General features: G+C 43.4%; 53 protein-coding genes, 2 tRNA genes and 1 riboswitch (2 of these 56 running past the window's edge). Of the genes, 31 read left to right on the forward strand and 24 right to left on the reverse strand.

What is annotated here, in order from left to right; genetic code table 11:
* The 3 genes in view from B9A91_RS17905 to B9A91_RS17915 are tightly spaced (at most 7 nt apart) and all read left to right on the forward strand, a layout consistent with a single transcriptional unit that may run on beyond the window.
* Positions 1-752: the 3' end of a glucosidase family protein gene (locus B9A91_RS17905; RefSeq protein ID WP_084240402.1), read on the forward strand. Its footprint begins 1309 nt before the window's first position; the window shows 752 of its 2061 coding nt (coding positions 1310-2061); the start codon falls outside the window, past its left edge; it ends in the stop codon at positions 750-752.
* A 7-nt stretch (positions 753-759) separates the two neighbouring features.
* Positions 760-2931 carry an alpha-galactosidase gene (locus tag B9A91_RS17910; protein ID WP_084240403.1) on the forward strand — a complete coding sequence of 724 codons (2172 nt, stop codon included), beginning with the start codon at positions 760-762 and terminating at the stop codon, positions 2929-2931.
* A 4-nt stretch (positions 2932-2935) separates the two neighbouring features.
* Positions 2936-4459 (forward strand): glycoside hydrolase family 28 protein, encoded by a 1524-nt coding sequence (locus B9A91_RS17915; protein WP_084240404.1) that lies wholly within the window; start codon positions 2936-2938, stop codon positions 4457-4459.
* Here B9A91_RS17915 and B9A91_RS17920 read toward each other — a convergent pair.
* Positions 4456-5154 carry a YdcF family protein gene (locus B9A91_RS17920; protein ID WP_084240405.1) on the reverse strand — a complete coding sequence of 233 codons (699 nt, stop codon included), beginning with the start codon at positions 5152-5154 and terminating at the stop codon, positions 4456-4458. The two genes, B9A91_RS17915 and B9A91_RS17920, sit on opposite strands and share 4 nt — an antisense overlap.
* Before the next feature lie 140 nt (positions 5155-5294).
* Here B9A91_RS17920 and ku point away from each other — a divergent pair, with 140 nt between their 5' ends.
* The gene (gene ku, locus B9A91_RS17925; RefSeq protein WP_084240406.1) at positions 5295-6059 is read left to right on the forward strand and encodes a non-homologous end joining protein Ku; all 765 of its coding nucleotides are present in this window, start codon (positions 5295-5297) and stop codon (positions 6057-6059) included.
* Between the two features lie 4 nt (positions 6060-6063).
* Here the strand turns inward: ku and B9A91_RS17930 are convergent, their stop codons facing one another.
* The 3 genes from B9A91_RS17930 to B9A91_RS17940 form a co-directional block, all read right to left on the reverse strand.
* The gene (locus B9A91_RS17930) at positions 6064-6648 is read right to left on the reverse strand and encodes a DUF4142 domain-containing protein (RefSeq protein WP_084240407.1); all 585 of its coding nucleotides are present in this window, start codon (positions 6646-6648) and stop codon (positions 6064-6066) included.
* 64 nt (positions 6649-6712) lie between these two features.
* Positions 6713-7084 carry a DoxX family protein gene (locus B9A91_RS17935; protein ID WP_084240408.1) on the reverse strand — a complete coding sequence of 124 codons (372 nt, stop codon included), beginning with the start codon at positions 7082-7084 and terminating at the stop codon, positions 6713-6715.
* Positions 7085-7175: 91 nt separating this feature from the next.
* Positions 7176-8603 (reverse strand): aminotransferase-like domain-containing protein, encoded by a 1428-nt coding sequence (locus B9A91_RS17940; RefSeq protein WP_084240409.1) that lies wholly within the window; start codon positions 8601-8603, stop codon positions 7176-7178.
* Positions 8604-8698: 95 nt separating this feature from the next.
* Between B9A91_RS17940 and B9A91_RS17945 the strand changes: the two genes are divergently transcribed.
* The 3 genes from B9A91_RS17945 (at position 8699) to B9A91_RS17955 (ending at position 12378) form a co-directional block, all read left to right on the forward strand.
* Positions 8699-9580: a DMT family transporter gene (locus tag B9A91_RS17945; protein ID WP_084240410.1), complete on the forward strand. Its 882-nt coding sequence runs from the start codon at positions 8699-8701 to the stop codon at positions 9578-9580.
* A gap of 131 nt (positions 9581-9711) precedes the next feature.
* Positions 9712-9796 (forward strand) — tRNA-Ser (locus B9A91_RS17950).
* 125 nt (positions 9797-9921) lie between these two features.
* A complete protein-coding gene (locus B9A91_RS17955; protein ID WP_084240411.1) occupies positions 9922-12378 on the forward strand; it encodes a glycoside hydrolase family 95 protein in 2457 nt (818 codons plus the stop codon).
* A 25-nt stretch (positions 12379-12403) separates the two neighbouring features.
* On the opposite strand, the gene B9A91_RS17960 is transcribed toward B9A91_RS17955, so the two are convergent.
* A complete protein-coding gene (locus tag B9A91_RS17960; RefSeq protein WP_084240412.1) occupies positions 12404-13897 on the reverse strand; it encodes a hypothetical protein in 1494 nt (497 codons plus the stop codon).
* Positions 13898-14029: 132 nt separating this feature from the next.
* Here B9A91_RS17960 and yiaA point away from each other — a divergent pair, with 132 nt between their 5' ends.
* Positions 14030-14497 (forward strand): inner membrane protein YiaA, encoded by a 468-nt coding sequence (gene yiaA, locus B9A91_RS17965; protein ID WP_084240413.1) that lies wholly within the window; start codon positions 14030-14032, stop codon positions 14495-14497.
* A 186-nt stretch (positions 14498-14683) separates the two neighbouring features.
* Complete coding sequence (locus B9A91_RS17970) at positions 14684-15547, forward strand: AadS family aminoglycoside 6-adenylyltransferase (protein ID WP_084240763.1); 864 nt, start codon at positions 14684-14686, stop codon at positions 15545-15547.
* 112 nt (positions 15548-15659) lie between these two features.
* Here the strand turns inward: B9A91_RS17970 and B9A91_RS17975 are convergent.
* The 4 genes from B9A91_RS17975 to B9A91_RS17990 all read right to left on the reverse strand — a co-directional run bounded on the left by B9A91_RS17975 (position 15660) and on the right by B9A91_RS17990 (position 18686).
* Positions 15660-15744 (reverse strand) — tRNA-Ser (locus B9A91_RS17975).
* A gap of 97 nt (positions 15745-15841) precedes the next feature.
* Positions 15842-16831, reverse strand: a complete 990-nt coding sequence (locus B9A91_RS17980; RefSeq protein WP_084240414.1) for a YihY/virulence factor BrkB family protein — start codon at positions 16829-16831, stop codon at positions 15842-15844.
* A 20-nt stretch (positions 16832-16851) separates the two neighbouring features.
* Complete coding sequence (mltG, locus tag B9A91_RS17985; protein WP_084240415.1) at positions 16852-17898, reverse strand: endolytic transglycosylase MltG; 1047 nt, start codon at positions 17896-17898, stop codon at positions 16852-16854.
* A 20-nt stretch (positions 17899-17918) separates the two neighbouring features.
* Positions 17919-18686: a PASTA domain-containing protein gene (locus B9A91_RS17990; RefSeq protein WP_084240416.1), complete on the reverse strand. Its 768-nt coding sequence runs from the start codon at positions 18684-18686 to the stop codon at positions 17919-17921.
* A 151-nt stretch (positions 18687-18837) separates the two neighbouring features.
* On the opposite strand from B9A91_RS17990, the gene B9A91_RS17995 reads away from it, so the two are divergent.
* On the forward strand, positions 18838-19824 hold the full coding sequence (locus tag B9A91_RS17995) for a D-alanine--D-alanine ligase (RefSeq protein ID WP_084240417.1): 987 nt from the start codon (positions 18838-18840) through the stop codon (positions 19822-19824).
* 66 nt (positions 19825-19890) lie between these two features.
* Here B9A91_RS17995 and B9A91_RS18000 read toward each other — a convergent pair whose 3' ends face one another.
* Positions 19891-20661 (reverse strand): DUF3575 domain-containing protein, encoded by a 771-nt coding sequence (locus B9A91_RS18000; protein ID WP_084240764.1) that lies wholly within the window; start codon positions 20659-20661, stop codon positions 19891-19893.
* A 130-nt stretch (positions 20662-20791) separates the two neighbouring features.
* Here B9A91_RS18000 and B9A91_RS18005 point away from each other — a divergent pair, with 130 nt between their 5' ends.
* Both B9A91_RS18005 and B9A91_RS18010 read left to right on the forward strand, forming a co-directional pair.
* The gene (locus B9A91_RS18005) at positions 20792-21373 is read left to right on the forward strand and encodes a Crp/Fnr family transcriptional regulator (protein ID WP_084240418.1); all 582 of its coding nucleotides are present in this window, start codon (positions 20792-20794) and stop codon (positions 21371-21373) included.
* A 67-nt stretch (positions 21374-21440) separates the two neighbouring features.
* Complete coding sequence (locus B9A91_RS18010) at positions 21441-21827, forward strand: DUF983 domain-containing protein (RefSeq protein WP_084240419.1); 387 nt, start codon at positions 21441-21443, stop codon at positions 21825-21827.
* On the opposite strand, the gene B9A91_RS18015 is transcribed toward B9A91_RS18010, so the two are convergent.
* Together B9A91_RS18015 and B9A91_RS18020 are read right to left on the reverse strand one after the other, a co-directional pair.
* Positions 21817-23244 carry an MATE family efflux transporter gene (locus B9A91_RS18015; RefSeq protein WP_084240420.1) on the reverse strand — a complete coding sequence of 476 codons (1428 nt, stop codon included), beginning with the start codon at positions 23242-23244 and terminating at the stop codon, positions 21817-21819. The genes B9A91_RS18010 and B9A91_RS18015 overlap by 11 nt on opposite strands.
* Before the next feature lie 293 nt (positions 23245-23537).
* The gene (locus B9A91_RS18020) at positions 23538-23957 is read right to left on the reverse strand and encodes an acyl-CoA thioesterase (protein ID WP_084240421.1); all 420 of its coding nucleotides are present in this window, start codon (positions 23955-23957) and stop codon (positions 23538-23540) included.
* A gap of 150 nt (positions 23958-24107) precedes the next feature.
* Here B9A91_RS18020 and rpsO point away from each other — a divergent pair, with 150 nt between their 5' ends.
* The 7 genes from rpsO to B9A91_RS18055 all read left to right on the forward strand — a co-directional run bounded on the left by rpsO (position 24108) and on the right by B9A91_RS18055 (position 33205).
* On the forward strand, positions 24108-24386 hold the full coding sequence (rpsO, locus tag B9A91_RS18025) for a 30S ribosomal protein S15 (RefSeq protein WP_084240422.1): 279 nt from the start codon (positions 24108-24110) through the stop codon (positions 24384-24386).
* Between the two features lie 115 nt (positions 24387-24501).
* Positions 24502-26652: a polyribonucleotide nucleotidyltransferase gene (pnp, locus tag B9A91_RS18030; RefSeq protein ID WP_084240423.1), complete on the forward strand. Its 2151-nt coding sequence runs from the start codon at positions 24502-24504 to the stop codon at positions 26650-26652.
* 112 nt (positions 26653-26764) lie between these two features.
* Positions 26765-27436: a ribulose-phosphate 3-epimerase gene (rpe, locus tag B9A91_RS18035; protein WP_200815690.1), complete on the forward strand. Its 672-nt coding sequence runs from the start codon at positions 26765-26767 to the stop codon at positions 27434-27436.
* Between the two features lie 17 nt (positions 27437-27453).
* Complete coding sequence (locus B9A91_RS18040; RefSeq protein WP_084240425.1) at positions 27454-29829, forward strand: TonB-dependent receptor; 2376 nt, start codon at positions 27454-27456, stop codon at positions 29827-29829.
* Positions 29830-29876: 47 nt separating this feature from the next.
* Positions 29877-30941 carry a 3-phosphoserine/phosphohydroxythreonine transaminase gene (gene serC / locus B9A91_RS18045; protein WP_084240426.1) on the forward strand — a complete coding sequence of 355 codons (1065 nt, stop codon included), beginning with the start codon at positions 29877-29879 and terminating at the stop codon, positions 30939-30941.
* An 8-nt stretch (positions 30942-30949) separates the two neighbouring features.
* Positions 30950-31900, forward strand: coding sequence for a D-2-hydroxyacid dehydrogenase (locus tag B9A91_RS18050; protein ID WP_200815691.1), 951 nt, complete (start codon positions 30950-30952; stop codon positions 31898-31900).
* 63 nt (positions 31901-31963) lie between these two features.
* Positions 31964-33205, forward strand: coding sequence for a DUF1015 domain-containing protein (locus B9A91_RS18055; protein ID WP_084240427.1), 1242 nt, complete (start codon positions 31964-31966; stop codon positions 33203-33205).
* Here B9A91_RS18055 and B9A91_RS24280 read toward each other — a convergent pair.
* From B9A91_RS24280 to B9A91_RS18070, 4 genes are read right to left on the reverse strand one after another with little or no spacing between them, the layout of a single operon-like run.
* Positions 33198-33344 carry a hypothetical protein gene (locus B9A91_RS24280; protein WP_200815692.1) on the reverse strand — a complete coding sequence of 49 codons (147 nt, stop codon included), beginning with the start codon at positions 33342-33344 and terminating at the stop codon, positions 33198-33200. The genes B9A91_RS18055 and B9A91_RS24280 overlap by 8 nt on opposite strands.
* Positions 33325-33855, reverse strand: a complete 531-nt coding sequence (locus tag B9A91_RS18060; RefSeq protein WP_235012597.1) for a hypothetical protein — start codon at positions 33853-33855, stop codon at positions 33325-33327. Before B9A91_RS18060 ends, B9A91_RS24280 begins: the two co-directional genes overlap by 20 nt.
* Before the next feature lie 6 nt (positions 33856-33861).
* Entirely contained in the window at positions 33862-34146 is a 285-nt protein-coding gene (locus B9A91_RS18065) for a putative quinol monooxygenase (RefSeq protein ID WP_084240428.1), read from the reverse strand.
* A 4-nt stretch (positions 34147-34150) separates the two neighbouring features.
* Positions 34151-34930: an SAM hydrolase/SAM-dependent halogenase family protein gene (locus B9A91_RS18070; protein WP_084240429.1), complete on the reverse strand. Its 780-nt coding sequence runs from the start codon at positions 34928-34930 to the stop codon at positions 34151-34153.
* A 91-nt stretch (positions 34931-35021) separates the two neighbouring features.
* Here B9A91_RS18070 and B9A91_RS18075 point away from each other — a divergent pair, with 91 nt between their 5' ends.
* The 4 genes from B9A91_RS18075 to B9A91_RS18090 all read left to right on the forward strand — a co-directional run bounded on the left by B9A91_RS18075 (position 35022) and on the right by B9A91_RS18090 (position 38343).
* The gene (locus tag B9A91_RS18075) at positions 35022-35993 is read left to right on the forward strand and encodes a PhoH family protein (RefSeq protein ID WP_084240430.1); all 972 of its coding nucleotides are present in this window, start codon (positions 35022-35024) and stop codon (positions 35991-35993) included.
* 36 nt (positions 35994-36029) lie between these two features.
* Positions 36030-36974, forward strand: coding sequence for a phosphoribosylaminoimidazolesuccinocarboxamide synthase (locus B9A91_RS18080; RefSeq protein ID WP_084240431.1), 945 nt, complete (start codon positions 36030-36032; stop codon positions 36972-36974).
* Positions 36975-37042: 68 nt separating this feature from the next.
* A complete protein-coding gene (locus B9A91_RS18085) occupies positions 37043-37429 on the forward strand; it encodes an STAS domain-containing protein (RefSeq protein ID WP_084240432.1) in 387 nt (128 codons plus the stop codon).
* Entirely contained in the window at positions 37429-38343 is a 915-nt protein-coding gene (locus tag B9A91_RS18090) for a ribonuclease Z (protein WP_084240433.1), read from the forward strand. Before B9A91_RS18085 ends, B9A91_RS18090 begins: the two co-directional genes overlap by 1 nt.
* Before the next feature lie 43 nt (positions 38344-38386).
* Here B9A91_RS18090 and B9A91_RS18095 read toward each other — a convergent pair whose 3' ends face one another.
* From B9A91_RS18095 to B9A91_RS18105, 3 genes are read right to left on the reverse strand one after another with little or no spacing between them, the layout of a single operon-like run.
* Positions 38387-39340 carry an MlaD family protein gene (locus B9A91_RS18095; RefSeq protein WP_084240434.1) on the reverse strand — a complete coding sequence of 318 codons (954 nt, stop codon included), beginning with the start codon at positions 39338-39340 and terminating at the stop codon, positions 38387-38389.
* Positions 39341-40186: an N-acetylmuramoyl-L-alanine amidase family protein gene (locus B9A91_RS18100; protein WP_084240435.1), complete on the reverse strand. Its 846-nt coding sequence runs from the start codon at positions 40184-40186 to the stop codon at positions 39341-39343. It abuts the gene before it with no gap.
* 41 nt (positions 40187-40227) lie between these two features.
* Positions 40228-41106, reverse strand: a complete 879-nt coding sequence (locus B9A91_RS18105; protein ID WP_394334678.1) for an N-acetylmuramoyl-L-alanine amidase family protein — start codon at positions 41104-41106, stop codon at positions 40228-40230.
* A 56-nt stretch (positions 41107-41162) separates the two neighbouring features.
* Here B9A91_RS18105 and B9A91_RS18110 point away from each other — a divergent pair, with 56 nt between their 5' ends.
* From B9A91_RS18110 to B9A91_RS18120, 3 genes are read left to right on the forward strand one after another with little or no spacing between them, the layout of a single operon-like run.
* Positions 41163-43859: a putative LPS assembly protein LptD gene (locus tag B9A91_RS18110; protein WP_084240437.1), complete on the forward strand. Its 2697-nt coding sequence runs from the start codon at positions 41163-41165 to the stop codon at positions 43857-43859.
* 12 nt (positions 43860-43871) lie between these two features.
* Positions 43872-45119 carry a competence/damage-inducible protein A gene (locus B9A91_RS18115; protein WP_084240438.1) on the forward strand — a complete coding sequence of 416 codons (1248 nt, stop codon included), beginning with the start codon at positions 43872-43874 and terminating at the stop codon, positions 45117-45119.
* A 50-nt stretch (positions 45120-45169) separates the two neighbouring features.
* Positions 45170-46513, forward strand: a complete 1344-nt coding sequence (locus tag B9A91_RS18120) for a dihydrolipoamide acetyltransferase family protein (protein ID WP_084240439.1) — start codon at positions 45170-45172, stop codon at positions 46511-46513.
* Positions 46514-46571: 58 nt separating this feature from the next.
* On the opposite strand, the gene B9A91_RS18125 is transcribed toward B9A91_RS18120, so the two are convergent.
* The 4 genes from B9A91_RS18125 to B9A91_RS18140 all read right to left on the reverse strand — a co-directional run bounded on the left by B9A91_RS18125 (position 46572) and on the right by B9A91_RS18140 (position 51826).
* Positions 46572-47816, reverse strand: coding sequence for a homoserine dehydrogenase (locus B9A91_RS18125; RefSeq protein ID WP_084240440.1), 1245 nt, complete (start codon positions 47814-47816; stop codon positions 46572-46574).
* A gap of 7 nt (positions 47817-47823) precedes the next feature.
* Positions 47824-48882 carry a homoserine O-acetyltransferase family protein gene (locus tag B9A91_RS18130; RefSeq protein WP_084240441.1) on the reverse strand — a complete coding sequence of 353 codons (1059 nt, stop codon included), beginning with the start codon at positions 48880-48882 and terminating at the stop codon, positions 47824-47826.
* Between the two features lie 25 nt (positions 48883-48907).
* Positions 48908-50212: an O-acetylhomoserine aminocarboxypropyltransferase/cysteine synthase family protein gene (locus B9A91_RS18135; RefSeq protein WP_200815693.1), complete on the reverse strand. Its 1305-nt coding sequence runs from the start codon at positions 50210-50212 to the stop codon at positions 48908-48910.
* 226 nt (positions 50213-50438) lie between these two features.
* Positions 50439-50552: riboswitch (SAM riboswitch) on the reverse strand.
* Between the two features lie 158 nt (positions 50553-50710).
* On the reverse strand, positions 50711-51826 hold the full coding sequence (locus B9A91_RS18140; protein WP_084240443.1) for a trans-sulfuration enzyme family protein: 1116 nt from the start codon (positions 51824-51826) through the stop codon (positions 50711-50713).
* A 116-nt stretch (positions 51827-51942) separates the two neighbouring features.
* On the opposite strand from B9A91_RS18140, the gene B9A91_RS18145 reads away from it, so the two are divergent.
* Positions 51943-52437 carry a lipocalin family protein gene (locus B9A91_RS18145; protein WP_084240444.1) on the forward strand — a complete coding sequence of 165 codons (495 nt, stop codon included), beginning with the start codon at positions 51943-51945 and terminating at the stop codon, positions 52435-52437.
* A 170-nt stretch (positions 52438-52607) separates the two neighbouring features.
* Here the strand turns inward: B9A91_RS18145 and B9A91_RS18150 are convergent, their stop codons facing one another.
* Positions 52608-53216, reverse strand: a complete 609-nt coding sequence (locus tag B9A91_RS18150) for a YdeI/OmpD-associated family protein (RefSeq protein ID WP_084240445.1) — start codon at positions 53214-53216, stop codon at positions 52608-52610.
* 125 nt (positions 53217-53341) lie between these two features.
* Here B9A91_RS18150 and mqnE point away from each other — a divergent pair, with 125 nt between their 5' ends.
* The 4 genes from mqnE to mutS form a co-directional block, all read left to right on the forward strand.
* Positions 53342-54535 (forward strand): aminofutalosine synthase MqnE, encoded by a 1194-nt coding sequence (gene mqnE / locus B9A91_RS18155; RefSeq protein ID WP_084240446.1) that lies wholly within the window; start codon positions 53342-53344, stop codon positions 54533-54535.
* The gene (locus B9A91_RS18160; protein WP_084240447.1) at positions 54536-55147 is read left to right on the forward strand and encodes a histidine phosphatase family protein; all 612 of its coding nucleotides are present in this window, start codon (positions 54536-54538) and stop codon (positions 55145-55147) included.
* 9 nt (positions 55148-55156) lie between these two features.
* Complete coding sequence (locus B9A91_RS18165; RefSeq protein WP_084240448.1) at positions 55157-55882, forward strand: menaquinone biosynthetic enzyme MqnA/MqnD family protein; 726 nt, start codon at positions 55157-55159, stop codon at positions 55880-55882.
* Positions 55883-55968: 86 nt separating this feature from the next.
* Positions 55969-57671 carry the 5' portion of a DNA mismatch repair protein MutS gene (mutS, locus tag B9A91_RS18170; RefSeq protein ID WP_084240449.1) on the forward strand. The gene runs 907 nt beyond the window's last position, so only the first 1703 of its 2610 coding nucleotides appear in the window; it begins with the start codon at positions 55969-55971; its stop codon lies off the right edge, out of view.

A 57671-nucleotide genomic window follows, 5' to 3' on the forward strand; every position in this document is an offset into this window, starting at 1 on the left:
ATTTATCTACCAACACCCTGTACTATGATGCCCTTCGCTCGGCAGTAATGCTGGGCCAGGCGCTTGGTAAACCTAAAAGCCAGACAGATGCCTATCATAAGCAGGCTGATGCATTAAAGGTAAATATGGAGAAATACTTTGGTGGCAATGTAGAAGGTTTTGAAACCTATAAATATTACGAAGGAAACGATGTACTCAGGGCCTGGATTTGCTTGCCGCTAACCATGGGGATCTTTGACAGAAAGCAGGGTACCATTGATGCGCTTTTCTCGCCAAGATTATGGACCGCGGACGGTTTGGCTACACAAGCCGGTAAAGAAACTTTTTGGGACAGGTCTACTTTATATGCCTTAAGGGGCGTATTGCAGGCTGGTGAAACCGGAAAGGCCATGGATTTTATTAAATATTATTCGCGCCGCAGGCTCCTGGGCGATCACGTGCCTTATCCGGTTGAGGCTTACCCTGAGGGCAACCAACGCCATCTATCTGCCGAAAGCGGCCTTTATTGCCGCATATTTACCGAAGGTTTGTTTGGCATGCGTCCGGTGGGTTTCCGGAGTTTTGAGTGTGCCCCAAGAATGCCCGAAGATTGGAACCATATGTCTTTGCGCAGCATTCATGCATTTGGAAATGTGTTTGATCTGGAAGTCTCCAGGGCCGGAAAGAATATGTTGCTCATCAATATTAAAAAAGATGGGAAAGATGATAAGTACAAGATAAAAGAAGGGGCTACTCAACTCATTAAACTATAGTGCTGAAATGAACAATTCAATAAAATACCTGTTTGGTCTGCTCTGTATCTTTGGGATTTTCTCCAATGTGTCTGCACAACAAGACAAGCAGATCGCCATTGCAACAAAAAATACCAGTCTGATTTTTACCATATCAAGGGCTCAAAAACTTTACCAGAGCTATCTTGGCCAGAAATTAATTAATCCATCCGATGAGGCATTACTGACCTCAACCCGGCGCGAAGCTTATATTGGTGCGGGGATGGGTGATTTATTTGAACCCGCAATCAGGATGGTGCATAGCGATGGCAATCCTTCTCTGGATCTGAAATATACCGCCCACAAAATCAATAAGCAGGACAACAATGTAAGCACCACTTCTATTAGCTTAAAGGATCCGCAATATCCGGTTGAAGTATTGCTGCATTTCACCGCTTATTATAACGAAGACATCATCAAAGCATGGACAGAGATCAGGCACAAGGAAAAGAAACCGGTTACCTTAACCAATTATGCTTCTTCCATGCTGCATTTTGATGCCTCAAAGTATTGGCTCAGCCAGTTCGATGGCGATTACATGACCGAGATGAGGATGAAAGAAAGCCAGCTTACCACTGGTATAAAGGTGCTGGACAGCAAATTGGGTACCCGCGCGCAAATGTACCGTTCGCCCTGCTTTTATCTCTCTTTAAATAAGCCATCCGATGAAAATAATGGCGAACTCATTGCCGGAACCCTGGCCTGGTCGGGCAATTTTCAGTGTTCATTTGAGATAGATCAGCAAAATGGCTTACGCATGGTTACCGGCATGAACCCCTACGCTTCTGAATATAAATTACAGCCAGGTAAAACTTTTGAGACCCCTGCATTTATATTCACCTATACCAGAAAAGGAAAAGGGGAGGCCAGCCGTAACCTGCATCGCTGGGCCCGTAATTATGGCGTGCTAGATGGCAATAAACCTCGTTTAACACTCCTGAACAATTGGGAAGCTACACATATGGACTTTAATCAGGATATATTGGTTGAACTGTTTGATGGGGCAAACAAACTGGGAGTAGACCTCTTCCTGCTGGACGATGGCTGGTTTGGCAATAAATACCCGAGGGACGCAGATAAAACAGCATTGGGCGACTGGCAGGTAGATAAAAAGAAACTCCCAAGCGGTATAGGTTATCTCGTGCGCGAAGCAAACAAGAAGAACCTGCAATTTGGTATCTGGCTGGAACCGGAAATGGTAAGTCCAAAAAGTGAATTATACGAAAAACATCCCGAATGGATACTAAAGCTTCCCAACAGGGAGGAATCCTATTCGCGTAATCAGCTTGTTTTGGACCTCATCAATCCTAAAGTGCAGGACTTTATCTATAATATGGTGAATGACCTGCTTACGGAAAACCCCGGAATTGCCTTCGTTAAATGGGATTGCAACCGGATGCTGACCAATACCTATTCACCCTTTTTAAAGGAAAACCAGGGTAACCTGTTTATCGACTATAACAGGGCCCTCTATCAGATACTGGAACGGCTGAGAAAAAAACATCCACACCTGCCAATTATGCTATGCGCAGGGGGAGGGGGCAGGGTGGACTATGGTGGTTTGAAGTACTTTACTGAATTCTGGCCGAGCGACAATACTGATGGTCTGGAACGGGTATTTATACAATGGGGTTACCTCAATTTTTTCCCGGCATTAACCGTCTCCAGCCACGTAACCTCAATGGGCAAGCAATCGCTGAAGTTCCGTACCGATGTGGCCATGATGGGTAAAATGGGTTACGATATCAGGGTGAAGAACCTTACTGAGCAGGAAGTTAAATTTAGCAACCAGGCTGTTAAAACCTATAAGCAGATCAGCGATGTGATCTGGTTTGGAGACCTGTACCGCCTGGTCTCGCCGTATGAGGAAAACAGGGCCGTTTTGATGTATGCCAGTGAAGACAAAAAAAGAGCTGTGCTTTTCAATTATCTTCTCAATTTCCGGAGAAAGGAATATATGGGCAAAGTACTCTTGCAGGGGCTCGATCCTTTAAAACGTTACAGCATAAAAGAAATTAACCTTTTGCCAGATGCCAAATCAACTTTTCCTGACGATGGAAAGGTTTTTAGCGGCGATTATCTGATGAATATAGGATTAAACCTTTCTTCAGGTAAAATTACTCCGCTTAGCAGCTCCGTTTTTGAAATTATAGCACAATGATACAATGAAGACACTTAAAATAATACTTGGTTTATGGATGATCACGGCATTTACAAATTTTGTAAATGCCGCTGATTTTAATATTCTTAAATATGGTGCCCTTGGCGACGGAATAAGCCTGAACACAAGCGCCATACAAAAGGCTATTGATGCCTGTAACCTGTCTGGTGGAGGTAGGGTTATTTTTCCGGAAGGGAAATTCCTGTCGGGAACTATAGTAATGAAAGATAATGTGACCATTCATTTCGAAAAGAATGCAGTATTACTTGGCAGTACAGACTTGAGGGACTACCGCAATCTCGATCCATTTACCGAAGGTCTGGGTATTGACGTGGGTTGGGCGCTCCTGGTAGCAGTCGACGTAAAAAATATCAGGCTGGAAGGAGCAGGTATGATCGACGGACAGGGATCGGCCATCAAAGCCAAACATATCCTTACCGACACCAGGCCCGAGGGGCAACGCTGGGGCCTGCGGCCATTTTTGCTGCGTGTTGTACGCTGCGATGGGGTAACTGTAAACGATGTGACCCTTAAATATGCCGGCGCCTGGACTTCACATTATTTTCAGAGCAGGAACCTGCACATAGAAAACGTGAAAATTCTAAGTGTTGGTGTGGCGCATAACGATGGGATTGGTATTGACGGATGCCAGGATGTGGTGATCAAAAACTGTGATGTAGAGAGTGGAGATGATGCACTGGTTTTTAAAACTACTTCCAGCAAAATGGCCTGCAAAAATATTGAAGTCAGCGGACTCCGTTTGAAAAGCCATCAGGCTGGTATCAAAATGGGGACCGAATCTATGGCAGCCTTCGAAAACATCAGGATATCCAAATGCCATATCTACGATACCCGTAACGGAGGTATTAAGCTCCTTACTGTTGACGGTGCGCATTTGCGTAATGTAGAGATCACTGATATTACCATGGAAGAGGTAAGGACCCCAATGCTTTTTCGCCTGGGCTCTCGCTTAAGTGTATTCCGTAAAAACAGCGATACCAAACAATCTACCGGTACTTTTGAAAATGTGGTTATCCGCAATGTAAAAGCAAATGCTGCTGCTAATGCGCAGCTCATGCCGCCTTCAGGCATCTTGATCACAGGAGTACCTGGGCATTACATCACCAACCTTACCCTTGAAAATATTGAGATCAGTCTGGCAGGTGGCGGATTGGCAGAACACGCCAGACAAGCTGTCCCCGAAGCTATAGATCAGTATCCGGAGGTCAAGACATTCGGGCCAAGGGTGCCGGCATATGGAGTGTGGGCTAGGCATGTAAAAGGGCTTAAGCTTAAAAATATTAAATTTAACCTTGAGCGCAAGGATCTGAGGCCTGCACTGGTATGCGAGGATGGAACAGACATTGAGATATTCGACTGGAAACTTCCTGAAACTACAGGAGCAGAAGCCATTATCCGGTTGGAAAACGTTCAGAATGCAGTTCTGAAAAATGCCGGTGGTAAATCAGGTGACAAAAAATTTGTACTGATTGAGGGAAACAGTAAAAATATAAAACAAGCCCCTTAAGCCACATGCAGCGATTTTTGCCCGCTTAGTGCTTTAATGTGTTCCAGGGATTCCCTGATCTCAGCGATTGGGAAATCACCCCTCTGACCGTAAGTCTGTAACCTGAGGTACTCGCCCCATACCAGTCCGCGGCCATATGCTGTCTTAGACCACATTTGTCTGCTGATTGGATACTTTAAATAGTCAGAAGGCAAGGGCAAAGGTATACAATGCAGCATTACTGATGGAAAAAACCTTTTCAGACATAACGATGCCCTGGTAGATGCGTAAGAATGGGATAAAAAGGTCATGCTCCGGATATTTTCAAAAGAGAATATCTTTTTCGCCTCTATGATATTTTCCAGCGTATTTTTTGATTTGCACTCGGTGAATATTTGTTTGTCGGTATATTTTTCCAGTGGTATATAAGATTTGATCAGGGTGGATTCCGCTTCTTTTTTATAAAAAGACCCATTGTAGTTGGCCACACCACCGGTAATTAGCACCCGGTTAACCAGACCCGCATTCAGCATGTAACTGATGACATCTGCAATTTCCCGGTGCTGAACGTTGGATCCGAAAACAAAAAGCAGATCTGTGGGCTCCAGACTCTCTTCCTGAAAACATAAACTGGTCAATGCTTCAATCAGTTCTGCGTCCATATCCGGGCTTTGGGCAACCTTTACAATCTCCCTGTATAATTCTTTTGACTCCATTTGGTTATCACTTTGTTTAGGTATAGACGAACAGTATACCTTATTTGCTACAGGCCCTTAAAAATATTTTTTGAACCTTTTATAAAAAAGCTTGTTTTAAACGTAATGTTATTTATTATCATTGATTTAATTGAATACAGATGAGGTCAATATGGAAAGGTTCAATCGGTTTCGGACTGGTCAATATCCCGGTAAAGTTATTCTCTGGTGTGCAAAGCAGCAGTCTGGATCTGGATATGCTGGATGAAAGGGATCATGCCAATATCAGGTTTAAAAGGGTAAACGAAAAGACCCACAAAGAAGTACCTTATGAAAATATTGTGAGAGGATACTTCTTAAAAGACCATTATATTGTGCTGGATGAACATGATTTTGAGGAAGTAAAACCAGAGAAAACCAAAATTATAGAGATCGAGAATTTTGTGGATATTGCTGATATCAATCCGGTTTATTATGAAACTTCCTACTACACCCAACCAGAAAATCAGGGTAAAAAAGCTTACGCGCTATTGCTCAGGGCACTGGAAAAGTCTAAAAAAGCCGGAGTGGCACGCTTTGTCTTGAGGAATAATGAAAACCTTTGTGTGCTCCACCCGCTCGATGGGGTTATTGTAATCACCAAGATACGTTTCCAGGAAGAAATACGAGATACAAAAGAAGTCAGGCTCAAAGAATCCCCTGCCATTAATGCAAAAGAACTACAGGTGGGCCTGGCTTTGATCAAACAATATACATCGGGCTTTAATATTGACGCATTTAAAAATGACTATTCCAAAGAACTGTTAAAAATCATCAAATCTAAGGCAAAGGGCAAAAGGGCAACTGTTAAGAAGATCAAGCCCAAAAAAGCAGTTAGCGACGATTTGTACGGTCAGCTGATGGAAAGTCTAACCAAAAGAGCCTGATTGCCTATTTTAATTTTTCGTTCAGTTCTGTGGCCGTTTTATAGTGAGCTTCCAAAGTTCGCAATGCCCGGATGGCAAAATTCTGCAGTGGTGTATCACCAGAGGTGGCTGCAGATTTAAACAGGTCAAGGGATTTGATATGATCCGTTACCATCATCCCGATATAGTGTTTGTCAAATGCTGCCGCCGACATATTTTTCATTTCTTCAATATGGGCCAGATCTGCCTGGGGAAGCGTACCTGGTAAGGTCATACGCTTGCTTTCTGCCAGTTTTTTCAGACGCTCTGCAATTCTACTATGGTCTCTGACAACTGTTGTGGCAAAGGACCTCACCAGCCGGTTGGTCGATTTTTTTTCTGCTATTTTTCCCAGCTCTATTTCTTTCATCCCACCAAGGGCAGCCTCATTCATAAAAACAGACATATCTGCCCCCCGGTTTAAAGCAGTTGTATCTGTAATGACATGGTCTTCCATTGACGAATCGATTGCAGCTTGTTGAGCGCCTGTTGCACTGTTGTTTGTATTTTGGCAAGCTTGGAAAACAGAAAAACCAAGCAGAATAATAGCCAATAAAGTTTTTGCTTTCATGATTAATGTCTTAATTGTTAGTTTATTTAACTACAATTGAGGCAGGAAAATGTTTTGAAAGCAGCTATTTAGCTGCTTTGCTGATTTTATGATAATAAAAATAAGAGATCATCAGAATGCCTAAAACAACCAGGGGGAAAATTGCTTGCCCACCAATACCATCAACTGCAGCGTGACTGATACTGGCAAATACAAAATCGAATGCAAAACCCGCATAGATCCATTCTTTAGCTCGACCTTTAATCTGAGGAAGCACTAAACCAATTGAACCAAGCACTTTAAACACAACCAGGGCATTGCCAAAGTACTGGGGATATCCCAAATGTCTGATGCCTTCCTTCGCCAATTCGGTTTGTGAAGTGAAGGCGGGCATGACTCCTTCGAATAGGAAAATCAGAATTGTTGCCGTCCAGAAAATAATTTTGTCTTTTTTCATGATGTTTATAATTTATACTACAAAAGTATCGTTTGGGTTTAAAAGCTGTGCTGGGAAGAAACGACAATGTGAAGGGGCGTTTGCGACAATCTTATGGTGTACTCGTAATAAAGGCCTTAGCAAGACTTCCCAACTGCTTTAAAGTAAAGCTGAGTTCGTCTGTCCAGGGCAAACCTATACAAAGGCGCATGCAGTTCTGAAACTGGTCCTGCAGGGTAAACATGCGGCCTGGTGCAATGCTTATCTGCTTTTTTAAGGCATAATTATAGAGCTTTGCGGTGTTTATTTCTTTTGGAAATTCAACCCATAGGGTAAGTCCGCCCTGCGGTCTGCTTATCTTAGTACCTGGGGGAAAATGCAAAGCTATGGCCAGGGCATAACGCTGATAGTTTTCCTGCAGCGTTTTACGCAGTTGCCGCAGGTGATGGTCGTACCTGCCGGTCATTAAAAAATTCCCTGTAGCTTCGTGAATTACAGCGGTTGAAGATAAGGCATGTACCAGTTTTAATCTCAATAGCCGGTCTTTATACTTACCTGGTGCAACCCAGCCCACACGATAACCTGGCGCAAGTGTTTTTGATACTGAGCTACACCACAAAACATTGCCCTCTGTATCGAAAGACTTGCAGCATTTCGGACGTTCGGGACCAAAATGCAGGTCTCCGTAAGTATCGTCCTCAATGAGTGGGATGTTGTGTTTGGCCAAAAGCTTTACAATTTCTTTTTTGTGGGCATCTGGCATACAATAGCCATAGGGGGTGTTGAAATTCGGTACTAGCAGGCACACATTTATTTCAGGGAGCAATTTTTCCAATGCATCAATGGCTATTCCCGTAACCGGGTGTGTGGCAATCTCGAGTACCTTCAGCCCCATGCTTACGGCCAACTGTAAAATGCCCGGATAACATGGACTTTCCAATGCCAGCGTATCGCCTGGTTCGGTTAATGCCATGAGGCATAAAGCCAAAGCATTCATGCAGCCATTAGTTGTTACCACATCACTTTCCTTTAAATGCCCTTCCCAGGCTAACGAACGGACGGCTATCATTCTTCGCAGCTTTAGGTTACCCTGCAAAGGTTCGTATGCCGTACCGCCCTCTTGCAATGCCCTTGTGGCCAGAACTATTTCTTTTTTCAATTTTGCCAAAGGCAAAAGGTTCCCTGAAGGTACCCCGATAGAAAGAAGCGTGAGGTCATTCCGTGCCATATTGGAATAAACACTGTCAATCAAATCGTTCGGTTCCATATTTTTGACAACAGGGAGGGGCTGACTCGTTTCAGGTAGCGGAAGCTTCAGGTAATTGAGCGGACTCACAAAATAGCCCGATTGAGGTTTTGATTGCACCAATGATTGGGCTTCCAGTTCAAGAAATATTCTTTTGGCCGTGTTTATGCTGATGCCGTGTTCCCTGCTTAAAGTTCTTACAGATGACAACCGCTCCCCTGCCCTTAAAACACCTGTTTTGATTTTGTCGGCAATATTGCCAGCAATTTCGTTGTATAAAAAGTCTTTCTTCACCTCGCAAATATAATTGTGTCCATTTAAATATAAAAAACTGTATCTGTGCTTGTTGCCGTCCTTAGCCGATTTTTGGGTTTAAAATTTTTAGCATTATGACAGGAGTACTTAAAGTAAAAGCAAACGCGGCACAGGGCTGGATAAACGGTTTTATAGGCGTGGTATTGTTTAGTGGGTCTTTACCGGCAACAAGAATAGCAGTTTTAGAATTTAACCCGGTATTTGTTACTGTGGCACGTGCAGCTGTTGCAGGCATACTGGCACTTATGGCCTTGCTGGTTTTTAAAGAAAAACGGCCGGCTACACAGCAGCTTTTACCCCTTGCTATTGTAGCATTAGGGGTGGTGCTGGGTTTTCCTTTATTGAGTGCGCTGGCTTTGCAACATGTTAGTTCGGCCCATTCCATTGTTTTTATAGGGATTTTGCCGGTAGCAACAGCTGTTTTTGGGATCATTCGCGGCGCCGAACGTCCGGGTCCCATATTCTGGATTTTCTCTGTTATCGGAAGTCTTTTGGTAACAGGATATGCAGTTGCACAAGGCCTCCAGGCTTCAGCCCCTGGTGATTTGCTGATGCTGCTGGCAGTTATACTTTGCGGGTTAGGCTATGCTGAGGGGGCTAAGCTTACCAGAACTTTAGGAGGCTGGCAGGTGATCTCCTGGGCCTTGGTACTTTCACTACCTGTAATGCTGCCCCTCGCGTTTCGTTATATGCCATCTTCTTTTGAAGGGATTACAACCGGGGCCTGGTTTAGTCTGGCCTATGTCTCGCTCTTCAGCATGTTTATCGGTTTTATTTTTTGGTACCGTGGGTTAGCGCAGGGGGGGACAGCAACCGTAGGACAATTACAGCTGCTGCAACCGTTTTTTGGCCTGGCCCTGGCTGCTTCATTGCTTCATGAAAAAGTGAGTATGGGTATGTTGGGTATTACCATAGGGGTGATTTTGTGTGTGGCAGGTACCAAGAAGTTTGCATGAGGTAGGCTATGGACATAATGATCTCTTTTTTGTCGTTTTTTAATTGAGCGAAGATCACAGGGTTATAAATCAAATTAGAAAATAACTAAATCTAAATTTGCAGAACCAAATCCGATTTGTACTTTTGCGCCGGAGAGTTGGCAGAGTGGTCGATTGCGGCAGTCTTGAAAACTGTTGAGTGTAATAGCTCCGGGGGTTCGAATCCCTCACTCTCCGCAGCAAATGAAAGAGCCCCTAAGGCTCTTTTTGTGTTTTAAGCCATACGATAATGATCGGGAACTTAATTTCCATTTCCAAATAATCAGTATCTTGGATACTTTAATCTTAATGTTTTAATCAGTATGAGCAGATTACCTGTAAAAAAGCATATCCTGCTAACAATTCTTCTGCTCAAAAGTTTAACCCTGCTTGGGCAGAGCGATCAGGAAATAAAATTTAGGGCGCCTGCCCTGCACTTTACCCAATCGGCACCCCTGGGTAATGGACGAATTGGGGCCATGGTATTCGGAAATCCCAATAAGGAACGGATTGTATTGAATGAAATATCTATGTGGTCTGGAGGAATAGAGAACCCCAACCGTAAAGATGCTGCCAGTCATCTCAAAACTTTGCAGCAATTGCTTCAGGAAGGAAAAAATAAAGAGGCACAGGCCTTGCTTCAGCAATATTTTACCAGTTCAGGCAAAGGGTCAGGCCGTGGCAATGGGGCCCTGGATAAATATGGCTGCTACCAGATCCTTTCCGATCTTTTTATCACCTGGAAAGATACTGCAGCAGCTGTAACTGCTTATAAAAGAACACTTCAGCTGAATGAGGCTCGGGCAGTGACGGAATGGAAAAGGGCAGGGGTAAGTTATAAACAGGAAGTATTTGTCAGCATGCCTCAGCAAGCGGTGGTTATCCGTTTGACAGCCGATAAACCAAAAGCATTAAATTTTGACCTGGAGCTTTACAGAAAGGAAAATGCCGTTTCAAAATCTGCAGGAAATACCATAACCATCGAGGGGCAGTTACCCGGAGGCGACGGCGATAAAGGTATCCGGTTTGCTGCTGCCGCTAAAGCAATAACCTCAACGGGTAAAGTTAGTGCAGAAAACAACAGCTTAACGGTTAACGGTGCTACAGAATGTCTCATCCTCATCAGTGCCGCCACGGATATGAACTGGCCAAACGTAGCGGTTCGGGGTGCTAATCCGTTAGCGGTAGCTATGAAATACCTGGATAACGCCGGTAAAATGGCTTTTTCAAAACTAAAGGCTAAACATATCGCCGATTTTCAATTGTACTACAACCGATGCAAGTTCCAGCTTACACAAAAAGAAGATTCTGCCATTGCCGCTTGTTCAACTGAGGAGCGGTTGACGAATTTTTACAAAGGCAAGCCTGACGTTACCCTGCCTGTATTGTATTTTAATTTTGGAAGGTACCTGCTGATCTCCAGCTCCAGGCCGGGCAATCTGCCCGCCAACCTTCAGGGCTTGTGGGCTGTGGAGTACCAGACGCCATGGAATGGGGATTACCATTTAAACATAAATCTACAAATGAATTATTGGCCTGCCGAGCAAACGAATCTGGCCGAACTCCACCAGCCACTTATTGCACTTACAGAACAATTGGTAAAGCCCGGTGAACAAACGGCTAAGGCATATTACAACAGTACAGGCTGGACAGCACATATGATGACCAATCCATGGAAATTTACGGCTCCCGGCGAACATGCATCCTGGGGATCGACATTATCGGGTGGGGCATGGCTTTGTGCACATTTATGGCAGCACTATCAGTACAACCCCAATAAAAAGACGCTGATGGAAATCTATCCGGTCTTAAAGGATGCTGCCAGATTTTATACTGATATTTTGATTGAAGATCCGCAAACAGGATGGCTGGTTACAGCGCCATCCAACTCACCCGAAAATAGTTATAAGACCGATGAGGGTTTTGTAGGGCAAACCACCATGGGGCCAACAATGGATATGCAAATTGGCAGGGAACTGCTGGGCAATACAATTGCAGCAGCACGCTTATTAAAGTTAGACCAGTCATTTGCCGATAGTCTGGAAAGGCTTGTGAGCCGCTTTGCACCCAACCAGATCAGTAAAAAAACAGGAGGTATACAGGAGTGGATCAGGGATTATGACGAAACAGAAATCACACACCGGCATGTTTCCCATTTATATGGCCTGTATCCTTTTGATGAAATTACAGTTACCGGAACACCTGAACTGGCTGCTGCGGCAAAGAAAACGCTATTGAGAAGGGGAGATGAAGGTACCGGTTGGTCAAGGGCCTGGAAAGTCAATTTCTGGGCACGCCTGGGCGATGGTGATCATGCCTGGAAGGTTTTCAGGGAATTACTAAAGCCTGCCGTTGCCGGAAGCAAGATTTCGATGACTGCCGGCGCGGGAACTTATGCCAATCTGTTTTGTGCACATCCACCTTTTCAGATAGATGGTAATTTTGGTGGTACCGCGGGGATTGCTGAAATGCTGCTACAAAGTCATGGTCAGTACGCTATAATCCGCTTTCTGCCTGCAATTCCTGCTCAAAAAGAATGGAGTTCCGGCGTTGTAAAAGGGATGCGGGCAAGGCTCGGTTTTGAAGTTGGTTTTGAATGGAAAGACAACAGGATTACAACAGCAGATATTTTATCTACCCGGAATGAAAAATGTTATGTTCAGCTTCCGGAGGGCAAAGCAGTTTACGACAGTGAAGGAAGGAAAGTCGAAGTAACTGACCAGGGTAAAGGAGTGGTCAGTTTTATGACTGGAAAAGGTAAAAGATTTTTGATTCGGTAATATTGAAGCCTGTGTAGGAATACAATCAGGAATCTGGAAGTACAAAAGTTAAAACAATTTTATAGGCTGTTTTTTTCTCCCAGCCTGAAATCAGCCAGGCAATAAAGCTCAAAGTGAAGATATCGTTGTTCTTCGGGCTATCCAGCTGCTTTAAAACCGAATTTTTATAGGTTGTTTCAAAAATCACATCTGGTTTCAGCAGGAATCTTTCAACCAGTCTCAGGTACAATAACACGCGTTCTTCTGAAGTTTTTAGTAGGTATTTTTTATATCGCCGCCTAAAGCTGCTTAGCCTTGACATCGCAAGCTCAATGTTGGAAAACTGCGCATGGACCAGAATTTCCATCAGATGTTTTCGGATGGTCCATAACATCCCCATTTTTTTTTCATACCAGGTATCACTGCGCGTCAGCGAAGCTAGCTGTTTCAAACTTGCCCGGTCATTACACAGGGCCAAAAACATAGTTAAGCATATCCGCAGATCTTCGATGTCTTCCGGTTTAGCTGTATGTTTTGTATTGGATAGAGATTTTTGCAACAGTGCAATCGCATCGTCGGCAAAGCCTGTAAAGAAGAGGTTGAGCGCAGAGAGCAACTGATGACGTAAATAAAACAAGGTATGATAACGATTATCCATTGCCATTAGATCCATCATTTCCTTAAGATACGATGCGCTTCTTGCGAAATCCTTTCGCCGCAGCTGAAAGTTCGCCAGGAAATACAGGATAGATATATGGTAAAAAAGATTGGACTGTTTTTTATAGGTCTGTGCCTGCATAAACAGATCCGTCCGTTTGATATAGCGCTCTATCAATCCATAATTCTGCTGTATCCCCGCATATTCATTTGCGATGAAAAGAATCTGGTAAATAGATTTATAGGTTATCAGGTCCTGTACAGAAATTTTGTATTTCCGGATGGTCTTTATAATCAGGGCCGTTAAATCGACAATCTTGCCTTTCAGGTGGATGTCCTGCAATTCCTGCCTTAAATAGGCATAGGCCATATTGAGCTTTGCCTCTTGTTGCATGTCCGACTGGTTCTGCAGGAAGCGGGCAGTCAGTGCTTCGAGCTTTTCTGCACCAGGCAGATGGGCATATTGCAGTTTCAGCAGCAGGAGTTCGTTCAGCAAATTAAACTGCTCCAGATGCTCAGCCAGGCGTTCCGCCTTATCCAGGCATTTAAAGGCCATTTTGGCCATATCATTTTCCAGTAAAAAACGTCCCACCACAAGTAGGCGCAGCGCGTTATAAGCTTCTGAATGATTGTTTTCGAAGGTCTTTTGTGATAAAAACAACAACAAATTATCTTGCAGCCTTTTACGCAAGGCATGGTATGCATCTTTTTTTTTCTCCGATTTGTAGAGCTTGCTTAATCCATCTATATCGTCATTTTCTATTAAATTCAGTAAATGCAGGTTCTTTACATCAGTTCTTTTGTTTTTTCGTCGTAGAAACTGCCTGAAGAGCTTTTTATCAGTGTTGTTGAGTAAGTTGGTCAACTCCAGGATTGAGTCCATATAGCTATTTTATTTTCTGTAAAGGTAGAGTGATTACAATAATATATCGTCAGTAATCTATGAATTGTTTGTTTTATAGTGCTGCTTCACATCCGACATTCGCTTTCATATTAATCAAAAAACAAAATAAATATGGAACCGCTACAACAAAGAACAGAAGAAAAATCACCGATCGTTAAACATGGCGAGAACATTAGAAATCCGTTTAAACCAACCGCTGCATTTATTGGGGCCTCCTGGTTTGCCTTATTGACAGGTGCAGTTGGGTATTGCATTGGCTTGTGGAATGCCGGTATGGAACTGAACGAAAAAGGTTATTACCTTACCATTTTATTATTTGGCTTATTCGCTGTAATCTCTGTACAAAAAAGCGTAAGGGACCGGGCTGAAGGACTCCCCGTAACGGATCTTTACTACAGCCTGAGCTGGTTTGCAACTATTGCGGCAATAGTTCTCCTGACCATCGGCTTGTGGAATGCCAATATAGCGCTTAGTGAAAAAGGCTTTTATGCCATGGCATTCTGTCTGAGCATGTTTTCAGCCATTGCCGTACAAAAGAATACCCGAGACGCAAAAATGTTCGAGGATAAAGAACTGTAACGTAGCGGTTGCCTCCCCGCAGCTCCTTGCCTGGCAAGCCTGCGGGGTTATTGGTCTGCTGATTTAGCTATGGCCGGTGCTTTCTTTTTGTTAATTTTAACCAAACCAGAATTAAGTTATTTAAAGTCAGACTTTAAATGACCATACCGGTAACACCTGTTATTTGATATGAGCAACAAAGAGCAAATAGAATTAAGAGAAGAAAAATTAAAAAACATTATCAATTGGTCGGAAAACAATAGGGATATAAGGGCCGTCTTGCTTACAAGTTCGCTTGTAAATCCGCTGGCACCTGTTGATGAATTTAGCGATTTGGATATTGAGTTTGTTTTTGACAACAATGCCGATTATATCTCCAGCAACAATTGGATACATAATTTTGGAAATTCAATTGCGATGATCGAAGAAGATGAAACTTGCTTTGATCACAAACACGCAATGAAAATGGTCTTGTATGATGATGGTGTGAAAGTTGATTTTAAGTTGTATAGTAAAGCTAATTTTTTAGCAGAAGCTGATCAAAATGAACTTCCCGAAGATTGGGATATTGGCTATAAAGTGCTGATTGATAAAGACAGTATAACGCAAAAGCTGAAACAACCGACTTATCAGGTTTCCATCATAAAAAAACCGACAGAAGAGAAATTCAAGCAGGTTTTAAATGATTTTTGGTGGGACACTACCTACGTGTCAAAATGCCTGATAAGAGATGAACTGTTCTATGCTAAATTTATGTCTGAAAACAACATCAGAACGGATTACTTAGTGCCTCTAATTGAATGGTATATTGCCAGCCAGCATCACTGGAACATTACAACCAATAAGTATGGAAGACTTTTTAAAAAATACCTGACTGCCGGAATGTGGGTAAAAGTAGAAAAAACTTTTTCAGGAAGCGATGTCGGGGATAACTGGGATGCTTTATTTGCGATGGCTGATTTGGTTTCAGAAATTGGAACCGAATTGTCTCAAAAACTAGGCTATGAATATCCCGAAAAGTTGGAAAGAGACATAAGGAATTATCTAAACACGGTTAAAGCGCGGCAATAGGCAATAATTCCAATCAAAGCCATGTTAGTCTGATGCAACAAGCAAAAGAAATATTATTGTTTGATTCCCTTTGAAACAATAAAAAAAGAGCCTTTAAGGCTCTTTTTTTAAGCGGAGAGTGAGGGATTCGAACCCCCGGAGCTATTACACTCAACAGTTTTCAAGACTGCCGCAATCGACCACTCTGCCAACTCTCCGGCGCAAAAGTACAAATACCGCTTGATTTTACAAATTAAGCCCATAATAATTTAACGATAAATTGTTAAGGGCTTAAAAATGAGTTAGTAATTTTTTCTATTTTTCAGAATTCTGAGGTTCAGAAGGCGTTTTTTTGAACAGATTGAAGTTGGGCCGTATGATTTTTACGCTGCGTTTAGACAGGTCTACGCTTGCGTTCAACTCAAAACCAATCAGCAGAATCAGAGAATTCAGGTATAGCCAGATCATCAGTACAATCAGTGTACCGATGGAGCCGTACACTTTATTGTAAGAATTGAAATTGTTGATGTAAAAAGAAAATCCCCAGATGGTCAGGAAAGCAAGTATAGTGGCGAGCCATGAACCAGCACTAAAGAAGCGCCATTTTTTTGCATGTGCCGGGCCGTACTTGTACAATACCGATATGGTCACAAAATAGAGTATGCCCAGCAGAGACCAGCGTGTAAGGCCAATCAGGTAGGCAATAAAATTTCCTTCGATGTTCAGTTCCGTATCAATATAATTAAGGGCATATTCGCCTATGGCCATAGCGATAATGCAGACAATAACGGAGAATGCGATAATGAGGGTCAGGACCACAGCTATCAGCCGCTGCTTTAACCAGGTACGTGTTTCAATGATCAGCGAGGATTTGTTAAAGGCCATCATCAGGTTGTGTACCCCATTGGTCGCAAAAAACAGCGACAATAAAAAACCGAAAGACAGCAACCCCCGGTTTTGCTTGTGAACAATTTCATCCAGTGTGGTGCTAAAAGCATTATAGGCATCGGCAGGGAGCACGAGCATAATGAGTTGCATCAGCTGGTCCTGGAAATGAAATCTTTTGGGTATAAAAGGGATCAGTGTAAATAAAAAGATGATGGCCGGGAAAATGGCCAGCATAAAGTTATAGGCCAGGGAAGAGGCTTTATTGACCAGCGAATCCTTGCCAATCTCTTTAAAAAAGAAAGTGGCAACAGTGTACAGGGGCAGGGGACTAAAACCCGGAAGTATGCATACTTTGGTCCAGTCTATAAACAGGGCATAGATCCTGATCTTTAATAGCTGCTTGTGTACCCACTCCATTTACCAAATCTACTCAAAAACTATTTGTAAATGTTGCGCTTGTTTAAAGCGTCCCGGTATTTCTTCGCATTCAGCTCATGTTCCTGTACCGTTACCGCAAAATTATGGTAGCCTGAAAAATCTTCTTTGGCGCACATGTAAATATAATTGTTCTTTTCGCGGTTCAGTACGGCATCGATGGCATTGATGCTCGGCATCATGATAGGTCCCGGAGGCAAACCTGCATATTTATAGGTATTATAGCGCGATTGTACCTGCAACAAGGAATTGGTTACCCGTTTTACCGTAAAATCATCGTTGGCAAAAATCACCGTTGGATCTGCCTGCAGCAATATGCCTTTGTTCAACCTGTTCAGGTACAGCCCCGCAATGGTTGGCATTTCTTTATCGTACAAAGCTTCTGCATCCACAATGGAGGCGAGTATAGAAACCTGTACCGGGCTAAGGTTAAGTGCAGCAGCTTTTTGTTTGCGCTCATCTGTCCAGAACTTTTCGTACTCTTTATGCATCCTTTCAAAAAACTCGGCTGCAGTTACATTCCAGTACATTTCATAGGTATTTGGAATGAACATTACATAGCTGTTGTCTTTATTAAAGCCATATTTTTCGATCAGTGCCGCCGAATCCAGAAGTTTGATAAAAGTCAGGGAGTCAGGTTCCAGGTTGCGCGACAGGTAACCGGCAAAATTCTCTTTTTTTCTCAGGTTCTGGAATTTCAGCTTTACAGGGTCCTGGTTACCGGATTTCAGCATATTAATGATGCTGCGGTTGCTCATTCCCTTGTTTAGTTTGTAGCGGCCGGGCTTCAGGGAGCGGGCCAGGTCCATTTTCGCGGCAGCCTGGCTAAAAGTACCAATCTCGGTTAAAATGTCTTTGCGGCGAAGCTCTTCAAAAAGATCATCCAGCTGTGCGCCGGTTCTTACGTACAGGTACTTTTCTTTGCCTGTAGTATTGGGTGCAAAATAAACCTTGTAAAATTTGAAGCCGTAATAGCCGCCCACTACTAAAACTGCCAGCGCTAAGGCCAGAAAAATTTTGCCTTTAGAAGTTTTTTTTTCGTTTGTCATATACAGAAAGTAATCAATCTTTATTTATTGGAAAGCGTAATGTTTACAGGTGTGCCAATTTTAACTTTAGTTACCGAATCGGTTGCAAAAGGTGTTTGTTTAACCACAACCGCCGTTGCCGAATCGGTAATGTTGCCCTCATAGGTAATGATGCCCAGGTTTAGCATGGCACCATTTCTTAAAGCAAACAGGGCTTCGTCTTTGGTAAGGCCTATCAACGAAGGGATATCCACTTCCTCATTTCCCTGGCCGTCGCCCAATACCAGGTCTATCCGCGACCCCTTTGGTAAACTTTCACCGGTTTTTATCGGCTGTCCGCCAAATAAAGCCTGCAGCACCACATCCCTGGCCGGATCTGGTTTATAGGTGGTATCACCAAGTTTCAGGCCAAAGCTTTCAATCAAGGCCTGTACTTCCCTGAGCGATTTGAATTCAACTTCAGGGAATTTAACATTTGGTGCCTGGGCGGCATTCACAGTCAGGTAAATGGTGCGGTTGTCTTTTACAAAAGTATCGGCATTTGGGTCCTGGTCAATCACCATTCCCGGAGGGGAATCCATGATATAAACCGAATCAAGCTCATAGCGCAAGCCAAGTTCCTCCAGCTTTTCTACAGCCTTTGCTATAGACATTCCTTTTAAAGAAGGAACATTAAGTCCCTGGCCATGTTTGGTATAATACCTTAAACTAAAGAAGGCAATCAGCAATATCACCACTACCGTAAGCGCAGCAGCGATAAGATTGTTTCTAAAAGATTTTGTCTTCAGATAAGATATGAATTTGCCCATAGCGGTTTAATGTCTTTTAAGGTATAAACGCCAAATTTAGGCTAAAAAAATATTTTATTGGAATTAAAATAACATCTGCAGCAACTAATTTATATTTGTGTGCTGTGTTAACAGTCAAGCGCTTTCATAAGCAATTTAAAAAGATAAACGAATGAAGAAAACAATAGCATTGCTAACCGGTGGTACTACAGGAGAATGGGTGGTGTCTGTTAAAAGTGCCGCTACCATTGCCCAGAACCTGGATCCGGATAAGTTTGATGTATATAAAATTATGCTTACCCAGCAGGGCTGGTTTTATGAACCTGCCGATTCTGTAAAAATTGAGGTAGACCGTAACGACTTTTCTATTAACCTGAAAGGGAAGAAGATCAAATTCGATGGGGTATTTATCGCCATTCACGGGTCACCTGGCGAAGATGGTAAATTACAAGGCTATTTTGACATGCTCGGTCTGCCTTACACCACCTGCGATGCCCTGACTTCGGCTGTTACCATGAACAAAGGCTATACAAAAGCCATTGTAAATGGTATTCCGCAGCTAAATATCGCCAAGTCTGTACAGATCTTTAAAAATATGCCATATAACCTCGAGCAGATCAAAAAGGAACTTAAAGTGCCTTATTTCGTAAAGCCCAATAATGGGGGTAGTAGCATTGGCATGAGTAAGGTTAATCATGTTAACGACCTCGAAGCTGCAGTAGAAAGGGCTTTTAAAGAAGACGACCAGATCCTGATAGAAGAGTTCATTTCGGGCAGGGAGTTTACCATTGGTGTGGTAAAACTGGACGGACAGGTTACCGCATTGCCTGCTACCGAAGTAGAAACTGCCAAAGAATTTTTCGATTTCGAAGCCAAGTATACACCTGGTGTGGCTACCGAAACCACTCCGGCTGTGATTAAACAGGAAACATTGGCCAGGGTTACCGAAATTACTAAAAATGTATACCTTAAACTGAACTGTCGCGGAGTGGTACGCATAGATTTTATTTTAAACGAAGATGAAGGTGATTTTTATTTTATAGAGATCAATACCATTCCCGGACAAACCGCAACCAGTTTTATTCCCCAGCAGGTGGCAGCCGCAGGTATGAAACTGAACGACTTTTATACCAAACTGATCCGCGAGACCATCGGTTAAAATGTTTTTATACAAAAAGCGGCTTGTGATAAATTCACAAGCCGCTTTTTGTACAGTAAACGGGGCTTAAAACCTGAAGCCTATGCTTAGGCCTGATCTTAACCCGGCCCATGGTCCGCTAAAATCAACTTTGGCACCTTCGCTGTTTACGGTAGATTTTGTTTTTACCAGCGGCAGGTCTTCCAGATCGGTTAGCGCATCCCTTAAAGCTTCCTGTTCTTCAGGTTGCAGGGTTTTCTTACCAGAGATATTGCCCGAAGATGTACCATAGTTTGGCCCCAGAATCCACCAGTCAAGATACACGAGTTTGCTCAGTTTCCATTGTGCGCCAAAAAGTACCCCGCCGGTAAAAGTGTTCACGCTTCCGCTCAATGGCATCGTCTCTGTTTTGGTGGTGCCGTTTACCGTTACATCAAAAGTATAGGGAACCTCTGCATTGTAAGTGGCGTACCTTACAAAGGGCGCTACATAAAAGCCTTTAAATACACCCTGGCCCATATAAAACCTTACTTCTGGTGTAATGGAAAAGTTGCCTGTTTTAAAATCTTTAATGCTGTTCCAGGTATCATTATCGTCAATCAGGTCTTTTACCAGTGATGGAAAAGGTACACCAGATTTGGGCGCAAATCTTAAGCCAACAGCTACCGAAATCTTTTTGGCAACAGCACGCTCATACTGAAAAGAAAAGTTCTTAAACAACAATGCCCCTGCATTCCATTTTACAAGATTTTTGCCATCTGCATCGTCCTGTTTTTCCTGCGCACTCAGGCTGCATGTAGTACAGAAAATTAACAGAATTGCCAGTGATAATAAATTTTTAGTAAAATTTTTGTTCATAATCATTTGTTTGGGTTTGAAATTATTTTCGTCAAAGTTATCTTAAATTGCCAATTCAAAAAATACCCTTAAGGGGGTATTTTTATAAATGCTATGGTTAACTTAGTGAATTGACCGCATTGCTTTGCTTATGATGATAAAATACCTGCTAAATAATGGCTATCAGCCGGTTATCTACAAAAAAGGGGAGGTGGTTTACGAACCGGACGCCCAGCCCCGGGCCGTTTATTTTATTGTAAGCGGAGAGATAAGAATGGTAACGGTAAATGACGATGGCAAGGAGTTTATTCAGGGAATTTTTAAGAGCAATCAATATTTTGGCGAGCCGGCACTGCTGGTAAACAAACCTTATCTTGCTTATACTATTGCAACCAAAGACACCGAAATCATACCGGTATATAAAGAGGCCTTCTTTAAATTGCTGGAGACCGACCGTAATTTTAGCACTGAGCTGATCAAAACGCTGAGTAACCGCTTATTTTACAAATCTATGATGCTGGAAGAACTGGCCAATGAACAGGCCGAACACCGCATCAGGACGCTGATTGCGTACCTGCTCAAAAACCTCGAAAAAGGCGCAGTAATGGATGTTACAAGACAGCAACTGGCCGATATGAGCGGACTGCGTGTAGAAACCGTGATCCGTTTGGTGAAGAAGCTCGCAGCCCAGAAAGAGCTGAAGCTCCTGAAAGGAAAGATCATCAAAATCTAGATATGATCCAGATCATAAAATAGCAAAACAGTCCTTTGTACCTTTGTTTCAGATTAAAATTTAAGGCATGAAACCGATATCAAAATTAGCAGCTGTTGTACAGTGTAAATGTCCGAGATGCAGGGAAGGGGCAATGTTTTCGGGTAAGGTGTACTCCTTTAAAGGGCAGGCTACAAACGAATATTGTAACGTCTGTAACCTGCGCTTCGAGCGTGAGCCCGGGTTCTTTTATGTGGCCATGTTTATCAGTTACGCCATGAACGTGGCCGAGATGATCAGCATCAGTGTAGCGGCCTATGTGCTGGGGCTCGACCTGGTTTATGAAAACCTTTGGGTATACGCAGGCATCATCCTGATAGGTGTATTTTTATTTGCACCGTTCAATTACCGTTATTCTCGCGTGTTCCTTTTGCATTGGCTTACACCAGGCCTGGGCTATGTGCCTAAACCTTGATCGTTTTCCATCTGCCTTTTTTAAACAGGACAAACCCGGCAAGGGCTATGCCTGTTTCGGCCACAGGAATGGCAATAAATACACCTACCGGGCCTAAGCCGAACTGTTTTGCCAGTAGAAAGGCAAGTGGAATCTGAAAAAGCCAGAATCCGAAAAAGTTTACCCAGGTTGGTGTCCAGGTATCACCCGCTCCGTTAAAGGTACTCATCAATACCATGCCCATCCCGTAAAAAATATAGCCCAGGCTCATGATCTGCAGGGCATTGATGGCCACCTCCTGTATTGCGGTGTCGTTGCTGAAGAAAGCGATGAAATACCTTCCCCCGGCAAAGGTAAGGGCCATTACCAGCAGCATATAGATGATGATGTATTTGCCCGTCTTCATTACCGATTGCTCCGCCCTTTCCAGTTGCTTTGCGCCCAGGTTCTGGCCTACCAGCGTGGCAGCGGCATTGCTCATGCCCCATGCCGGCAGCATGAAGAACATCATCAGCCTTAATGCGGTCTGGTAACCTGCCGAGCCGTGGTCGCTACCGGTGGTGGCCACCAGTTGGGCCAGGAATATCCAGCTGCAGGAAGCAATTACAAACTGAAATATACCAGGCGTGGCAATTTTTAACAAGGCAATGATCTGTTCCCAGTGCGGCTTCAGATAAGCCAGTCTGATTTTCAGAACCCCACTGCCTTTAAAAAGATGGTACAACTGGTAGCAAACCCCGATACCACGACCAATAGAGGTGGCTATTGCTGCACCCGTTAGGCCAAATGCCGGAACCGGACCAAAACCATTGATGAGCACCGGGCATAAGATGATATTGGCGATATTGGCAATCCATAAGCTCTTCATGGCTATGGCGGCATTACCGGCACCCCTGAAAATTCCGTTGATGAGGAAAAGCAATACAATAATTACACTTCCACCCATCATAATGCGCATAAAAGGGGTACCCTGTTGGGCAGTATCTGCCGAGGCGCCCATCAACAATAGGATGTCCCTGGCGTAAGCCAATCCGATGATACTGATCAGGATGTTGAAGACCACAGCTATGAATATGGCCTGCATGCCCGCCTTTCCGGCCGCTTCAGGGTCTTTCTCGCCCACACGCCGGGCAACAACGGCCGTTGCGGCCATACTCATGCCAATGGCGAGTGAGTAAATAATGGTAAGTACGGATTCCGTTAAACCTACGGTTTGTATGGCATGGCTGCTGTTGTGCAGGTGGCCCACAAAATAAAGGTCAACCAGTGCAAAAACCGACTCCATGGCCATTTCCAGCATCATAGGTATGGCCAGGAGCAAGACGGCCCTGCGCATGCTGCCTTGTGTAAAATCGAGCTCATCGCCCCTTAGGGCCTGTTTTAAAAGTGTAAAAATTTGAGATAGCCTGCCTATTGAAGCTGTATTCTGTTCTGACATAAAAAAGGGAAAAAATAAAATATAAACCTTTAAGCAGCACTAAGTGCTGAAGCTGATGTTTTGGGGAAAGGGTGGAGCCCTCGGTACTTAGAACCTCAAACGGACTGCAAAGATTTTCATCGAATTGCGGTTTTGTAAAACAAAAATATAAAAGTTTTTTTATTTACAGCAATTTTTCTTCGTGCAGAACGGAGTTGTTCTGTTGGTAACTCTTTTTTATCGTACTGTTTAATGCCCCAGCATCAGTCCGCATGCCAGCCCGTCCTGGTAGCGGTAAAAAAATAAGAATTGAATCAAATAGAGTAGGCTTTGATCATTTCCTCGGTAACCTTACAGCCCCGGCCGGTAGAGGTATCGATCATTACATAATCAAACCAGCCGTCGGCAGCTATTTTACCGCTGCGTTTGTTTTCGATCTCAAACTGTACGCGGCAGCCTTTTTCGTTGATGGTTAAGATGCCGGTGCGGATCAGGATCAGGTCGCCCAGAATCAGCGGACGTTTAAAGTCGACCAGTGCAGTACGTACTACCCAACCAAAACCGCTTTTTAAAAACGATTCCATAGGCATTTTGTAAAACGCTGCCATCTGCTCGTAGCGTGCAGCAAGCACATAGTCGAAATATTTGCTGTTGTGCACATGGTTAAACATGTCAATGTCATCAGGACGTACCTTTAATTCGCTTTCAAATATGCTGTACTGACTTTTCTCCATGGCTTATCAATTAATGTAGCAAAAATAGGATTTAGTTTTACTTATATTTGCCAAGCGAGGGTAAATTGAAACTTTCTTGATAATCTTTAAAACATACCGTATCTTTGCCGGCAATTAATTAATTTATAAACACTTTAGTATCATTCAAGAATGTATTTAAGTAAAGAAGTAAAAGCCGAAATTTTTAAAAAACACGGCGAAGTAGAAACAAACACGGGTTCTGCAGAAGGTCAGGTTGCGTTATTTACCTATCGTATTGCGCACTTAACAGAGCATTTAAAGAAAAATCGTAAAGATTTCTCTACTCAGTTATCACTACAAAAATTAGTAGGTAAACGTCGTGGTATTTTGGCTTACCTATACAAAAAAGATATTGAGCGCTACCGTGCTATCATCAAGAACTTAGGTTTAAGGGATATCATCAAGTAGTCAGCTTTTATCAGGAAAAGCCATTCTTCTGGGATGGCTTTTTTGCTTTGAAAAGTAAAAAATATATATAAACAAGATGTGTGAAAAGAGGAAAACACATCACAACTATTATTAAATGAATGTAATAAAGAAAACGTTCGATCTGGGTGACGGAAGGACAATTGAAATTGAAACAGGAAAACTGGCTAAACAGGCTGATGGCGCTGTTGTGGTAAAAATGGGTGATACCATGTTGCTGGCAACTGTAGTATCTACTGTAGGTGCTAAAGCAGGTGTTGATTTCCTGCCTTTATCTGTAGATTATCAGGAAAAATATGCTGCCGCAGGCCGTATTCCTGGTGGATTTCTTCGTCGTGAGGCCAGGTTGTCAGACTATGAGGTTTTAATTTCACGTTTGGTTGACCGTGCTTTACGCCCGATGTTCCCTGAGGATTATCATTCTGATACCCAGGTAATGATATCATTGATCTCTTCTGATAAAAATATCATGCCTGATTGTTTGGCTGGTTTAGCTGCTTCTGCTGCTATCGCGGTTTCAGATATTCCGTTTAACGGCCCGATTTCTGAAGTACGTGTAGCCAGAATTGATGGTAAATTCGTCATTAACCCTTATGTAAGCGACCTGGAGCGTGCCGATATCGAGTTTTTGGTTGCAGGTACTGAAAAGGACATTGTAATGGTAGAGGGCGAATGTAATGAGATCTCTGAAGCCGAAATGGTTGAAGCGATCGAATTTGCGCATAAAGCCATCATCATCCAGGTTCAGGCACAAAAAGAACTTACTGAGCTGGTTGGTAAAACTGTAAAACGTGAGTATTCTCATGAAGACAGCAACCCAGAATTAAGGGAGCAGGTTTATACTTATGCTTATGATAAAGTATACGCCATTGCAAAAAGCAATACCAGCAAAGGCGAAAGAGGTGATGCATTTGGTGCGGTGTTAATGGATTTCATTGCTACTTTAGGCGAGGAAATTGATGATGTAACCGGCTTTTTAGCTAAAAAATACTTCCATGATGTACAATATGATGCTATCCGTAACCTGGTATTAGACGAAGGTATCCGTTTGGATGGTCGTGATGTACGTACAGTACGTCCTATCTGGAGCGAAGTTGGTTATCTGCCTGCTGCACACGGATCGGCTGTATTTACACGTGGTGAAACCCAATCTTTAACTACCGTAACTTTAGGTTCTAAAGACGATGAGCAGATGATTGACGGTGCTTTCATTAATGGGTACAATAAGTTTTTACTGCACTATAACTTCCCTGGTTTCTCAACCGGTGAGGTTCGTCCTAACCGTGGTGCCGGTCGCCGCGAAATTGGTCACGGTAACCTGGCTATGCGTTCTTTGAAGAAAGTACTGCCTGGTCTGGAAGAAAACCCTTATACCATCCGTATCGTTTCTGACATTTTAGAATCAAACGGATCTTCATCCATGGCAACAGTTTGTGCAGGTACACTTGCATTGATGGATGCCGGTGTAAAAATTAAAGCACCTGTTTCGGGTATCGCTATGGGATTGATCACTGATGAAAAAACCGGTAAATATGCTATCCTTTCTGATATTTTAGGTGATGAAGATCATTTAGGAGATATGGACTTTAAAGTTACAGGTACTGAAAAAGGTATTGTAGCCTGCCAGATGGATTTGAAAATCAACGGCTTGAAGTGGGAAGTATTAACCAACGCATTAAACCAGGCTAAAGAAGCACGTCTGCACATCCTGAACGAGATGAAGAAAACAATTGCTGAGCCACGTGAGGACTATAAAGCACATGCTCCGCGTATTGTTTCCCTGAGCATTGATAAAGAATTTATTGGTGCTGTAATAGGACCTGGTGGTAAAATTATCCAGGAAATGCAACGCGAAACCGGCGCTACTATCTCTATTGAAGAAGTAGGTAACAAAGGTATCGTTGAGATTTTTGCGGATAATAAGGCTTCAATTGATGCTGCCGTAGGCCGCATTAATGCCATCGCTGCTAAACCTGAAATTGGTGCAATCTATGACGGTAAAGTAAAATCTATCATGCCTTTTGGTGCCTTTGTGGAGATCATGCCGGGTAAAGACGGTTTACTGCACATTTCTGAGATCGACTGGACACGTTTAGAGACGATGGACGGTGTGTTTAAAGAAGGAGATAAAGTTCAAGTAAAATTGCTGGACATTGACAAGCAAGGTAAAATGAAGCTTTCCAGAAAAGCATTGTTGCCGAGGCCGCCAAAACCGGAAGCAGTAGCAGCAGAAAACAAACCTGCTTAAGCAATTGATATCATTTTAAGAATGAACCCCCGCAAATCGCGGGGGTTTTTATTTAAACGGGTTATTTGTTTATCTTTACAAGGTTCCATACCATAAATCAAAAATTAACCAAATGGCCCATCTTATTGCCCCCTCCGTACTTTCTGCAGATTTTGCCAACCTTCAGCGCGATGTTGAAATGATCAACGCCAGTCAGGCCGACTGGTTTCACGTGGATGTAATGGATGGTGTTTTTGTACCCAATATTTCTTTTGGTTTTCCAGTTATGGAAGCGATAAAAAAATATGCAAATAAGCCTTTGGATGTACACCTGATGATTGTAAACCCTGATCAGTATATTGAACGTTTTGCTGCGGCGGGAGCCGATGTGATTACGGTTCATTATGAAGCCTGTACCCACCTGCACAGAACGGTTCAGGCCATTCATGCCGCTGGTTGTAAAGCCAGTGTAGCCTTGAACCCGCATACACCTGTAGGGTTGCTGAAGGACATCCTGAGTGATCTGGATATGGTATTGATCATGTCGGTAAACCCTGGTTTCGGCGGACAACAGTTTATTCCGAATACACTTCATAAAATCAGGAAATTAAGGGAAATGAGTGCCTTAATAAAAAGCGATCTGTTCATAGAAGTGGATGGGGGGGTTGGCCTTCACAATACTGCTGCATTGCTGCAGGCGGGGGCGAATGTACTGGTTGCAGGGAATGCCATATTCGCTGCCCCTTCACCAACAGATATGATCACAGAACTTAAACAGGTAGACGGCAGTGCTGTGCAGGTATAACTTATAAAACCTTGTTAATGCTCAGGAACTACTTACTGTTGTTTGCCATTCTACTGGGGGGTGCCACTACAAATGCACAGCCCCTAGTAAAAATATCGGGTCTGGTTACTGACCAATTGGGCCATTCCCTGCAGCAGGTTACGGTGACCATACTCGGGCAAAGCCAGTCGACCATTACCGATGAGCATGGCCTTTACAACATTTACTCCAAAACTAAAGCCTTCACCTTAAAATACACATTGCTAGGGTACAATCCTGTATTGATTAATGTTAATGAGGAAAAAGCAGGTCGGATTACCCGGCATGTGGTGCTGAGCATCAATCCAGCCGAGCTGGAGCAGGTGACCATTACCAATAAACAAAACCAGCTGAGCAACAGTACCATCATCAATATTGCTGATGCGGCCGCCTTGCCTGCTGCCTCAGGAAATTTTGAAGCCATTTTGAAGACACTCCCTGGCGTGTCGCCAAACAATGAACTGAGTGCCCAGTATAGTGTTAGGGGGGGGAATTTTGATGAAAATCTCTTGTATGTAAATGATATAGAGATCAACCGGCCTATCCTGGTGAGGAATGCCCAGCAGGAGGGGCTTAGTTTCGTTAATTCCGATTTGCTAAGTTCGGCGAAATTTTCGGCCGGAGGTTTCGAAGCCCGTTACGGCGATAGGCTTTCATCGGTGTTGGATGTAAAATATGAGCGGCCCGACAGCAGCTCGGCTGTTTTAAATGCCGGTTTGCTGGGCTTATCTTTCGGTTCTAAAATTGTAAACCCTAAAAGCTACCTGCTGGCCGGAATCAGGTATAAGAACAATACCGGTTTATTGGGTAGCCAGGATAACAAGGGCGTTTATACCCCCAATTTTACGGATGTACAAATGGTTTATGGCTATGAGTTTTCGTCCCGCCTGAGTTTAAGTCTGCTGGGTAGTTTTAACAGCGGGACCTTTAAACTCATTCCGGAAAATAGGGAGACCGTGTTTGGTGCTTCGACAGCCAGGATGCGGCTAAACATTGACTATGAAGGTGAGGAGAAAGACAATTACCAGACAGCGGGAGGTGCGGTAACCTTAAAGTTTATCCCTAAACCGAACTACGTTATGAAGTGGATAAACAGTTTTTTCCAGTCAGACGAAAAGGAAGATATTGACCTGACGGGCTGGTATTTATTTGACACAGGAAATGCCGGTGTACAAAACAGGGTCATAGGTGCCTACATCAACTATGCGGCAAACAGGCTCAGTTCCAGGGCTTTCAGTTCGGAGCTTAAAGCCGATCAAACCTTTCAGAACCACACTTTTTCCTGGGGACTGAGGTTTGAAACTAAAAATTACAGTGATAACCTGAATGAATATAGCCTGATTGATTCAGCGGGTTATCTGCAGGATGCCGAAACCCATAACTTTTACCAGGACAACCGTGTTTTTGTCCGGAATAAACTCGACATCAGGTATTATACCGCGTATGTGCAGGACAGTTACCGGTTATCGGGCAATACCGATCTGCAGTTGGGGGTACGCGGAAGTTATAACGATCTGAGCGAGCAGTTTCTGCTGAGCCCACGTCTGCTGCTGGCCTATCGCCCGGCAAACAACAAAAAGATCTTCCGTTTTACGGCCGGACTGTACCAGCAGGCACCGGACTACAGGAGCATAAGGGAATTTGATGGTACGTTGAACCTGCAGCAAAAAGCACAGCGTTCGTACAATGCTTCAGCCGGACTGGACTACGCCTTTGACGCTCTGGGCACCCGTCTGAAATTCAGTTCAGAGCTCTACTTTAAATACCACGACCGGCTGATCCCTTACCTGATGGACAATGTACGGGTGAAATATCTGGCCAGGGAAGAGGCCAAAGGATATACTTATGGTGCCGATTTTAATATCGGCGGAGAGTTTGTGAAAGACCTCTTGTCTTACTTTAGGTTGTCGTTAATGAAGTCGGCCCAGGACATCATAAATGATAGTAAAGGCTACCTGAAACGGCCAGCAGACCAAAGGGTAAATTTTTCTGCTTATTTCCAGGACCGACTGCTGAACAGTCCGGCTTATAAAGTGCACCTCAGCCTGCTCTATGGTTCTAGATTGCCCGCAGGTTCACCCCTTACGCAAAGTTATTCGGATAGTTTTCATATACCAGCCTATAAGCGGGTCGATATTGGTTTTTCCAAAGATTTCCTGGACGATTTTTCAGAAAAAAAAGCAGGTTTTCTGGAGAAATATTTTAGTTCGTTTACAGCATATGTTGAAGTATTTAATTTGCTGAATATCAACAATACAGTTTCTTATTTGTGGTTGAAAGATCTGGACAACGTACAATATGCTGTACCTAACTACCTAACAGGTAGGCGTCTCAACTTTAAATTGGTCATCAAGTTTAAAAAATCGAAGGGATAAACGACATAAAACTGTTACATTTACACGCAATAAATATAGCATAAACAATGAGACACAATTTCGGCGCAGGCCCATGTATTTTACCTCAAGAAGTATTTAAACAAGCATCACAGGCAGTATTAGATTTTAAAGACGGTTTGTCCATCCTGGAGATCTCTCACCGTACGCCTGAATTTGAAGCGGTTGTAGATGAGACCGTAAAATTGGTTAAAGAATTAATGAACGTACCATCGGGTTATTCGGTTGTATTGTTGCAAGGCGGTGCGAGTCTGCAGTTTTCGATGGTTCCCATGAACCTATTGCCTCAGGGTGGTACGGCTGCCTACCTGGAGACAGGTGTTTGGGCCAACAAAGCCATTAAAGAAGTGAAAAACTTCGGGACCGCAAATATTGTTGCTTCTTCAAAAGCCGATAATTATACCTTCATTCCAAAAGGTTACAGTATCCCTGAAGACAGTGCTTATTTTCATTGTACATCAAACAACACCATTTACGGAACAGAAATGTTTGAACTCCCTGAAACCAACGTGCCAGTGGTATGCGACATGTCATCTGATATTATGAGCCATGTAGTGGATGTTTCTAAATATGACCTGATCTATGCAGGTGCACAAAAAAATATCGGCCCTGCCGGTTTAACTATTGCTATTGTTAAAGATGAAGTCTTGGGTAAATCGGGCCGGGGAATTCCTTCAATGCTGGACTATAAAGTGCATATTGATGGCGGTTCTATGTACAATACCCCGCCGGTATTTTCTATTTATGTGGCCATGCTGAACCTGAGATGGTTAAAATCTAAGGGTGGTGTGGCTGAAATTGAAAAAGAAAACATTGCCAAAGCAAATGCCCTGTACAAAGAGATTGATAGAAACCCATTGTTTAAAGGTACCTGCGCTGTTGAAGACCGTTCCAGAATGAACATCTGTTTTGTAATGGAAAACCCTGAGCTGGAAAAACCTTTCCTGAAATTTGCTGAAGAAAATGGCATTGAGGGTATCAAAGGACACAGAAGTGTAGGCGGTTTCAGGGCTTCTATGTACAACGCGCTTCCAATCACAAGCGTACATGCGCTAATAGATTTAATGCAGACTTTTGAAGAGAACCACAAATAAATAAATTAATGATTAAGATCCTTGCAAACGATGGGATAGATCCCATTGGTAAAACTTTATTGGAGCAGGCAGGTTTTGTAGTTGATACAGAAACTGTGCCTCAGGACCAATTAGCCGAAGCGTTAAAAAATTATGATGGAATTACTGTACGCAGTGCAACACAACTGCGTAAGGAACTGATAGATCAATGCCCCAGCATTAAACTGATTGGCCGTGGCGGTGTGGGTATGGACAATATTGATGTGGAATATGCCCGCAGTAAAGGTGTAGCAGTGGTAAATACCCCTGCCGCATCTTCTTTATCCGTTGCTGAGCTGGTATTCGGGCACCTGTTTACCGGTGTACGTTTTTTACAGGATGCCAACAGAAAAATGCCTGTTGAAGGCAATACTAAATTCAATGCCTTGAAAAAGGCATATGCCAAAGGTACAGAGTTGCGTGGAAAAACGATCGGTATCATTGGGTTCGGAAGGATTGGCCGGGAAACTGCAGCTGTGGCTCTGGGACTGGGTATGAACGTATTGGCTTACGATCTATTCCCTTTTGAAGGCAACATCAGCCTGGACCTCCAGGGGGGCATTAAGGTAGATATCCCTGTGAAAACAGTATCGCTGGAAGAAGTGATCAGCAATAGTGATTTCATCAGCCTGCATACACCTTTTGCGGATAAACCTATCCTGGGTGCAGCGGAATTTGAAAAAATGAAAAAAGGTGTTGGCGTGGTGAATTGCTCAAGAGGAGGTACCATAGATGAAGCGGCTTTGATTGCGGCTTTAGACAGCGGTAAAGTAGCTTTTGCAGGTCTGGATGTGTTTGATAACGAACCTACACCAGCAGCAGCGATTTTACAGCACGCAAAAATATCTTTGACGCCCCATATTGGTGCTTCTACCAATGAAGCCCAGGAACGTATCGGTACGGAACTGGCTACATTGATTATTGAGCACTTTAATAAATAGTAAGAATTGAAAAAGGGGTACCTGATTAAGGTCGGGTACCCTTTTTGTTTTTAAACCAAATATATGCCTGAAATTAAGCCATTCTGTGCGCTTAAACCCGCTGTTCATTTGCAGGAGCAAGTGGTAACGCGGCCGCTTGAAAATTACAGTACCGGTGAAGCACGCCTGATTGCTTCAGAAAACCCATGCAGTTTTCTGCACCTGATTGATCCGGAATTGGATAACCCTTATCTGCGTGGAACAAGGCAGGAGCTGATCTTTAAAAAGATAAGTGAAAATCTGGAAGGCTTTATAGAACACAATTACCTGGTTAAACAGCAGCAACCTGCCATCTACATTTACCAGGTGAGCCATGATGGCCTGTTGCAAACCGGTATCTGGACATTGACAAACATCAGTGATTACCTGGAAAACAGAATCAAAAAACACGAGTCTACAGTTGAGCGCAGGGAACGCCTTTTAGCCGATTATCTACAGCAAACCGGGCTGGACGCAAACCCGGTATTGGTTACTTATCATCCGGATGCATTGGTAGAGCAGCTTACAACCAAGTATATAAAACAAAAGCCTGATCTGGATTTTGTATTTAAGGATGATACTGTGCATAAGGTATGGGCAATTACCGATGCGGGCGACATTGAGGCTATTGTTAAGGCCTTTGCTAAAATGCCCGTGGTTTACATTGCAGATGGTCATCACCGTGCAGCTTCCATGGCAAAGATGGGCCTGCAGAAGCAAGCGTTAAATGCGGGTAAGCACAATGGCACAGAATTGTACAATTATTTCAGTACCGTATACATGAATACCCGGGAAGTTAAGGTGTTGGAATTTAACAGGTTGGTTCGGGATCTTGGGGCTTTAGGCAGGGAAGCATTTATTACAGCCATTTCGGCGTCATTTGAAGTGGAGAAATCTAGTGAGATGGTTCAGCCCGCCCTACATAAAATAGGGATGTACCTTAAAGGACAATGGTATGTACTCAGGCCAAATCCTGAGCTCTACAATGAAAATGATCCTGTTGAGGTTCTTGATGTCAGTATTTTGCAGAACTTTATTCTGGGGCCTGTTTTGAACATCAATGATCCGAGAACGGATGCCCGGATTACTTTTGAAGGGGGCAGGACACCGATTCAGGCATTGCAGACCAAGGTAGACAATGAATTGTTTGCCGTTGCATTCGTGTTGTACCCCACTTCGGTTGAGCAGGTAATAGCGGTTGCAGATGCAGGAGGGGTAATGCCACCTAAGTCAACCTGGGTTGAACCCAAGTTCCTGGTGGGGCTGCTCACCAGTTTCTTTAATTAAGAGAATTGGTCAAAGCCCAGTACCTGTAACCCAATATGGCTTTTTGTATCGTCGTAAGTTTCATCGGATCTTTTTTGTAAAAACTGGGCAGCACCGCATTGTTGAGCTTTACCAATAGTTTAAACAGTTGCTTTTTCATTTTTCTTCATTTTTCTGAGGCATATGATCGTCAGTATCCCTGTGAGTATGCTAAATAGGCCCAGCAGGATAGAAATAAGGTTTTTCTCTCTTTTCAGGATTTTTGCTTCATCCTTTAACTTCTGGTTCTGGTCTTGCAGGGTTTTTATGGATTGTTTATAATTCTCTATCCGGCTGCTGCTTTCATTGGCGTTGGTCTTCACCTGCTTCACTTCCAGGTCTTTGTACTCCATCAATACCTTCAGCTCATTGAAAATGCTATTGTCGTTCAATACAATCTGCCTCAAAATCTCATTGGAATTGCGGATGTCTTTCTTGGTCTGGAACCCAAAAATACCTGTCCGCGCATTCAGGCTCTCGTCGTACTGACCAAATTTTGCGCTTCTTTGGGCCAGCAGGGCGTTTACCCTTAGGCGCTGGGCCTGGTAGGCACTGGTGTCGGTTTGAAAGGCAGCGGCATTGAAGGCAGCTGTTAGTAATAAAAAGAAAGAGAGGTAACGCATATATTTCATTTTTTGTTATTTACCAAGCAAACTCCATGCCTCAGCTTTAGCCTTGAAATTGGGCTTTACCTGTGCCCAGGTGGAAGTGAACAGTTCCGATTTACGATAGACGTTGAGTTGTGCCTCACTACTCCAGTGGCTGATCGTAAAAAATACCTCAGGATCGTTCTGGTCTTGCAGCAGCTGCACACTATGGCAGCCTTCGAACGCGCTGATCCTGGGTTGTACTGTCTTGAACAGTTCCTGGAATTCTGCTGTAAATTCCGGATAGAAATGCATTTTTACCAGGCGTACCAACATAGCTTTAAGGATGAAATTCAACCCTGACGATGTCGTTCAGGTGCAGGCCCAGTAAGCCGCTGGCTTTGCCTTTATTGATGGCAATCTCGAGGTGATTACTGATGCCGAACAGACATAGTTTTTCACCTTCAGGAACTTCGTTGTAATGCCAGCTCAGCTGGCTGATGGTTTCACTTTTTCTGAAGTAAAGTGTAAAATCCCTGTTGCGCTGAATTTTGGTGAACAGCTCTTTGGTGATGTTGGTAATTACATTACTGAAGGTGTCGATATAAATGACGCTTCCCCTGATGATGTCGCGCTCTATGACCGGGGCCAGCAGCATTCTTTCTTCTACACCATCTGTGGCCACGCCTATGTCTTTAAGTTTCGCTCCTTTTGCCAGCTGGGTAGCCGCTTTAACAAAAATATCTACCAAAGGGAAGTGCAGATATTTAAGGTCCTGCATGATGTTAAGTTCAACAATCTCTTCAGGCTTCTCCTCAAAAAGTAATGAAAAGACCCCGTTATCTGCCCCCACAAAAAAATGGTCCTTGTGTTTTAGGGCGATGTATTTAGTGTGCTGACTGAACACAGAATCAATACCGATGAGGTGAACAGTGCCTTTTGGGAAATAGGGATAAACGTTCTTTAAAACAAATGCTGCATGCGAGATATTGAAGGATGGCACTTCATGGGTCACATCAACGATAGTAGCTGTAGGCAAGATGCTCAGGATACTTCCCTTAAGGGCAGCCTGATAGAAATCTTTTGAACCTAAATCTGTCGTTAATGTAATAATGGCCATTAAAAATTGAATATTTATTCTTAATCTTGCGTAAGCGGCAAATCGCGTACAAATATATCAAAATATACACTCCTATCTAAAAAACAATATTTTGAACGAACTTAAATTAACATTAGAATCGGTAGACCCGGTACAGTTTTGGGGCACCAATAATGAGCATTATGAGCTGATTAAAAATGCTTTCCCCAAACTCAAAGTTGTGGCAAGAGGAAATGAGGTTAAGGTACTTGGTGACGATCAGGAACTTAAGGGCTTTGAACAGAAATACAACCAGCTGCTTGTGCACCTGGAGAAGTACAGTTCGTTAACACCAAATGATGTGGAGTCGATTTTGGTTTCAAAGAAAGCACCGGCTGCTGTCGCCGAAAACGGGGCAGATAAAGCTGCAACCGGAGGCGGTGGAGGTGAAGTGATCGTATATGGTACCAATGGTCTGCTGGTAAAGGCAAGAACAACGAACCAGCGGAGGATGGTAGACAGCATTGGTAAAAACGATATCCTTTTTGCAATCGGCCCTGCAGGAACGGGAAAAACCTATACCGCTGTCGCTTTGGCGGTAAGGGCCTTGAAAAATAAAGAGATCAAACGGATCATATTGACTCGTCCTGCAGTAGAAGCAGGGGAGAACCTGGGCTTTTTGCCAGGCGATCTCAAAGAAAAGGTTGACCCTTACCTGCGCCCTTTATATGATGCTTTGGATGACATGATCCCGGCCGAAAAGCTGAAAACCTATATAGAAAACAGAACCATCGAGATTGCGCCCCTGGCATTTATGCGCGGAAGGACGCTTGACAATTGTTTTGTGATCCTGGACGAGGCGCAGAATGCAACTGATCTGCAGCTGAAAATGTTCCTGACCCGTATGGGTCCTTCGGCCAAGTTCATCGTAACAGGCGATGTGACCCAGGTAGATTTACCTAAAAAACAGATGTCGGGCCTGCACAATGCCTTACGGATCCTGGACGATATTCCCGGCATAGAGATCATTTACCTGACCGGAGAAGACGTGGTAAGGCATAAACTGGTAAAAAGAATACTAAAAGCCTACGGCGACATACAATAAAAATAATTAATCAATAAACGCTTTTTGGCAAATAGCATGACAGCAATTAAAGAAACAAATTTTAGCTTTCCAAAGCAGACTAATTTTTACAAAGGGAAAGTGCGCGACGTTTATACCATTGATAACCGTTTTATGGCTATGGTGGTAACCGATAGGATCTCTGCTTTTGATGTGGTTTTACCTGAGGCCATTCCTTTTAAAGGACAGGTGCTGAACCAGATTGCGGCTAAATTTTTAAGTGCAACTAAAGACATTGTTCCGAACTGGGTAATTGGCGTGCCCGATGAGATGGTAACTGTGGGCCGTATATGTGAGCCTTTTAAGGTAGAGATGGTGGTTCGGGGATATCTTGCCGGGCATGCCTGGAGAGAGTACAGCGCCGGAAAACGTAGTGTTTGCGGGGTTTCTCTGCCTGAAGGCTTACAAGAGAATGATAAACTTCCAAAACCGATTATTACGCCGACAACAAAAGCGGCAGTAGGGCACGACGAAGATATATCCAGGGAGGATATTCTGGCAAAGGGTATCGTTTCATTGGCAGACTACACAAAGCTGGAAGAATACACTTATGCCTTGTATGAGCGTGGCACACAGATGGCTGCAGAACGTGGTTTGATCCTGGTGGATACCAAATATGAATTTGGAAAGGTTGGCGATGAAATCTACCTGATCGATGAGATCCATACCCCTGATTCTTCCCGTTATTTTTATGCTGAAGGCTATACCGAAAGGCAGGAGCAGGGAGAACCGCAGAAACAGCTGTCTAAAGAGTTTGTAAGGAAATGGTTAATTGAAAATGGTTTCCAGGGAAAAGACGGTCAGAGCGTGCCTTTGATGACACCTGAAATTGTGAACTCGATTTCCGACCGGTACATAGAGCTTTATGAGCAGATTACGGGCGATAGTTTTGTGAAAAATGAACAGGCTGACGTAACCGCACGGATTGAAAAAAATGTGAACGGCTTTTTAAATACCCTATAAGTTTTAAACAGCGTCTTATTATCCAGATAAAAATAATTACTTTCGTATCAGACTAAACAATCAATATCATGAAATTTTCAGTAGATAAGCATGAAAAGTATGTTGTTTTAAAGCTCAATGAATCGAAGCTGACAAATGACAATACACCGAAGTTGAAATCTGAGTTCATTTTATTGAACACAGAGGGATACTGCAACATCGTGGTAGACCTTTCGGCTGTAAAACAATGTGATGACTCTCAGGACCTGAGCTCCCTGCTTTTTGGCGACAGGCTTTGCAAAAAAGCAAACGGATTGTTCATTGTGACGGGCGTTAATGAGGTTGTAGCCAAAATACTGGAGATGTCTAATCTAGATCAGTCACTTACTATAGTGGCCAAAGTTGATGAAGCTACTGACCTGATCTTTATGGAGGAAATAGAGAAAGAACTGTTGGGGGGAGTAGATAAAGGTTAATGAAGTTTGAGGTTACTATTTTAGGCAGCAGTTCTGCAACCCCTGTATACAATAGGAATCCTACCGCTCAGCTTTTAAATTGCAATGAAAAATTCTACCTGATTGATTGTGGGGAGGGTACCCAGCAACAATTGATCAGGTTTGGGATTAAAGCAAATAAAATAGATTTCGTATTTATTAGTCATTTGCATGGCGACCATTATTTCGGGTTGATTGGCTTATTGTCGAGCCTGCACCTGAACGGACGCATCAAGCCGATGAAAATATTTGGCCCACCAGCTCTGGAAGAAATACTGGCCCTTCAGTTTCAGCATTCAGAAACCGTAATCCGGTACCCTATAGAGTTTGTAGCTACTCAAGCCGATAAGCCTGTGCAGATTTTCGAAAACGCAGATCTGACTGTGGAGACCATTATCTTAAACCACAGGATTCCCTGCACCGGATTTAAATTTGTACAAAAGAAGCGCCTGCGCAAATTGATCATTGAACGATTGGAAGCAGACCGGGTTCCGGTAGAATATTATCCATTGCTGAAGAGAGGGGCTGATCTAGACCTGCCAGATGGTAGTACCCTGCTTAACGCAGACTATACTACCGATTCTGAACGCCCGAGAACATATTGCTATTGTTCGGACACCTTGATGGACGAACGTTATTTTGAAAGTATAAAAGGTGCTGATCTACTGTATCATGAAGCCACCTTTTTACAGGACATGCTCGAACGGGCAAACCAAACCCATCATACCACTGCATTACAAGCAGGACAGGTGGCCATAGCTACCGGGGCAGTGAAACTGCTCATCGGTCATTTTTCATCCCGTTATAAGGCGCTGCCACCGCTTTTGGACGAAGCCCGGACGGTATTTGAAAATACCGAGCTGGCCTTGGAAGGCAATACTTATTCTGTACCATAAAAAAGCCTCAGCAATTGCTGAGGCTTTTTTATGGTCTTTTATATTACTTGTCTTTTTTGTTCCCGCCGCCGAATATAGAAAAATGAACATAACGTTTAGGGTTTTGTTTAAGGTCAATCATCAGGTTGTCCAGACTTTTTGAAGCATTGTTCAGATTCTCATACATCCTGTTATCATTAACCAGCATTCCCAGAGAGCCTTGTCCGTTATTGATTTTAGTTACAACGGCCTGAAGATCGGCCATGGCCTTGTTCGCATTGTCTACGGTCTGTTTAAAGTTGGCAGCAGCAACCTGGTCGGTAATGGTGTTTACATTATCCAGAATGCCATTGATCTTTTCATTGTTCTTTTTAAAATTATTCGAAATGGCCTCTACATTGGCCAGGATAGCCGAAATCCGCGATCCTTCAGAACCCACCAGGTTGTCCACTTTTTTAGAGGTTGCTTCTAATGAAGCAAGAGTAGAAGCAATACTGTTGAAACTTTTGTCAACATTCTTTTGAAAGTTAGGGTTCAGAATGGCGTTTACACTGGTCAGGATGGAATCCATTTTACCAATGATCAGCTCTGCTTTTTTCTGAACTGGCTGTACGGTTTCCAGCAGGCCTTTAGCTACATTCGCATTCAGCGTATCCCCATCATGCGCAAAATCCTGTCCGGTTCCCAGCTCCATCACAATCGCTTTGCTGCCAAGAAGGTCGGTTCCTTCCAGTCTTGCAATGCTGTTCTTAGGAATTTCGTATTTGCCCTTGATTTTTAAGGTAGCCAGGATGCTTCCGTCCGATTGCAGCTGCAGCTGATCTACGCGTCCGATCTGAAAACCATTGATCAAAACAGGTTTGGACACTCCCAGACCGTCTACGCGAGGGTACTTTGCGTACAATACAGTCTCATTGGAGAAAATGGCATTACCTTTTAAAAAATTATACCCGATAATTAATAAGGCGATGGAAAAGGCTGCCAGTATGCCTACTTTAGTTTCGTTTGCGATTTTCATTTAATTGACTTCAGTTTCTTTTTTATATGTTTTAACTGCTTTAAAGATTGAATTTACAATTTCTTCCTGTCCATTCGCCGAATTCATATAATCTTCCTCGCTTGGATTGGAAATAAATCCGATCTCTGTTAATACAGCTGGCATTCCACACCTTTGTAAAATCAAAATGCCCTGCTCTTTTACACCTCTGTTAACCCTGTTGTTGTCGTAGGTATAGTTGTTCTGGATTAACCGGGCCAGCTTAAGGCTTTTATCTCTAAATGTATTTTTGAACAAAGATAGTATAATAAATGTTTCCGGATCGTTCGGGTCATAACCATCGTAATTTTGTTTATAGTTTTTTTCCAGCTTGATGTCGGCATTCTCCCTTATGGCTACATCCTGCTCGTCCAGGCGGTGCGATCCGGCAACAAAAGTTTCGGTACCGCTGGTGCTGGTGTTTTTTACATAACCGTATTTGGCTATTCTTTTCCCATTTTTAGCTTTTGTGTAACCGGTGACCACCTTTCTGTCGGGCATGGAGTTGCAATGGATGGAAATAAAGATGTCGGCCTTGTTATCGTTGGCCAGGGCAGCCCTTTTATGAAACTCTACGTCGATATCTGTTTTCCTGGTGTACAGAATTTTAACATCAGGCATTTCCTCTTCGAACTTTTTGCCCAGTTTTAAGGCCACCTTTAAGGCTACGTTCTTCTCCAGCGAATAGCTTCCTGCAGCTCCTGACTTTGGTCCTCCGTGACCGGCATCAATAACAATGGTTTTAACTCTATATCCCTGTGAAAAAGTAGTTTGTGTACTTATAATTAATGGAACGGCAAGCAGGAATATACATTTTTTCAATCTCATCTCTCTTTATGCTGTGTTTAAAATAATTTCCAATACTGAGGTTATCCTTCAATTCCTTTCCGGTAATTCTGAATAGCCTTCAATAAGCATTCCGTAATTTCGTTTTGTCCGGCTTCAGAGTTCATATAATTCTCTTCATCAGGATTGCTGATGAAACCAATTTCTGTTAGAATGGCGGGCATGCCTGCGCGTGCCAGTACAGCAAGGCTCTTTTCCTGTACGCCCCTGTCTATACGCCCAACACTTACATACTGATCCTGCACCAGTTTCGCTAGTTTTAAACTCTGCGTCCGGAAAGTGTTTTTCATCAGCGAAAGGATAATGTAATTTTCCGGGTTGTTAGGGTCAAAACCTTCATAGTTCTCTTTATAATTGTCTTCCAGAAATATGGCTGCGTTTTCCCTTTTGATCACTTCGTCCTGTTCATTCATCCGACCCATACCCGATACAAAGGTTTCCACTCCGCGTGTTGAAGTGCTTTTGCGGTAAACGGTTTCATAAATGGGTGTTTTTTTACCCTTTTTGCCTTTTTTGTATCCACTGATAACCGTTGATTTATGAACTGGCATATCGTTACAGTGAATAGATATAAAAAGATCAGCTTTGGCATTATTGGCAATGGCAATCCGCTCATAAAGCGGGATAAATACATCGGTTGTCCGGGTATAGATGACCTTAACATCTTTCATGTTGGCTTCTATAGCCGCACCCAGGTGTAACGCTGTTTTCAGGGCCACATCTTTTTCGGTAGAATACAAACCCCGAGTAGAGCCGTCACGCCCTCCATGACCTGCATCTATAACTATAGTTTTTATTTTGTATTCTTGTGTAAATGCTTGGTAATTAGACAGGATAATAAAAATAAAAGAAATAAATACGATCAAAATTGCATTTGGTCTAAGCAATGGTATATTTTTCATTAATTTTGAACGTTTTGGATTAAACATTAATGCAAAAATAACATTCACACACGAATTTGAAACTTTTACGCTACATCATTTTTTTAAAAACGATTCTTTTATTAACATCTGTTAGTAACCATGCTTTTGCATTTTATTCTTTTTCAAGCTTTCAGGTTGTACAGCAAATAGATACCATAAAAAAGGATACTACAAAAAAAGAGACTGTCAGGAAGCCGGGGTTGCAAACCAACCCAAAAGATACTACTGCTTCCGAGAAAATCCAGTATACGGCCAAAGATTCCATAGCATTTAGTAAAGACAGCAGTGTGGTCTATATGTACGGAAAAGCCAGGGTGATTTACCAGGGGCTGGAACTGGACGCCGAATTTATTAAATATGACAACAAGACCAATTTAATTTACGCCCGTGGAACTACGGATGCAAAGGGGAAATATATTGGCAGGCCTATTTTTAAAATGGAAGGGCAGGGAACCTCGCTGGCCGACTCACTGGTATTCAATACCGTAACCAAGGCCGGAAATATCTGGGGTGTATACACCGAACAGGAAGGCGGTTTTTTTACCGGAGGTAAAGCCAAAAAGCAACCCGACGACGAGATTCATAGTAAAGGGCAAACTTACAGTACCTGTAATTTACCACATCCGCATTTCGGGATTCATTTTACCAAGGCCATTGTAACGGAAAACCAGATCATTGCCGGGCCTCTCTACCTGAAAATAGAGGACATTCCCCTGCCTCTTGGATTGCCTTTTGCATTTTTCCCTAAACCCAATAAAAAAAGCTCGGGGATCATACTGCCCAGTCCGGGCGAGGATTACAGCCGGGGTTTCTTTTTAAGGGATGGAGGGTATTACCTTGGTTTGAGCGACTATTGGGATGCCAAAATTACCGGAACAATCTACTCCTACGGCTCATTTGATACCAACATTGCATCCAACTATACCAAAAGGTATAAACACAATGGCAACATTAACTTCAGGTACGCCTATACCAAGAACGGTACGGAAGGAACGAAGGATTTCAGTAAAGGAAGGGATTTCCGCATCAACTGGAGCCACCAGCAAAATGCCAATGCCAAGCCGGGGACGACTTTTTCCGCGTCTGTTGATGCAGGAACGTCATTGTATGACCAGCGGACAGGGGCCGGTGGAACCTACGATCCGAACATGACTGCAAGAAATACTTTCGGATCCAGTATTTCCTACAGCAGAACATTTGGTAACGGGATCCAGATGACCAGTGCTTTGCGGCACAACCAGGAAACTCAGACGAGAAATGTAAGTCTGACCCTGCCGGATGTTACCTTGTCTGTGCCTACATTTAATCCTTTCGATTCTAAAAAAAGGGTGGGTGAGCAGAAATGGTACCAGAAAATTACGGTGGGTTACAACATGCAGGCCACCAACCAGATCAGCTCACCTGATTCCTTACTGTTCAGAAGAGAAACCCTTAAAAAGTTCAGAAACGGGGTACAGCATACCATTCCCATCAATATGGCTTTCAATGTGCTGAAGTATTTTAACTTTAACGTAGGTACATCCTACACCGAAAAATGGCACTTCCAGTCTATCCGGAAAACCTATGCCAAAGTACCAGGTAAATCGGATGCTGTTTTTATAGATACGATACCAGGTTTTAACCGTTCCGGCCAATACGGTATCAGCGGCGGGCTTTCCACAAAAGTTTACTCAACTGCGCAGTTCAAAAACCTGGGCAACTTTAAAGCATTGCGTCATGTAATGACCCCAAGCGTAAGCTTTAATTATACGCCCGATTTTTCTGATGTCAGCAAGGGCAATTATAAATACGCTTATTACCAGAACGGAGAGCAGGTGTTTGAAAGGGATTATAAGGGGAATATCGTTCCGCTTAAATATTCTATCCACGAATCTTCACAATACGGCGGTCCTGGTATCGGAAAATCTGCATCTATGAGCTTCTCCCTGGACAATATAGTGGAAGCAAAGGTTTTATCAGCTAAAGACACAACAGGTACCGGAGAGAAGAAAATTCCGATCATTCAGGGTTTGAGCATTAATGGTTCCTATAACTTCCTGGCAGAGAATTTCAAGTTATCTGACCTGAATTTCAGTGGACGTTCGCAATTTACAGATAAGCTGGGGATCAACTATTACGGTACTTTAAACCCATACCTGTATGAGGATTATACCAATGAGCTTACCGGTGCCAGGGAAAGAAGAAAGATAGACAGGTACACCTGGACCCAGGGTAAATTTCCGCGCTTAACGAATTTTGGCTTCTCATTCAACTACAGCCTGAACCCTGAGGCACTGAAACGCAAAAATGAAACCGAGGACAAGCTGAAAGAGCAGGCCAACAGGGGGGGGATGACTCCTGAACAGGCAGAGGCCCTGGCCCTGGTAAGCCGTGACCCGAATGCCTTCGTTGATTTTAATATTCCATGGAACTTCGCTTTTGCTTATACTTTTAACTACCGGACAGATGAAGTTAGCCGTAATGGGACGGTTACCAATACCCTTAACTTTAATGGCGATGCCAACATCACCCCAAAATGGAAAGTTACTTTCAGCTCGGGATGGGACTTTCAACGCAAAACCATTTCCCAGACCAACTTTTCTATCTACCGTGACCTGCATTGCTGGGACATGAGTTTTACCTGGGTACCTTTTGGTTTCTATCAAAGTTATTCAGTGGATATAAAAGTAAAGGCCTCTATCCTGCAGGACCTGAAACTGAGCAAGAGAAAAGGATTTTATACCAGATTCTAAAAACACATTATTATGCTAGCTGAAATTATAACCATTGGTGACGAAATACTGATTGGTCAGGTTGTGGATACCAATTCTGCCTGGATGGCTAAACAACTGAATCTGATTGGCATCAGGGTAAAACAGATTACATCAGTGTCCGACGACGCAGATCACATTACAGAGGCCCTGAAACTGGCCGAAAAACGGGCGGATATCATTTTAATGACAGGCGGCTTAGGGCCTACTAAAGATGACATCACCAAAATCACACTGGCCAGGTATTTTAATATGGAGCTCAGAAGGGACCAGGCTACATTGGATCACGTGACAGATATCTTCACACGTTTCAACAGGCCGATGATCGACATGAACCGTAAGCAGGCTGATGTGCCGGATGGCTGTACGGTAATCCAGAATAAAAATGGCACGGCACCTTGTATGTGGTTTGAAAATCAGGGCCGTATTATTGTGTCTTTGCCTGGTGTGCCATTTGAGATGATGTACCTGATGGAAGAAGAAATTCTGCCCCGTCTGCAGCAGGCCTTTAAAATGCCTGCTATTCTCCATAAAACCATATTGACTGCAGGCATAGGCGAATCTTTCCTTGCTGTTGAACTGGAAGAGATAGAAAACAGTTTGCCAGCACATATTAAACTTGCCTATCTGCCCAAATTGGGCCAGATCAGGTTAAGGTTAAGTGGCAGCGGAGCAGATGAGGAACTGCTAAGCAAGGAAATTGAACATTATGTGCAACTCATCATTAACAAGGCAGGGAAATATGTAGTGATTGATCAGGACATTGCGCTCGAAAAGGCATTGTTGACGATTATGCAAGAACGAAAGCTGACCTTATCTACTGCTGAAAGCTGTACAGGCGGACATATTGCGCAATTGATTACCCAGCATCCGGGCTGTTCGGCTGTATTCGCAGGTGGGGCCGTTACTTACTCCAATGCTTTGAAAATGTCTGTGCTTGGCGTAAAAGCTTCAACACTGGATGCCCATGGAGCAGTAAGTGAGCAGACCGTAAAAGAAATGGCTTTAGGCGCAATCCATCAATTTAAAACAGATTATGCTGTTGCAGTAAGCGGAGTTGCTGGCCCCGACGGCGGAACCGAGCAGAAACCGGTTGGAACAGTGTGGATTGCAGTGGCAACTAAACAAAACGTAACTGCCAGGATGTTCAATTTTAGCGGGCGCAGGTTACAGAATATTGAGCGCTCCGCAGTGGCTGCGCTAACGATGGTTTTGAATGAGCTGAAACAAGATGTGGCTTAAGTCTGCAAAATACTTTACTTTTGCACCTGATACCAATCATAAAATAAAAAATGGCTCAATACGAATTATTGTTACCTAAAATGGGGGAGAGCGTTGCGGAGGCAACCATTATTAAATGGGTTAAACAGCCCGGCGATCAGGTGAGCCTGGACGATACGATCCTGGAGATCGCTACGGATAAGGTTGATTCTGAAGTACCATCACCGGTTTCAGGTAAATTGGTAAAGCAATTATTTAAAGAAGACGATATTGTACAGGTAGGTGCAATAATTGCCCTCATAGAAACTGATGCAGCAGCTTCAGTTGATACGGAAATTAAAGTGGGAACGCCTGTGGTTTCAGCTGAGCCGGTTGCGGAAATCATTCTGGAAAATATTCCGGGAACTGAGCAGCTTCCTGCTGATTTTATATCAGACAGGTTCTATTCTCCGCTGGTAAAAAATATTGCTGCGCAAGAGAGGATTTCCGTTAACGAATTGGATAGCATTACAGGAACCGGTGCTGAAGGACGTTTAACAAAAGACGACCTGTTAAATTATGTGAAAAGTAAAAAAGGCGGTAGCCCTGTTGCCGCTGCCCCGGTAAATAAATCCCAGCCCGAGCCTGTGAAAGCTGCGGCCTCACCGGAAATACCTCAACAAAGTCCAAAAGCTACAGCCCAGCCTGCGGCACCCAGCATGGGCGGAGCAGAGGAGATTGTTGAAATGGACAGGATGCGCAAACTGATTGCCGAACATATGGTCATGAGTAAACAGACCTCACCACATGTAACCTCTTTTGTTGAAGCCGATGTGACCAATATGGTAATGTGGCGTGAGAAGGTTAAAAGGAATTTTGAAAAACGTGAAAACGAAAAAATTACCTTTACACCTATTTTCGTTGAAGCGGTAAGTAAAGCCATAAAAGATTTTCCGATGATCAACGTATCTGTAAATGGTACCCAGATCATCAAGAAGAAAGACATCAATATAGGTATGGCAGCTGCTTTGCCAAGTGGTAACCTGATTGTTCCGGTCATCAAAAATGCAGATGAATTGAACCTGCTGGGGCTAACCAAAGCAGTTAATGACCTGGCAGGACGTGCCCGTGCTTCAAAACTAAAACCAGACGAAACCCAGAATGGTACTTTTACTTTAACGAACGTAGGGTCTTTTGGTAATGTGATGGGCACGCCGATCATCAATCAGCCTCAGGTAGCTATCCTTGCAGTTGGCGCCATTAAAAAGAAACCTGCAGTTCTGGAAACGGAATTTGGCGATGTCATTGCCATCAGGCACATGATGTTCCTGTCGCTTTCCTACGATCACAGGGTTGTAGATGGGGCTTTAGGGGGCTCTTTTGTACGCAGGGTAGCAGATTACCTGGAGAACTGGGATGTGAACAGGGAACTATAAAAAACGCTATAGCATAAAAAAGGCCCCGATCGGGGCCTTTTTATCTCAAAACAAAAAACTAATTGAAAAAAGCGGCCTCTTCTTCAGCTACAGATTTAAGCTGTTGCTCCGTATAGGTGTATTTCCCGGTATGGGCAATAAAAATATCTTTCTGCTCTAGTAATTCACGGTTGGCCAGTAAGCTTTTAAGGCTTACACTTCCAATAACATATTTATAGTCATCCCGGGTAAAGCGCTCTACAATATTCTCGATCTTTAATTTTTCAATGGTATATTCATGTGTGTAACGCAGGTAAACTTCCAGGTTTACATCGTCGGTATGTACCAGGCCATTATGCTGATGGTATTTTTTGTACTCATAGCGGTAATCGTACCTTAAAGCTGCAATGTCCGATAAAACTGCCGCGCCTGTTGGATGGCCGCCTGCGCCTTTTCCGAAGAAGAACTGCTTGTCGGCAAACGCAGCCTGAACAGTAACGCCATTGTATTCATTCTCTACATTGAAAAGGAAATCGTCCGATTTTACGAATTTCGGCAATACATAGGTAACAACCTGCTTAGTGCTGATTTTGCGCGCAGTTGGTACCAGTTTAATTTTAAAGTTTTTCTCGCGGGCGTACCTGATGTCATTCTCCGACAGGTGTTGTATACCGATATTAAGAATTTTATCAGGGTTAATGAACAGCCCGTATGCGTGTGCAGTAGCAATGGCCAGTTTAAATTTAGGATCGTAACCACCCACATCCAGGATGGGGTTTGTTTCTGCAAAACCAAGGTCCTGTGCTTGCTTTAGGGCTATCCCATATTCCAGGTTCTCATTGAATATTTTGGATAAAATATAGTTTGATGAGCCATTGAATATACCACTGATGCCATGCAGCAACTCATTGTCGTAATACTCTTCCAGGTTACGGATGATCGGGATACTGCCACAAACTGCACCTTCATACAATAAAGAAACGTTGTGCTTCTCCTGTAGTTCAACAAGCTCAGCAAGGTGTGTAGCGATCATTTTCTTATTGGCGGAAACTACGTTTTTACCACTTATTAATGCTCTTTTAACAATGTTGAAAGCAACATCTGCATCGTCAATCAACTCTACAATGGTATTGATCTCCGTATTGTTTAGCAATACATCATGATCTGTTGTAAAAAGGTGGGCATCAAGCGTACGCTTTTTCTCCGGGTTTTTGATGGCGATCTTAATGATTTCAAGGTTTAAATCCTGGCCACGAATGATATCGTGTAATCCCTGGCCTACAACCCCAAAACCAAATAATCCAATTTTAAGTTTCTTGCTCATCTATTTATTATGCTGTTTTATGTAATTTAATTATTTTCTTGTTTGTACTTTCTTTCAGGAAATTACCAATGACATTCGTCAAGGTGTCTGTTTCAATTAAGAAACCATCATGGCCATAGGCCGATTTTAAACTGTAGAATTCTGCCCCCTGTATGTTACTGGCGAGATATTCCTGTTCCGACTGCGGGAAAAGAACGTCGTTTTCAATACCGATCACCAGCGTATTGGCTTTTACCTGTGCCAGGGCCTCTGTAACACTGTTACGCCCCCTTCCGACATTATGGCTGTCCATAGCCTTGCTCAGGTACCAATAACTATAGGCATTAAAGCGTTTGCACAGCTTTTCACCCTGGTAGTTCTGGTAAGAGGAAGCCCTGAAGCCGCCTGTTTTATCGTTAACACTTTCCAATTGGGTTGCTGCGTAGGCATCGTATGTTCTGTAAGACAGTAGCGCAATGCTCCTGGCTACCTTTAAACCTTTTATACCGCCATCTGGTTTTTGAGCATAAAAACTGCGGTCGGCAGTAATGGCCAGGCGCTGACTTTCATTGAAAGCGATACCCCAGGGCGAGTGGAAGGCGTTGGTTGCAATGAGGATCAGGTTCTCAATAGCACCAGGATCTAACACTGACCATTCCAAAGCCTGTTGTCCACCCAATGAGCCACCGATCAGGACCTTTATGTTGCTGATGCCCAGATGTGTAGCCAACAAACGGTGAGCGGCAACCAGATCCCGGATCGAAAACTCCGGAAAGGACAGGTAATAAGGTTGCCCTGTTACCGGGTTGGTACTTAACGGACTGGTACTGCCGTAATGCGACCCCAATACATTGGCGCAAATGATAAAATGCTCGTCAGGATTAAACAGGGCATTGTTGCCAAATAGCCCTTTCCACCAATCAAGCACATCCGAGTTTGCGGTAAGCGCATGGCATGCCCAAATTACATTGTCCTTTTTGGCATTCAGCTTTCCGTAAGTCTGGTAAGCAATATCTAGCTTACGCAGCTTTTTGCCGTTTTCCAGTTTGAAGGTCTTGGTGTAATGGTATGTGGAAATTGTACTCATTATAAATCTTGATAAAGGGTATTGTCTATTTTTTTATGCTGTTGAAAGCCTGTTCGAAATCTGCTTTGATATCGTCTATGTGTTCTATGCCTACTGATACCCGAAGCTGATTAGGCTTAACGCCCGCTGCCGCCTGCTCGGCTTCACTCAGCTGCTGATGTGTGGTTGCCGAAGGTTGTATGATCAGTGTTTTCGCATCTCCAACATTTGCGAGATGGCTTACCAGTTTAAGGCTGTCTACCAGTGCAGTGGCTTGTGCCTTATCGCCTTGCAGCTCAAAAGACAATACTGCACCGAAGCCGTTTTGCAGGTATTTTTTTGCATTGGTATGGTATCGGCTGCTCTCCAGTCCAGGATAGCTTACACTTTTCACTGCAGGATGCGTTTCCAGCCAGGTTGCCAGTGCCAGCGCGTTGTCTACGTGGCGCTGTACCCGAAGCGATAAGGTCTCAAGTCCCTGTAACAGCAGGAAGGAGTTAAAAGGGGAGATAGCGGGACCAAAATCCCGTAAACCCTCAACGCGGGCACGAATAATGAACTGGATGTTCCCGAAAGGCCCTCCAATGCCAAATACATCGTTGAATACCAGTCCGTGATAACCTTCAGAAGGTTCGGTGAACTGTTTAAATTTACCATTGCCCCAGTTGTAGGTCCCACCATCAACGATCACACCGCCAATGCTGGTGCCATGTCCGCCGATCCATTTGGTGGCCGATTGTACGACAATGTGTGCACCATGTTCCAGAGGTTTAAACAGGTAACCTGCAGCACCGAAAGTATTATCGACGATCAGGGGAAGGTCGTGCTTATTGGCTATCGCCGATACCCTTTCAAAATCGATAATGCTGAAAGCCGGATTGCCTATGCTTTCCAGGTAGATGGCCTTGGTGTTTCCATCTATTTTGGCTTCAAAATCTGAAGGGTCATCGCCATTGGCAAATTTAACTTCGATGCCCAGGCGTTTAAATCCAACTTTAAACTGATTGTAGGAACCTCCGTACAAATGAGAGGAAGAAACAAAGTTATCGCCCGATTCCAGTATGTTGTTTAAAGCAATAAACTGTGCCGCCTGGCCAGATGATACTGCGAGTGCGGCAACGCCGCCTTCCAGGGCAGCAATACGTTTTTCAAATACGTCCGTAGTCGGGTTCATGATACGGGTATAAATGTTTCCAAACTCTTTCAGGGCAAACAGGTTTGCACCGTGTTCAGAATTTTTGAAGCCATAAGAAGTAGTTTGATATATAGGAACGGCCCTTGAACCTGTTGTAGGATCTATTTCCTGGCCGGCATGTACCTGTAAAGTTTCGAATTTATGAGAAGCAGACATATTTATCTTTTTATTTATATGGTTTGATTAATTTTTTTAGCGCTTACTCCCTGTATAAGTATATAGCGGAGCATGTTTGTTGGCGTACCCATATGGGCCTTCCGGATGGATCAAAAAGAATGCAAAAGGAAGATTTTAAGGATTATTGCATGCAGCAACACATACACATGGTATGTTTGGGGCAACAATAATGACGAAGAATTGAAATAATCGTTTTCATATTTTTAATTTATCTTTCCAAACGGCACCATGCCGGCTGGTCAGGAATTGGCACCTTCTCCATTTTGGGAGGGTTGCCAGTGGGTCAAAGAGCCTGTCTCTCGCCACTTCTTTATAAATCAAACCGATTAGAGGTGTTGACTTGATTAGCTTTCGCCAAATAATGTCACAAATGTAGGTTTAAGTGGTAAAATAATCAAAATTAAATTCTGAATATTTTTTAATATATTGATTATTAAATATATAAAGTTTTTAATGGTGGTGATTTTAATTGTTTTTTTAACCTAAAGCTTGCTCAAAATCAGCAATTAAGTCATCAATGTGCTCAAGTCCAACAGATATCCGAATTAAATTTTGTGGGGTTTTGCTGTCCGGTCCTTCTACAGAGGCGCGGTGCTCCACCAGGCTTTCCACTCCTCCAAGACTGGTTGCCTGGGCAAACAATTTTACATTGTTTACAACTTTCCGGGCATCATCCGCATTGCCTTTCACCAATATCGACAACATTCCACCAAAGCCGCTCATTTGTGTTTTTGCAATTGCATGTCCGGGATGATCGGGAAGGCCCGGATAAAATACCGCTGTTACCCGGGGATGTTTTTGCAGGTAAAGCGCAAGGGCCAGGCCATTTTCGCAATGTCCTTTCATCCGATAGGCCAGTGTTTTTAAACTCCGTGACAGCAGAAAACAATCGAACGGTGAAGGTACCGCACCACCTGTCTGCTGGATGTTCTTGATCCGTTCCCAGAATTCATTTTGCTGAGCGGTAACCAGAACTCCCCCCAGTACATCACTATGACCGCCGATGTATTTGGTAGAGGAATGCATCACAATATCAGCTCCCAATGTAATTGGCGTTTGCAAGCTGGGCGAAGCAAAGGTGCTGTCGCATGCCAGGATCAGTCCTTCCGATTTTGCCAGTTGAGCAACAGCTTTTATATCTGTAATTTTTAGGAGCGGGTTGGAAGGGGTTTCAGTCCAGATGAGCACTGTGTTTTTTTTGATCTGCCTTCTGATCAGTTCAATATCTGTAAGGTCTATAAAATTGACTTCAATAGTATCCGAAAATATCGTCAGCAGTATTTTTTTTAACCCCCAGTACATGTCATCCGGTGCAATGATGTGACTGCCAGGTTTTAAAGCCTGGAAAACAGCCATTCCAGCTGTATTGCCGGATGAAAAAGCACAGGCATCCAGGCCCTTTTCCAGGACTGTCAGCGTTTGCTCCAGTGCCGAACGGTTGGGGTTACTCACGCGGCTGTACATGTGTCCACCAGAGTAGCCACCATTGGCATCCCTTAAGAAGGTAGTTGACAAATTTATAGGTGCTGTAACATCTTTCGTGGCACTTTCATATAAATTTCCTGCATGTATTGCCAGTGTTTCTGCTCTCATTATTATGGGGTTAAATGCTAAAATCTCCAGTTGAGGTATAACAATGTTAAAGGTAAAAATAATTAACCCTAAGTTTTGGCAGGATTTATGTATTTAAAAAGTAAAAAATTCAAGATATGAAAAGAATATTCCTGATAGCAGCCATTTTATGCAGTTCATTAATGGTGTTGCAAAGCTGCTCACCAAAAGGTGCAGCTACTACCCAACAACCTTTAAAAAGAGGTAATGTAACCGGTAACTGGATCTTGAACGACATTACTTTTGAAGGGATTCCCCAGACTTCGGTAAAATCTTTGTTTGGAGAAAGTTCTTACAAATGTTTTGTAGGCAGTACCTGGAGGTTAACCAATAGCGGTAATGGTAGCTATAGCTTGCCTGGTGGTGCCGATTGCGCAGCCAAAACACAAACCATTTATTGGTCGGCCAGTACAAAAGAAGATACTTTCCAGTTTAAAAAGTTGTACGAAGGTGATAAAGCTAAAAATGTAACTGAAGGTTACAGAATGCTGCTTTCATCAACAGACGGACAGACAATGGTGATCAAAACACCTGTAGAATATGGTACTACCACAGCATATATTGTGCTGAACTTCAATAAAGCCGCAAAATAAGTGGAAAATAACCGTTCTCTTCTAAGGCTGGAACACAGCTTCGCAATGTTCCCAGACCTTTTCAGAGCAGGTAATTTTTCTGGGAAAGCGTAAAATAATAAAAAAGGAACCTGCATGCAGGTTCCTTTTTTATTTCAATGTATCTAGTTTAGGTTTATTGCTTAGCGGGTTTAACGCTCGTATTTCCAGTTTCTGTGTTTGCCTTCTGAAATCCATTCAGCAGCAGTTTTCAGCCTTTTTTCTCGGGTAGCTTCAGTTTTGGCTTCGGTAATCCATTCTATGTATTCCTTTTTTTGCGAAGGACTGAAATTGTTGAAATTTTGAATTGCAGGTGGTACTGCTGAAAGGCCTGCAAGAAAATAGTCCGGTATTTCCAGTACTTTTTTTTCTGCTGCAGGTTTTTTTATAAGTTTTACGCCTTCTTCGTTTAGTCTTACCGCATTTTTAATGTAGGCTGTAAGGATGGCGTCATCTGGTAAATCGCTTACTGCTGTAATTCTGCCCAGCTGCCCCATGGCCTGTTCCTTTTCTTTTCCCAGTATTCCTGCGGGATCATCGAGTAATGTACTTTTCCAGAACCCAAATGCACAATGCGCCTTAAAGGATGCCATGCTGCAAACGGTACCTTTATATTCAAAATGGGGGAAGCCCCATTTGATGGTTTCCCTGATTTCATCGGAAGCCTGATGGATGAGCTTTCTGAGGTGCCTCAGAATGGGGTGTGCAAAGCCTGCTGAAGCATTGATATAGGTTTCAATCCTTGCGTCGTATTTCTCCATGGTCGGTATATCTCTTATCTAAAGATAAGAAAGATCTGTCTTTTACACAGTGCTGACAGGTAAAATCGGTTTTTAAAACAGGTATCTTACGATTTTATGCTACTTTTGTTCATTATACATTACAGATGGATACTACCTCAAAACTCGCATTGCTGCTGGAAGACACTGAGCTAAAGGCAGAACTTAAGGCAATTGCCCGGAAAGTTCAGCAGCAGGAAAGGATTACTTTTGATGAAGGCGTTTACCTTTATGAACATGCTGAACTTGGTTACCTTGGCGTTCTGGCCAATTACATCAGGGAACAAAGGCATGGCGACCGTACTTATTTCAACCGCAACTTCCATATTGAGCCTACGAATGTATGCGTGTACGACTGTAAGTTCTGCTCGTATTCCCGGATGATCAAACAAAAGGAAGAAGGCTGGGAAATGAGCGTTGAGGGAATGATGGAGGTATTGAAAAAATACGATCATGAACCGGTAACCGAAGTGCACATTACCGGAGGTGTGGTGCCCAAACAAAACCTGGAATTTTACAGCGATTTTTTCAGGAAAGCAAAGGCACATCGCCCTGATCTTCACATTAAAGCATTAACACCAGTAGAGTATTACTACATATTTAAAAAAGCCAAATTAAGTCATTACGACGGAATGAAATACCTGCAGGAAGCAGGCCTGGATTCTATGCCGGGGGGCGGGGCTGAGATTTTTCACCCCGAGGTGCGTGAAAAGATTGCGCACGACAAATGCAATGCCGAACAATGGCTGGATATACATGAACAGGCACATAAACTGGGTATGAAAACCAATGCCACAATGCTTTACGGGCATATAGAACAGTTCTGGCACCGGGTAGACCATATGGAACGGCTGCGTCAGCAACAGGATAAGACAGGCGGTTTTCAGGCTTTTATACCACTTAAGTTCAGGAACCAGCACAACCAGATGGACCATGTGCCTGAAGTTTCCGTTATCGAGGATTTAAGGAACTATGCCATTGCCCGGATTTACATGGATAATTTTGACCATATTAAGGCTTACTGGGCCATGATCAGCAGGCAGACGGCACAGCTGTCGCTGAACTTTGGGGTAGACGATATAGACGGTACATTAGACGATACTACCAAAATCTATTCCATGGCAGGTGCAGAAGAGCAGCATCCTGCAATGAGCACCCAGGAACTGGTAAACCTGATCAGGCAGGTAAAACGTAAACCGATTGAAAGGGATACCCTGTACAAGGTGGTAACAGATTATACAGATGTTACTTTTGGGGATGAGCCGAAACCACAATATTATAAATTGCCAGTAATCAACTAAATGGATAAGGAACTATACATCATCAGGCATGGTGAAACCGATTTAAACAAACAAGGAATTGTACAGGGCAGAGGCATCAACAGCGACCTGAACGATACCGGCAGGATGCAGGCCGCCGCATTTTACAATGCTTATAAAGATGTGCATTTTGATAAGATATATACCTCTAAATTAAAGCGTACACATCAAACCGTTAAAGGTTTTATTGATGCTGGTGTTTCTTGGGAACAATTGGAAGGGCTGGATGAGCTGGCCTGGGGCATATGGGAAGGGAAACCTAATGATGAAAATGCCATTTGTGCATTTAAAGGCCTGATGGAGCAATGGGAAGCCGGAGACTATGATGCTCATTTTGAAGGTGGCGAAAGTCCGAATGATGTGGTAAAAAGGGAACAGCAGGCGCTTGATATCATTAAAGCGGCTACAAATGAAAAAAGGGTACTGGTTTGTATGCACGGCCGTGCCATGCGTTTGTTTCTCTGCCTGCTTACCAGAAAGCCCATCTCTGAGATGACGGAATTTCCGCATCAGAACACTACACTTTATAGGGTTGAACTCAGCGGCAACCAGTTTGTGATCACCGAGTTTAACAATACCGATCATTTAAAATAAATTCAACTGTTGAACAAGATTAAAATCTCTGCCGTTTCCTATACCAATACCAAACCATTTATTTACGGAATTGAAAATTCAGCCCTGCTGGAACAGATAGATCTGAGTTTAGATATCCCTACTGATTGTGCTGCTAAATTGATTGATGGACAGGTTGATATCGGTCTGGTACCTGTTGCGGCAATTCCTCAGGTACCCCATGCGCACATTGTGGCCGATTATTGCATTGGTTCTGTTGGAGCCGTGAATTCTGTCTTCATATTCAGCAACGTTCCGGCTCATGAAATCAAAACTGTAAAGCTGGACAGCCATTCCAGGACATCCAATAACCTGGCACGGGTACTGATGAAATTTCATTTCAAACAGAAGGTAGTTTACACCACCGATGCAACTGCTGAAACAGATGCGATGGTACTGATTGGCGACCGCACCTTTGGGAAAAAAGAGCAGTTTGCCTACGCTTACGATATGGGACAGGAATGGATGAATTTTACCGGTCTTCCTTTTGTATACGCCGCCTGGGTGGCCAATAAATCCATTCCACAGGCTTTCATCAACGATTTTAACGAAGCCCTGGCATTCGGACTTTCCAAACGCAGGGAGCTTTTATCTGAACTGTCGGCTCCTGCTGATTTTGATCTGGAAGACTATCTGCTGAACAAGCTGGATTTTGAGCTGACCGACAAAAAACGTGAAGCATTGGAACTGTTCCTTTCCTACATTACAAAATTATAAACCTATTCACATTTTTTTACTTTTCAACAAATCGTAAAGCCTATACCTCAAGGTAGTATCTTTACGATTTTGTAAACAGATTCATTTTGGCTAAAGATCATACTAAAGAAACCCCGTTAATGCAGCAGTACAATGTAATTAAAGCAAAGTACCCGGGTGCATTATTACTGTTTAGAGTTGGTGACTTTTACGAAACATTTGGCGAAGATGCAGTCAAAACTTCGCAGATACTGGGCATTGTGCTGACCAGGAGAGGGACAGGGCCTAATGGTGCTTTGGAGCTTGCAGGCTTTCCGCATCATTCTTTGGATAACTACCTTTCCAAGTTGGTGAGGGCAGGACAACGGGTAGCCATCTGCGATCAGCTTGAAGATCCTAAAACCACTAAAACCATTGTTAAAAGAGGAGTGACCGAACTGGTTACGCCGGGGGTTGCCTATAACGACAATATCCTGAACCAAAAATCAAACAATTACCTGGCAGCGGTTTATTTCGATAAATCGACCGTAGGGGTTTCTTTTGCAGATATTTCTACCGGTGAATTCCTGGTTGCACAGGGCAATGCAGAATATATAGATAAGCTGTTGCAGGGTTTCAAGCCAAACGAAGTCGTTTTTCAAAAGAGCAGGAGAAAAGAGTTTCTGGAACTGTTTGGAGATAAATTCTATACCTATCACCTGGACGATTGGGCCTTTACTGCCGATTACGCCAATGAAACACTGACCAAACATTTTGAAGTAAACTCATTAAAAGGCTTTGGGGTAGACAGGCTTGCCAGTGGTATTGTTGCTGCCGGTGTGGTGTTGCATTACCTTAACGAAACGGAACACCGCAATTTAAAGCACATCACTTCCATATCTCGACTGGAAGAGGATAAATACATGTGGCTCGATCGTTTTACCATCCGTAACCTGGAACTCGTTAATTCGCCAAACGAAAATGCAGTAACGCTTTTTGAGGTGCTGGATAATACCTGTACCCCAATGGGCGCCCGCTTACTGCATAAGTGGATCATTATGCCTTTAAAGGAACTTAAACCTATCGAGGAGCGGTTGGGCATGGTCGATTACCTGGTAAAGCACGATGTGCTCTTGCAGGGCTTTTTAACACATATTAAGCAGATCGGCGACCTGGAACGTCTGATTTCAAAGGTAGGGCTGCAAAAGGTTGGCCCAAGGGAACTCTGCCAGTTAAAAAAAGCGTTGTACCATATAGAAGAAATAAAATCATTGGCCCAGAAATCCGGAAATGCCTTCCTGCTGGCACTTGCCGATCAGCTGAACCCATGTTTAAGCATCCGCGAAAAGCTGGAAAGAGAATTGCAGCAGGACCCGCCGGCATTACTCATTAAAGGGAATGTAATTGCGGACGGAGTAGATGAAGAACTGGACCGGCTGCGTAAAATTTCTTTCGGAGGTAAGGATTACCTGGTAGAAATCCAGAAAAGAGAAGCCGCTGCTACCGGTATCCCATCCCTAAAAGTTGCATTTAACAATGTGTTCGGTTATTACCTGGAGGTTACACATACCCATAAAGATAAAGTGCCGGCCGACTGGATCAGGAAACAGACCCTGGTGAGTGCCGAACGTTACATTACCCCTGAGCTAAAGGAATACGAAGAGCAGATTCTTGGTGCCGAAGAAAAGATCCAGCAGATAGAAGTGAAGCTGTATAATGACCTGATGTACCAGGTGAGTACCTACATCAGGCCCATACAACTGAATGCCTTTTTGGTTGCACAACTGGACGTGCTGTTGTGCTTTGCGCAGCTTGCCGTAAAGAACCATTA

The organism is Pedobacter africanus (genome assembly GCF_900176535.1).
GTDB lineage: Bacteria > Bacteroidota > Bacteroidia > Sphingobacteriales > Sphingobacteriaceae > Pedobacter > Pedobacter africanus.

Excerpts from the sequence above, each read along its gene's own strand:
- B9A91_RS17935 (WP_084240408.1), bottom strand. The coding sequence starts at position 7,084 with ATGAAAAAAGACAAAATTATTTTCTGGACGGCAACAATTCTGATTTTC.
- B9A91_RS17955 (WP_084240411.1), top strand. The coding sequence starts at position 9,922 with ATGAGCAGATTACCTGTAAAAAAGCATATCCTGCTAACAATTCTTCTG.
- B9A91_RS18005 (WP_084240418.1), top strand. The coding sequence starts at position 20,792 with ATGATGATAAAATACCTGCTAAATAATGGCTATCAGCCGGTTATCTAC.
- B9A91_RS17960 (WP_084240412.1), bottom strand. The coding sequence starts at position 13,897 with ATGGACTCAATCCTGGAGTTGACCAACTTACTCAACAACACTGATAAA.
- ku (WP_084240406.1), top strand. The coding sequence starts at position 5,295 with ATGAGGTCAATATGGAAAGGTTCAATCGGTTTCGGACTGGTCAATATC.
- B9A91_RS18065 (WP_084240428.1), bottom strand. The coding sequence starts at position 34,146 with ATGTTGGTACGCCTGGTAAAAATGCATTTCTATCCGGAATTTACAGCA.
- B9A91_RS17910 (WP_084240403.1), top strand. The coding sequence starts at position 760 with ATGAACAATTCAATAAAATACCTGTTTGGTCTGCTCTGTATCTTTGGG.
- B9A91_RS18140 (WP_084240443.1), bottom strand. The coding sequence starts at position 51,826 with ATGAGAGCAGAAACACTGGCAATACATGCAGGAAATTTATATGAAAGT.
- yiaA (WP_084240413.1), top strand. The coding sequence starts at position 14,030 with ATGGAACCGCTACAACAAAGAACAGAAGAAAAATCACCGATCGTTAAA.
- B9A91_RS18125 (WP_084240440.1), bottom strand. The coding sequence starts at position 47,816 with ATGAGCAAGAAACTTAAAATTGGATTATTTGGTTTTGGGGTTGTAGGC.
- pnp (WP_084240423.1), top strand. The coding sequence starts at position 24,502 with ATGAATGTAATAAAGAAAACGTTCGATCTGGGTGACGGAAGGACAATT.
- serC (WP_084240426.1), top strand. The coding sequence starts at position 29,877 with ATGAGACACAATTTCGGCGCAGGCCCATGTATTTTACCTCAAGAAGTA.
- mqnE (WP_084240446.1), top strand. The coding sequence starts at position 53,342 with ATGGATACTACCTCAAAACTCGCATTGCTGCTGGAAGACACTGAGCTA.
- B9A91_RS18160 (WP_084240447.1), top strand. The coding sequence starts at position 54,536 with ATGGATAAGGAACTATACATCATCAGGCATGGTGAAACCGATTTAAAC.
- B9A91_RS18000 (WP_084240764.1), bottom strand. The coding sequence starts at position 20,661 with ATGAACAAAAATTTTACTAAAAATTTATTATCACTGGCAATTCTGTTA.
- B9A91_RS18090 (WP_084240433.1), top strand. The coding sequence starts at position 37,429 with ATGAAGTTTGAGGTTACTATTTTAGGCAGCAGTTCTGCAACCCCTGTA.
- B9A91_RS17920 (WP_084240405.1), bottom strand. The coding sequence starts at position 5,154 with ATGGAGTCAAAAGAATTATACAGGGAGATTGTAAAGGTTGCCCAAAGC.
- B9A91_RS17930 (WP_084240407.1), bottom strand. The coding sequence starts at position 6,648 with ATGAAAGCAAAAACTTTATTGGCTATTATTCTGCTTGGTTTTTCTGTT.
- B9A91_RS17945 (WP_084240410.1), top strand. The coding sequence starts at position 8,699 with ATGACAGGAGTACTTAAAGTAAAAGCAAACGCGGCACAGGGCTGGATA.
- B9A91_RS18020 (WP_084240421.1), bottom strand. The coding sequence starts at position 23,957 with ATGGAGAAAAGTCAGTACAGCATATTTGAAAGCGAATTAAAGGTACGT.
- B9A91_RS18130 (WP_084240441.1), bottom strand. The coding sequence starts at position 48,882 with ATGAGTACAATTTCCACATACCATTACACCAAGACCTTCAAACTGGAA.
- B9A91_RS18120 (WP_084240439.1), top strand. The coding sequence starts at position 45,170 with ATGGCTCAATACGAATTATTGTTACCTAAAATGGGGGAGAGCGTTGCG.
- B9A91_RS18060 (WP_235012597.1), bottom strand. The coding sequence starts at position 33,855 with ATGAAATATATGCGTTACCTCTCTTTCTTTTTATTACTAACAGCTGCC.
- B9A91_RS18055 (WP_084240427.1), top strand. The coding sequence starts at position 31,964 with ATGCCTGAAATTAAGCCATTCTGTGCGCTTAAACCCGCTGTTCATTTG.
- rpsO (WP_084240422.1), top strand. The coding sequence starts at position 24,108 with ATGTATTTAAGTAAAGAAGTAAAAGCCGAAATTTTTAAAAAACACGGC.
- B9A91_RS17990 (WP_084240416.1), bottom strand. The coding sequence starts at position 18,686 with ATGGGCAAATTCATATCTTATCTGAAGACAAAATCTTTTAGAAACAAT.
- B9A91_RS17980 (WP_084240414.1), bottom strand. The coding sequence starts at position 16,831 with ATGGAGTGGGTACACAAGCAGCTATTAAAGATCAGGATCTATGCCCTG.
- B9A91_RS18070 (WP_084240429.1), bottom strand. The coding sequence starts at position 34,930 with ATGGCCATTATTACATTAACGACAGATTTAGGTTCAAAAGATTTCTAT.
- rpe (WP_200815690.1), top strand. The coding sequence starts at position 26,765 with ATGGCCCATCTTATTGCCCCCTCCGTACTTTCTGCAGATTTTGCCAAC.
- B9A91_RS17995 (WP_084240417.1), top strand. The coding sequence starts at position 18,838 with ATGAAGAAAACAATAGCATTGCTAACCGGTGGTACTACAGGAGAATGG.
- B9A91_RS24280 (WP_200815692.1), bottom strand. The coding sequence starts at position 33,344 with ATGAAAAAGCAACTGTTTAAACTATTGGTAAAGCTCAACAATGCGGTG.
- B9A91_RS18145 (WP_084240444.1), top strand. The coding sequence starts at position 51,943 with ATGAAAAGAATATTCCTGATAGCAGCCATTTTATGCAGTTCATTAATG.
- B9A91_RS18135 (WP_200815693.1), bottom strand. The coding sequence starts at position 50,212 with ATGTCTGCTTCTCATAAATTCGAAACTTTACAGGTACATGCCGGCCAG.
- B9A91_RS18010 (WP_084240419.1), top strand. The coding sequence starts at position 21,441 with ATGAAACCGATATCAAAATTAGCAGCTGTTGTACAGTGTAAATGTCCG.
- B9A91_RS18040 (WP_084240425.1), top strand. The coding sequence starts at position 27,454 with ATGCTCAGGAACTACTTACTGTTGTTTGCCATTCTACTGGGGGGTGCC.
- mltG (WP_084240415.1), bottom strand. The coding sequence starts at position 17,898 with ATGACAAACGAAAAAAAAACTTCTAAAGGCAAAATTTTTCTGGCCTTA.
- B9A91_RS18050 (WP_200815691.1), top strand. The coding sequence starts at position 30,950 with ATGATTAAGATCCTTGCAAACGATGGGATAGATCCCATTGGTAAAACT.
- B9A91_RS18080 (WP_084240431.1), top strand. The coding sequence starts at position 36,030 with ATGACAGCAATTAAAGAAACAAATTTTAGCTTTCCAAAGCAGACTAAT.
- B9A91_RS18105 (WP_394334678.1), bottom strand. The coding sequence starts at position 41,106 with ATGAAAAATATACCATTGCTTAGACCAAATGCAATTTTGATCGTATTT.
- B9A91_RS18085 (WP_084240432.1), top strand. The coding sequence starts at position 37,043 with ATGAAATTTTCAGTAGATAAGCATGAAAAGTATGTTGTTTTAAAGCTC.
- B9A91_RS17915 (WP_084240404.1), top strand. The coding sequence starts at position 2,936 with ATGAAGACACTTAAAATAATACTTGGTTTATGGATGATCACGGCATTT.
- B9A91_RS18095 (WP_084240434.1), bottom strand. The coding sequence starts at position 39,340 with ATGAAAATCGCAAACGAAACTAAAGTAGGCATACTGGCAGCCTTTTCC.
- B9A91_RS18100 (WP_084240435.1), bottom strand. The coding sequence starts at position 40,186 with ATGAGATTGAAAAAATGTATATTCCTGCTTGCCGTTCCATTAATTATA.
- B9A91_RS18015 (WP_084240420.1), bottom strand. The coding sequence starts at position 23,244 with ATGTCAGAACAGAATACAGCTTCAATAGGCAGGCTATCTCAAATTTTT.
- B9A91_RS18150 (WP_084240445.1), bottom strand. The coding sequence starts at position 53,216 with ATGGAGAAATACGACGCAAGGATTGAAACCTATATCAATGCTTCAGCA.
- B9A91_RS18115 (WP_084240438.1), top strand. The coding sequence starts at position 43,872 with ATGCTAGCTGAAATTATAACCATTGGTGACGAAATACTGATTGGTCAG.